Here is a 57,648-nt window from a genome sequence, read left to right as displayed (position 1 = left end):
AGTATTAGTATACGATTTCCCTATTCCTTTAAATTTATTATCGAATACTAGAGAATACAAAGAGCCAACTGTAGTTTCTGTAGGCCCGAATTCATCAATAATTGTATTTGTTGCACCTGAAATCGTGTTTATATGATGCATCTCAAGCTTCTCTCCCCCAACAATTATTTGCGCTATACTTTCTTTAAAATCAAGCAGCATAGTAGAGGCCATACTTGGTGCCATTTTTATAGTTTCAATTTTATTCTCAACTAAATGTCGTTGATACTCCGTAATATCTTCTATCTCTCCGGAGTAGACACACACAACCCCGCCTGATAATAATGGGCATAAACTTGTAGTAAGTGACAAATCAAAACAAATATTTGTGGAAAAATCAGTTATACCCAATCCATTTGGTAAATGATTACTTAGAGAGTGATGATAGTTAACCACACTTTGATGTCTAATCATCACACCTTTCGGTTTGCCAGTCGTCCCCGATGTATAAATTACATAAGCGAGGCTTTCTGGTGTCGAATACCCTCCAATTGTGCTCACTGAGTTTTCATATACCTCAGGAGCATCGCTCGAAACCAGCGCTAGGGTATCAAGTCCCATATCCAATAAAGCAGAAACATAGTGCGATTGTGTCACTATCATTTGTAAAGCAGTATCTTCCACCATGTAGTGAACACGCTCTTCTGGGTAGCTTGGTGAGATCGGTACGTAAGCGCCTCCTGCTTTCAAGATCCCAAGAATACTAATGATCATCTCAAAACTGCGATCCTGATATACACCAATTAATGACTCTTTAGGCAACTCTTTATTGTATAAATCTTGATACTTCGATCGCAGATAGTGCGCCAATTGATTCGCTTTGTTATCCAAAGCTCGATAGGTCAAGTTTCTACCATCGCAAACTAATGCGATTGAATCTGGGTTTGTTGCCACTTGTACTTCAAATAAACTCACCAGTGTTTCTTTTTCTGGGTATGGCGAGTCTGTTTGGTTCCAATCATGCAATAGCAACTCACGATCTTTATCGGTGATAGCTTCTATATCTTTTAAATTACATTCTTGTCCTTTCGCAAAGTATCCTAGTACCAACATATAGAGCTCGGCATACGAAGCAATAGTAGATTCATCGTACAAACTTCTAGCGTAGTTCCACTGAAGCTTTAACGCACTTTCACCATCGTCTACGAATAGACTTAGGTCATACTTAGCTGGTTGATAAAGCTCCTTTTCGAGACCAACTGAGCTGAACAATCCGTTAGAACAAACACTGTGGGTAGAAAAGCTTTGCACACTAAACATAACCTGAAAAATAGGATGCCTTGATAAGTCACGCTCTATAGTTAGTTCAGATAAAATATTCTCAAAGGGAATATCTTGATGTGACTTAGCAGATACAACACATTCATGTACTCGCTTGATTAAGTTATTTATGGTTAAATTTTGATCGACATCAATACGTAGAGCCAAAGAATTTACGAAAAAGCCAATTAACGCTTGTGTTTGCGTATGGTGGCGGTTGTCTGACGGAGTTCCGATAACAATGTCTTGTTGGTTAGTCAGCCGTTGAAGCATGAAAAAGAAAGCACTCAACATTACAGTATATAATGTCGTTTCATTTTCACGGGCGATACTCCTTAATCGTTCTGAGAGTTCTGAATTCAACTCTATATCATAGTTCATTCCTTGATAGCTTGTTTCGTTCGTTCTGGGAAACGTTGTTGGTAGTGTTAAATTTTCCACATTATTTAACTGTCCAATCCAATAATCTAATTGATTTTGTGAAGTATCACTCGTTACATAATCACGTTGCCATTCTGCGTAATCACCATAGGAAATAGATAAATCAGGCAATTCTGCAGGAACTCCCTGCGAAGTTTCGAAATAGAGACACGAAACCTCATTAAAAAACAAAGAAGTAGACCAACCATCAAACGCAATATGGTGTGGCATTATTAATAAGTATCTATTGTCTTTTAGATCATATCGACACAACCTTAAAGGAGCCTCCTCGTTGAGCTGAAAAGGCATATGAATGTTGTTAGATACCTCTGTTAACAACTTATCATATGTCTCTACTTTACTATACACATACGTAAGATGACTATTTCTCTTTATATTACGGGTTTCGCCTTCTGAATTCTCAACGTATATACTGTTAAGGACAGGGTGGCGTTCAGCAACTTTGTTTATCGAATCTAGTAATATTTGGTCATCAGTTTCTTTATTCAACTCAACCAAATATGGAATATGATATGCGTCAGCATTTGATTGAATCTCTTGCATAAACAACATTCTTTCTTGAGAGTAAGATACTTTATAAGATTCCTTATCCACATTATTTGGAATAACTGTATCTTGATAATCAGATACACCATCAAGTATTCCTAATATATTCGGATTATCAAAAAACTTAGCTAAAGGTATCGAAATTCCAAGAGTAGAATTGATTTTTCCAATCAGTTCCATTGCTTTTATTGAATTACCGCCAACTCTAAAAAAGTTATCCGTTATACCGACACGTTCTAACTCTAGAATGTCTTGCCAAACTTCACATAGTGCGATTTCAGTCTTTGTTGTTGGCGCAACATAATTATTAATATTCAACAGCTCTACATATGGTAATGCGTTACGATCTAGCTTGCCATTTACGGTCAGTGGGAAATTATCTAATTCTTTAAATATCGTAGGTACCATATATTCTGGTAAGGATTTTAATAGTTCGCTTCTCAAGGCATCACATTCAAGCACAAACTCTGAATTATCGTGTCTTATAACATAAGCGACCAAATATTGGTTATTATTATGTTGTTGACAGATTACCGTTGACTGCGAAATAAATTCCATCTCATTTAATACACTTTCTATTTCAGATAACTCTATACGATATCCTCTAATTTTGACTTGACTATCATTTCTTCCACAATATTCCAATAAGCCTTTATCTCTCCAACGAACTAAATCCCCTGTTTTGTAAAAATGCGTGTATCCTTTAGAAACATCGTCTTTCGTAGCAAATGGATTCAATAAAAAACGTTCTTCGGTTAAAGCCTGTTTGTTTAAATACCCTTTAGCAACACCTGCGCCACCAATATAGAGTTCACCAATTGCTCCCTTAGGAACCAAATTCCTATCAGCGTTTAATACGTATAATTTTCTAGTATTAATAGCCTTTCCTATTGGATAGTTATCGTGGCTACCTTCGCATTCAAAAATCGTTGTAAATGTAGTGCCTTCAGTTGGACCATAACCATTGAGAATATGCTTAGGTCGAGCTTCACTATTTACTAACTTATTTACTAGATGAGGAGTAAGCGCTTCCCCTCCCACCAAGAGATATTGTAAGTTTTTAAATAAATTGTTGTTTTGAGTATATAAACTATCGAAAAGAGCTCGAGTCAGCCAAAGAATAGAAACATCATTTTCTTTTAACAAGACATCGATGTGATTCACGTCTGTCAGTTTATCTGAACCAAATAGCACTAATTTAGCCCCATTAAGTAAACTCCCCCATATTTCAAAGGTCGCAGCATCAAAGTCTGGGCTAGATAGCTGTAAAAAAACATCATGTTCGGTAATATCAATAAAATCCGTGTCACACACTAAAGATACCACTCCACGGTGAGGAGTCATTACACCTTTTGGCTTGCCAGTCGTCCCCGATGTATAAATTACATAAGCGAGACTTTCTGGTGTCGAATACCCTCCAATTGTGCTCACTGAGTTTTCATATACCTCAGGAGCATCGCTCGAAACCAACGCTAGGGTATCAAGTCCCATATCCAATAAAGCAGAAACATAGTGCGATTGTGTCACTATCATTTGTAAAGCAGTATCTTCCACCATGTAGTGAACACGCTCTTCTGGGTAGCTTGGTGAGATCGGTACGTAAGCGCCTCCTGCTTTCAAGATCCCAAGAATACTAATGATCATCTCAAAACTGCGATCCTGATATACACCAATTAATGACTCTTTAGGCAACTCTTTATTGTGTAAATCTTGATACTTCGATCGCAGATAGTGCGCCAATTGATTCGCTTTGTTATCCAAAGCTCGATAGGTCAAGTTTCTACCATCGCAAACTAATGCGATTGAATCTGGGTTTGTTGCCACTTGTACTTCAAATAAACTCACCAGTGTTTCTTTTTCTGGGTATGGCGAGTCTGTTTGGTTCCAATCATGCAATAGCAACTCACGATCTTTATCGGTGATAGCTTCTATATCTTTTAAATTACATTCTTGTCCTTTCGCAAAGTATCCTAGTACCAACATATAGAGCTCGGCATACGAAGCAATAGTAGATTCATCGTACAAACTTCTAGCGTAGTTCCATTGAAGCTTTAACGCACTTTCACCATCGTCTACGAATAGACTTAGGTCATACTTAGCTGGTTGATAAAGCTCCTTTTCGAGACCAACTGAGCTGAACAATTCGTTAGAACAAACACTGTGGGTAGAAAAGCTTTGCACACTAAACATAACCTGAAAAATAGGATGCCTTGATAAGTCACGCTCTATAGTTAGTTCAGATAAAATATTCTCAAAGGGAATATCTTGATGTGACTTAGCAGATACAACACATTCATGTACTCGCTTGATTAAGTTATTTATGGTTAAATTTTGATCGACATCAATACGTAGAGCCAAAGAATTTACGAAAAAGCCAATTAACGCTTGTGTTTGCGTATGGTGGCGGTTGTCTGACGGAGTTCCGATAACAATGTCTTGTTGGTTAGTCAGCCGTTGAAGCATGAAAAAGAAAGCACTCAACATTACAGTATATAATGTCGTTTCATTTTCACGGGCGATACTCCTTAATCGTTCTGAGAGTTCTGAATTCAACTCTATATCATAGTTCATTCCTTGATAGCTTGTTTCGTTCGTTCTGGGAAACGTTGTTGGTAGTGTTAAATTTTCCACATTATTTAACTGTCCAATCCAATAATCTAATTGATTTTGTGAAGTATCACTCGTTACACAATCACGTTGCCATTCTGCGTAATCACCATAGGAAATAGATAAATCTGGCAATTCTGCAGGAACTCCCTGCGAAATTTCGAAATAGAGACATGAAACCTCATTAAAAAACAAAGAAGTAGACCAACCATCAAACGCAATATGGTGTGGCATTATTAATAAGTATCTATTGTCTTTTAGATCATATCGACACAACCTTAAAGGAGCCTCCTCGTTGAGCTGAAAAGGCATATGAATGTTGTTAGATACCTCTGTTAACAACTTATCATATGTCTCTACTTTACTATACACATACGTAAGATGACTATTTCTCTTTATATTACGGGTTTCGCCTTCTGAATTCTCAACGTATATACTGTTAAGGACAGGGTGGCGTTCAGCAACTTTGTTTATCGAATCTAGTAATATTTGGTCATCAGTTTCTTTATTCAACTCAACCAAATATGGAATATGATATGCGTCAGCATTTGATTGAATCTCTTGCATAAACAACATTCTTTCCTGGGCAAAAGAGATATTAAAATCATCATTAGAACCACGAGACAAAATATTTACATTATCAAAATCTTGGTGAGAATATATTTTATTTAATTCTAGAAAACCCATGATCGAAGATTTATTTCTTTTAAGGGAACTAATGATATCGTTAGATCTCTTTCCATCAGGAAACGATAGTCTTAAATCTTCACCATCCAACCACATTGCGTATTTTTCAATCTTCAATAAATTAAAAAGATCATAAAAATCAGAAAATTTCATTTCAACTCCTTATATGCTAATTACTACATTATCATGATTGTTTTCGTTTTTTATGTTATCAATAAATGAACTTAACTCTTCAATTGTTAAATTTTCATATAATGTAGGTATATCTATATTAACATTGAATATTTTATTGATTTCTCCAATGACATGTAATGAAAGTATTGAGTTACCACCGATTCTAAAAAAGTTATCCGTTATGCCAACACGTTCTAACTCTAGAATGTCTTGCCAAACTTCACATAGTGCGATTTCAGTCTTTGTTGTTGGCGCAACATAATTATTAATATTAGACAGCTCTACATATGGTAATGCGTTACGGTCTAGCTTGCCATTTACAGTCAGTGGGAAATTATCTAATTCTTTAAATATCGTAGGTACCATATATTCTGGTAAGGATTTTAATAGTTCGCTTCTCAAGGAATCACATTCAAGCACAAACTCTGAATTATCGTGTCTTATAACATAAGCGACCAAATATTGGTTATTATTATGTTGTTGACAGATTACCGTTGACTGCGAAATAAATTCCATCTCATTTAATACGTTTTCTATTTCAGATAACTCTATACGATATCCTCTAATTTTAACTTGACTATCATTTCTTCCATAATATTCTAGTAATCCCTCATCACTCCAACGAACTAAATCCCCTGTTTTGTAAAAATGCGTGTATCCTTTAGAAATATCGTCTTTCGAAGCAAATGGATTCAATAAAAAACGTTCTTCGGTTAAAGCCTGTTTGTTTAAATACCCTTTAGCAACACCTGCGCCACCAATATAGAGCTCACCAATTGCTCCCTTAGGAACCAAATTCCTATCAGCGTTTAATACGTATAATTTTCTAGTATTAATAGCCTTTCCTATTGGATAATTATCGTGGCTACCTTCGCATTCAAAAATCGTTGTAAATGTAGTGCCTTCAGTTGGACCATAACCATTGAGAATATGCTTAGGTCGAGCTTCACTATTTACTAACTTATTTATTATATGAGGAGTAAGCGCTTCCCCTCCAACCAAGAGATATTGTAAGTTTTTAAATAAATTGTTGTTTTGAGTATATAAACTATCGAAAAGAGCTCGAGTTAGCCAAAGAATAGAAACATCATTTTCTTTTAACAAAACATCGATGTGATTCACGTCTGTCGGTTTATCTGAACCAAATAGCACTAATTTAGCCCCATTAAGTAAACTCCCCCATATTTCAAAGGTCGCAGCATCAAAATCTGGGCTAGATAGCTGTAAAAAAACATCATGTTCGGTAATATCAATAAAATCCGTGTCACACACTAAAGATACCACTCCACGGTGAGGAGTCATTACACCTTTTGGCTTGCCAGTCGTCCCCGATGTATAAATTACATAAGCGAGGCTCTCTGGTGTCGAATACCCTCCAATTGTGCTGACTGAGTTTTCATATACCTCAGGAGCATCGCTCGAAACCAGCGCTAGGGTATCAAGTCCCATATCCAATAAAGCAGAAACATAGTGCGATTGTGTCACTATCATTTGTAAAGCAGTATCTTCCACCATGTAGTGAACACGCTCTTCTGGATAGCTTGGTGAGATCGGTACGTAAGCGCCTCCTGCTTTCAAGATCCCAAGAATACTAATGATCATCTCAAAACTGCGATCCTGATATACACCAATTAATGACCCTTTAGGCAACTCTTTATTGTATAAATCTTGATACTTCGATCGCAGATAGTGCGCCAATTGATTCGCTTTGTTATCCAAAGCTCGATAGGTCAAGTTTCTACCATCGCAAACTAATGCGATTGAATCTGGGCTTGCCGCTACTTGCGCTTCAAATAAACTCACTAGTGTTTCTTTTTCTGGGTATGGCAAGTCTGTTTGGTTCCAGTCATGTACTAATAATTGGTGCTCTTCCTCGCAAACAATATTTATTTCTTCATGTGGCTTCTCTAGCCCCTCATTCAGTTGCTTTAAAGTATTTTCAATAGCAATGAGTAACTTATCCACTTGAGTAACGTCAAAGTGCGAACTATCATATTGTATGTTTAATAAAAGCATCCCACTCTCTTCATTAATGATTAGAGAAACGGGGTAATCTGTTTTTTCCTGCGTATGATTTATAAAAATATCATCTGATATAGCATCAACTTTCGGGTAGTTTTCAAAAACAAATAAACTATTAAATAAACTTTCACCTTCACTCTGAAGATCGAATAGATTAACTGATGAGTAAGTATTCAATTCCTTAATACTTTGTTGAATATCAGTCAATATCTGTGCACAAGTGGCAGCTGCTTTCCAGTTAACGATAAGGGGTAACGTATTGATGTACAGGCCAACGCTATTCTCAATATCATTAACTGGCATGTCCCGACCTGATACTGTCGTTCCTACAATAGTCTGAATATCACCCGTATATACATTTAGTAATTTGTGCCACGCAAACTGTAATGCAACATTTAGAGTTACGCCAAGCTTTGCACACGTAGCTTTAAGCTCTTCTAACAAATCGTTATCGATTTTAAGGCTTCTTTTTTGTGATGCATCACAGTCATTCAATGCTGATGTCGTAACATCAGACTTCATTAACATCGTAATGTCGTTAGCTTGGTCCCAAGTTTGACGCTTTGATTGCCAATATGTCGACGCTTCATTTTGTTGAGAGATTCGCCACTTTTGCGCTTCACCGTAAGCTGTGTCCGGAATCATTGTGACTGATTCTTCTGAGATCAGTTGTTTATAATAACTATGCACTGTATCCCATAAAACTGGACCACTCCAGCCATCACTGATACTGTGATGTTCTGTTTTCAATACGGTGAATCTATCGTCCGCTAACTTAAAAATATTAAAGCGAATTAATCCCGGTTGACTCAAATCAAAGTTCTTCTCTCTCTCTTGTTGTTGGGTGCAAGAAATTTCTCTATTTTGCTCAACCTTGCCTAAGCTACTAAGATCGACCACCGTAAACGCTTTTTCCGATAGAGAAGCTCCTTGAGTGATAATTTGTAATGGCACACCATCCCAGTCGAAAGCCATTCGCAAAGCAGGGAAACGCAGTGAAGCCAATTTCCAAGACTCAATAAAAGTATCGATACAAAGAGGAAAATCATAATCTAATAACAACTGAACGCAATACGCATCGTCACCATTTTTTAATGCATGATAGATGAAACCTTGTTGCAAACCAGACGCTGGATATATCTCCTCAATATCATAATAAGATTGAAGTTTCTTCAATCGCTCCATAGGTAATGTACTGGCTATATAATCACTAGCTGTTTTTATTCCTCCCAACTTCGCCTGTAATACTGACTGTTCAATTACCTCATATAAGCTTTCTTCAAAGGCCTTTATAAAAGCTTGCGTCTCCTCCTCTTGTAGTGAAGATAAAACGGTAAAACCTAACTGACCATCAACAACTGCGCCATTCAACGTTAGCAAAGCATCATCATGATTTTCAGAAGGTACCGACATGCCAGTTTGCTCTGCCCGTAAAGACCATAGTTCCTCTGAAGCATCAACCCCATTTAATTGACCCAGATAATTGAAACATACCGTTGGTAGCTTGGACTCGGTTGGCATTAAAGCCCCAAAACCAATCCCTTTATCCGGTATTGCTCGCAATTGCTCTTTTACTTGTATGATCGTATCACTTACGCTTGCTCCTAGAGGCAAAATTACAGGGTAAATTGTAGTAAACCACCCGACAGTTCTTGCACTATCTATAGTCTCATCTATCCCTTCACGACCGTGCCCTTCCAAAGTTACTCCTGGATTGTCACAACCAAAAACCTGTTTCAATGCCAGCCCTAGTCCGCTAAGCAACAAGTCATTTACTTCAGTGTGATAACCTTGGGGCGAGACTGTTAACAACTGCTCAGTTCTCTCTTTATTGAACGTAAGCTGATGCATAGTTGGTGATGCATTAGTCGCTACTTGAGGGTATGTCCCGAGCTCCATTTGAGCAACAACAGACTCCCAATATGCACGCTGAGAGTCGTGTTTTGAAGCGTATTGATCCAATGTTTCTACCCATTGGCGATAGCTACTCGACTTATTCTCTAAAGGCTGTCCTTCAAAAAGTAACTTCATATCGTCTGAAATTACCCGCCATGATACCGCATCAATCAATAAATGATGGAAGATAAAACAAAGCTCCCCAATCTCTTTGTTTGGCCTTTGAAAATAAACCACTCGCCAAAGTTGATTGGACTCAACATCTAAACTCTCATGCAAGCCCGTTAGATATGCACCTCTTTCTTCATCCCCCCACCCCTCATCGTTGACAACGCTCAGTTCTATCAGTGTTGACTCTGATGTATAGGTTTGTTCATATTCTCCTAAGTCATTCACCTTGAAGTGCGTTCGTAACATATCATGTTGATCTGATAACGATTTAAGGCTAGTTATAATTGCTTCTGGCTCCCAATCGTTAGGCACTGTCAATGTAAATGCTTGGTTAAAGTGGTTTGGGTTAGGCAGTTGCTTATCAAAAAATAAACGCTGAATAGGCAACAGCCCAAAAGTTCCCTTTAACTCTCCTTGTTCAGCACTTATTTCTTTACTCGACGTCTCTTGTAATCTTTGAGCTAACTGTTTCACCGTTGGGCATTCAAATATGTCTTTAACTTGAAGGTACTCTCCTTCTTTGCGTAATGCATTCACCAATTGGATACTGAGTATTGAATCTCCCCCGATACGGAAAAAGTGATCGTATACACCCACCTTCGGAAGGTTAAGTACTTGTTGCCAAACGGTGCACAAACGAGTCTCTAACTCTGTTGCCGGTGCTACGTAAGCTGATAAGTCAATCAAATCAGGCTCAGGTAATGCTCTTCGGTCTAACTTTCCATTAATCGTTAGAGGGAGTGACTCAAGGAACGTGAATGTAGACGGCATCATGAACTCTGGTACTTTAGAGGCTAATTGCATTCGTAAGTCTTCCTCATCCATATTGTCTGAAGCACAAACACAGTAGGCTGCTAGGTACTTACGACCAGTGTCGTCCTTTCTATCAATCACAACGGCTTGCTCTACCCCTTCAATAATTGATAAGGCATTGTCAATTTCTCCTAGTTCAATACGGTGACCACGTATTTTTACTTGGAAGTCATTACGTCCTAAATATTCAATATTGCCATCGGGTAACCAACGCGCTAAATCACCGGTTTTATATAACCTTGTATACCCACGTTCTTTATCAGAATCAGTCGCAAAAGGATTATCTATAAACCGCTCTTTTGTTAACTCTGGTTTATTCAAATACCCTTTAGCAACACCAGCACCGCCAATATAAAGCTCACCAACAGCACCAATAGGCAATAAGTTACGCTCTGAGTCTAAGATATAAAGTCTGGTATTACCCAAATTATTACCAATATTATTAGCTAAAGAATTATTAGTATAAGTATGAGCACTCGAACATACTGTTGCTTCAGTTGGCCCATAGGCATTAAATAAATATCTATTTTTTGAAAACTCATCCATAAAAAACTTTATTGGTGATTCACCGGCCACAATAAGTTTTTTTATCGATGAAAGTGAATCCAAATCTAAAGTTGGCAATATTGATGGAGGTAATGTTGCTAGTTCAATCTTATTATTTTTAATAAAATCTCCTAATAAATGGATATTTTCCCTTTGAGAATTAGAAGTTAAATATAAAGTATGACCCAGATGTAAGCTCACAAACATTTCAAATACTGACGCATCAAACACATAATCAGCAAATAGTAATGATTTTTCGATGTCTATGAGATCGAACTTATTTATTTGAGAGAAAACCAAACTAACTACATTTTTATTAGTGATCATTACACCTTTTGGCTTGCCAGTCGTCCCCGATGTATAGATTACATAAGCAAGACTTCCTGGTGTCGAATACCCTCCAATTGTGCTCACTGAGTTTTCATATACCTCAGGAGCATCGCTCGAAACCAGCGCTAGGGTATCAAGTCCCATATCCAATAAAGCAGAAACATAGTGCGATTGTGTCACTATCATTTGTAAAGCAGTATCTTCCACCATGTAGTGAACACGCTCTTCTGGATAGCTTGGTGAGATCGGCACGTAAGCGCCTCCTGCTTTCAAGATCCCAAGAATACTAATGATCATCTCAAAACTGCGATCCTGATATACACCAATTAATGACCCTTTAGGCAACTCTTTATTGTATAAATCTTGATACTTCGATCGCAGATAGTGCGCCAATTGATTCGCTTTGTTATCCAAAGCTCGATAGGTCAAGTTTCTACCATCGCAAACTAATGCGATTGAATCTGGGCTTGCCGCTACTTGCGCTTCAAATAAACTCACTAGTGTTTCTTTTTCTGGGTATGGCAAGTCTGTTTGGTTCCAGTCATGTACTAATAATTGGTGCTCTTCCTCGCAAACAATATTTATTTCTTCATGTGGCTTCTCTAGCCCCTCATTCAGTTGCTTTAAAGTATTTTCAATAGCAATGAGTAACTTATCCACTTGAGCAACGTCAAAGTGCGAACTATCATATTGTATGTTTAATAAAAGCATCCCACTCTCTTCATTAATGATTAGAGAAACGGGGTAATCTGTTTTTTCCTGCGTATGATTTATAAAAATATCATCTGATATAGCATCAACTTTCGGGTAGTTTTCAAAAACAAATAAACTATTAAATAAACTTTCACCTTCACTCTGAAGATCGAATAGATTAACTGATGAGTAAGTATTCAATTCCTTAATACTTTGTTGAATATCAGTCAATATCTGTGCACAAGTGGCAGCTGCTTTCCAGTTAACGATAAGGGGTAACGTATTGATGTACAGGCCAACGCTATTCTCAATATCATTAACTGGCATGTCCCGACCTGATACTGTCGTTCCTACAATAGTCTGAATATCACCCGTATATACATTTAGTAATTTGTGCCACGCAAACTGTAATGCAACATTTAGAGTTACGCCAAGCTTTGCACACGTAGCTTTAAGCTCTTCTAACAAATCGTTATCGATTTTAAGGCTTCTTTTTTGTGATGCATCACAGTCATTCAATGCTGATGTCGTAACATCAGACTTCATTAACATCGTAATGTCGTTAGCTTGATCCCAAGTTTGACGCTTTGATTGCCAATATGTCGACGCTTCATTTTGTTGAGAGATTCGCCACTTTTGCGCTTCACCGTAAGCTGTGTCCGGAATCATTGTGACTGATTCTTCTGAGATCAGTTGTTTATAATAACTATGCACTGTATCCCATAAAACTGGACCACTCCAGCCATCACTGATACTGTGATGTTCTGTTTTCAATACGGTGAATCTATCGTCCGCTAACTTAAAAATATTAAAGCGAATTAATCCCGGTTGACTCAAATCAAAGTTCTTCTCTCTCTCTTGTTGTTGGGTGCAAGAAATTTCTCTATTTTGCTCAACCTTGCCTAAGCTACTAAGATCGACCACCGTAAACGCTTTTTCCGATAGAGAAGCTCCTTGAGTGATAATTTGTAATGGCACACCATCCCAGTCGAAAGCCATTCGCAAAGCAGGGAAACGCAGTGAAGCCAATTTCCAAGACTCAATAAAAGTATCGATACAAAGAGGAAAATCATAATCTAATAACAACTGAACGCAATACGCATCGTCACCATTTTTTAATGCATGATAGATGAAACCTTGTTGCAAACCAGACGCTGGATATATCTCCTCAATATCATAATAAGATTGAAGTTTCTTCAATCGCTCCATAGGTAATGTACTGGCTATATAATCACTAGCTGTTTTTATTCCTCCCAACTTCGCCTGTAATACTGACTGTTCAATTACCTCATATAAGCTTTCTTCAAAGGCCTTTATAAAAGCTTGCGTCTCCTCCTCTTGTAGTGAAGATAAAACGGTAAAACCTAACTGACCATCAACAACTGCGCCATTCAACGTTAGCAAAGCATCATCATGATTTTCAGAAGATACCGACATGCCAGTTTGCTCTGCCCGTAAAGACCATAGTTCCTCTGAAGCATCAACCCCATTTAATTGACCCAGATAATTGAAACATACCGTTGGTAGCTTGGACTCGGTTGGCATTAAAGCCCCAAAACCAATCCCTTTATCCGGTATTGCTCGTAATTGCTCTTTTACTTGTATGATCGTATCACTTACGCTTGCTCCTAGAGGCAAAATTACAGGGTAAATTGTAGTAAACCACCCGACAGTTCTTGCACTATCTATAGTCTCATCTATCCCTTCACGACCGTGCCCTTCCAAAGTTACTCCTGGATTGTCACAACCAAAAACCTGTTTCAATGCCAGCCCTAGTCCGCTAAGCAACAAGTCATTTACTTCAGTGTGATAACCTTGGGGCGAGACTGTTAACAACTGCTCAGTTCTCTCTTTATTGAACGTAAGCTGATGCATAGTTGGTGATGCATTAGTCGCTACTTGAGGGTATGTCCCGAGCTCCATTTGAGCAACAACAGACTCCCAATATGCACGCTGAGAGTCGTGTTTTGAAGCGTATTGATCCAATGTTTCTACCCATTGGCGATAGCTACTCGACTTATTCTCTAAAGGCTGTCCTTCAAAAAGTAACTTCATATCGTCTGAAATTACCCGCCATGATACCGCATCAATCAATAAATGATGGAAGATAAAACAAAGCTCCCCAATCTCTTTGTTTGGCCTTTGAAAATAAACCACTCGCCAAAGTTGATTGGACTCAACATCTAAACTCTCATGCAAGCCTGTTAGATATGCACCTCTTTCTTCATCCCCCCACCCCTCATCGTTGACAACGCTCAGTTCTATCAGTGTTGACTCTGATGTATAGGTTTGTTCATATTCTCCTAAGTCATTCACCTTGAAGTGCGTTCGTAACATATCATGTTGATCTGATAACGATTTAAGGCTAGTTACAATTGCTTCTGGCTCCCAATCGTTAGGCACTGTCAATGTAAATGCTTGGTTAAAATGGTTTGGGTTAGGCAGTTGCTTATCAAAAAATAAACGCTGAATAGGCAACAGCCCAAAAGTTCCCTTTAACTCTCCTTGTTCAGCACTTATTTCTTTACTCGACGTCTCTTGTAATCTTTGAGATAACTGTTTCACCGTTGGGCATTCAAATATGTCTTTAACTTGAAGGTACTCTCCTTCTTTGCGTAATGCATTCACCAATTGGATACTGAGTATTGAATCTCCCCCGATACGGAAAAAGTGATCGTATACACCCACCTTCGGAAGGTTAAGTACTTGTTGCCAAACGGTGCACAAACGAGTCTCTAACTCTGTTGCCGGTGCTACGTAAGCTGATAAGTCAATCAAATCAGGCTCAGGTAATGCTCTTCGGTCTAACTTTCCATTAGTCGTTAGAGGGAGTGACTCAAGGAACGTGAATGTAGACGGCATCATGAACTCTGGTACTTTAGAGGCTAATTGCATTCGTAAGTCTTCCTCATCCATATTGTCTGAAGCACAAACACAGTAGGCTGCTAGGTACTTACGACCAGTGTCGTCCTTTCTATCAATCACAACGGCTTGCTCTACCCCTTCAATAATTGATAAGGCATTGTCAATTTCTCCTAGTTCAATACGGTGACCACGTATTTTTACTTGGAAGTCATTACGTCCTAAATATTCAATATTGCCATCGGGTAACCAACGCGCTAAATCACCGGTTTTATATAGCCTTGTATACCCACGTTCTTTATCAGAATCAGTCGCAAAAGGATTATCTATAAACCGCTCTTTTGTTAACTCTGGTTTATTCAAATACCCTTTAGCAACACCAGCACCGCCAATATAAAGCTCACCAACAGCACCAATAGGCAATAAGTTACGCTCTGAGTCTAAGATATAAAGTTTGGTATTAGATATTGGCCTTCCAATTGGAGCATCCACACCACTATCTAATAGTTGACAATCGTTATAATAGCTAACGTCAATGGCTGCTTCAGTGGGACCGTACAAATTATGTAAACTTGTGTTATTAGACACTTTCTTAAATAAGGAAATCGTAGATCCTGTTAATGCTTCACCACTACTAAAGACATGCTTTACGCTAACAGGGAAATTAAGTTCATTTATCTTTAAGAACTGACAAAAAGCATGCAACATAGAAGGAACAAAGTGTAATATTGTCACATGATTATTTAAGATCTCTGAGTATATTTCACTTGGTTCTTTATGACTATCGGGAGCAGAAATTGAAATTTTAGAACCAAACCAGTTAGCCCAAATGATCTCCCAAACTGAAACATCAAATGAGAAAGGAGTTTTCTGCATAATATTATCATTATTTAATGGGTATTTTTCATTCATCCAAGAAATACGATTTATCAAGTTGGAATGAGTATTAGTCACACCTTTAGGTTGACCTGTTGTCCCAGATGTATATATAGTATATGCACTATCCTTGCCTTTAATATCAATGTTCGGATTATTTAAAAATAATTCATTATTACTATCCAAGTCTCCAGAATTTATTGTTAATATTTTTTTTGAAGTTATCCTATCGAGATAACTACAAAATTTTTCCTGAGTTAAAACAAAAATTGAGTTAGAATCTCTAATTAAATATTTTATACGCTCATCAGGTAAAGTAGGTTCAATAGGCACATAGCATCCCCCTGATTTTAAAATAGCTAAAACACCTATAATCATCTCGAGGCTTCGCTCCAAACATAGCGATATCATTGTCCCTATTGGCATTTCTCTATTTTCTTTCTCTATGTACAAGCATCTTATCTTATGTGCTAAACAGTTTGATTTTTCATTTAATTGATTATAAGTAAGGTGTTGACCATTAAAACTAATAGCAATATTATTTGGAGTGATTTTAACTTGCTCTTCAAATCTACCATGAATAGTATTGATGCCGTTTAAATAGCCATCATTAACTTCACCAACCCATTGCTCTAGCTGAGTTTTCTTACACAAGTCCGAAACTATCTTATATTCATTGTATTTCTTTAAACCATCTCCATCTAAAATCTGCTCAAATAGAGATATTAGACTTGATAACATTTCCTCTATTTCACTACCATTAAAACATGATAAACTATAATGTGCTCTTAATATCAAATTAGGACTATTTACAAAATCAACAACTCTAATGTCTAACTTTTCTAACATATCATTTGGCGCTAAATGTACTGAAGTGGTTTTTTCATCATAGAAGTCGTATTTATCATAAATCAAAGTAATATCAGATTGTATTCCATCAATGAAATTTAGCTCCCTACTTAATTGACTCTGAGGGTAACGACTATACTTCATACTACTTACTAACGTTTTGCAGCAGCGTTCAAATAAATCTATAAAGCTGTCACTTTTATTTACTGATAGAGGAACTAGTATTTTATTTGACAAACAACCAACCGTTTGCATTTGTTTCCTACCAACACGACCATAAACTGGAGTATTAATTACAACATTATCATTTCCAGTAAATTTAGAATAATAAAGGGAAAAAACACTAATAATAATTGGTAATAAGCTAACATTACGTTCACTACAAAAAAGCCTTAACTTATTCGTTATATCTTCATTCAAAGTAATGGTATGAACATTACTTCCTTTCGAACTATAATTATCATCGAGGTATGTAGGGTATATATTTTTCAACATATTACACCAATAATCTCTCGCTTTAACATATTGCTTTGAAGATAAAAAATCTTCAGACTTTAAAATGGAACTAGAATAGCTAGGAATTTTATCAATCCAACTTAAATCATTACCTTCAATAGAATCATTATAAGCTCTATTTAGATACTCCATAGATTTAATTAGTCCAAAACCATCATTTAAGAGGTGATGACACTTATTAAACAAGAAAAACTTTTCATCTTCAATTTTAATTAGACATATATTATAACGCTCACCTTTATTTATATCTATTGGTATGGCAAACTCTTTTACCATCCATTCTATGGCATACTTTTCAGGTTCAGACTCCTTTGAGAAGTCATAAAAATCCATTTCTTTTTCAACACAGTCAAAAAACTGTGTGACTTTACCATTATTATCACAAGAAAAAGAAAGCTTTAAAGAATCTAATTTTTCACAAATCAATCCCCAAGATTTTCTAAAAACTTCAAATTCGATCGCTTTTTCTATAACATTATATCCACCGATGTTGTACTTATCACTTTTAATATCTTTTAAATTATCATAAAATATATTTTCTTGAGCGCAATGCAAAGGGTAATTTTTATTCATTTTCGTTCTCTTTAATTGAATTAAATGTATTTTAAACCTAGGTAGTTGAAGGTGTCGTCGTTTTTCAAGATAGTAGTCATTAGTCGCTTGTTCATTAATCAACACCTTTGTCTGTATTACTGTTCATCTGTAAGCTCGCAACTTCAGGTTTTTGCTCTCGGCTTACCTCTATTTGTAGGGTCTCGCTGTCGTTACCAGTATGCCTTTTCGATGGTGTCATGTAGTTCAACTCTCAATGTTTATGTCCATTGTTGTACCATTCACTATCCTAAAGTCCGTCAATCGGTGGATGGGAGTCTTTTCAGGCCCCCCAAGACAGCCAGTGTCATTGAGGCTTCATTTTTCCGATGAACCACATATTAGTTAAAGACCTAATTATATTGGCCAGCGAAGTCTTTATTCATATATGTTCTATTACAGAAATAGGCTAAATTCTCGGACATAACTGTTAGTGACCGCATTATTCGTTAGCATGACCGCTCTAGTGTCAAAGGCGGATATTTGCAGCAAGAAATGTTCGATAAATATATGACACTAGTGATTGCGTGGGAGTGATTAAAGCACGGTATCGCTACTGAATATGACCAACAGATCTGTTACCAGATCCATAAGGGGTTAATGAAAGGGTTATGCCAAGGCGACAAAATTCCCTTAATGCACTTAAGTGCAAGAGTAGAAAGTATGGTTATACCAGACAAACGATTTACAGCGCAAAAGCCGATGAAGGTACACCAAGCGATAACTTGGATAGCTGACATGGACTGAAAAAGTCATGAGGCAGTAAGAAAGCAATGAAACAAATGGAATAACGCCTCACAAAATGAGAAAGATGATATAACTCAAAGGTTCATGGCCAGTAAAGGCGCAGACTTTACCTGAGCACCTTTCGACGAAAGAGACGAACGTATCTTTCCTAACCTAGTGTAGTAGCTCATACTCGAGCTCACACATTCGCAAGTTAGTCACAACTAGCAAATACAATCGGCCTTCTACTGGTATCTGAGCTAGCCAGTTTCAAGAAAGCTTTTGATAATGGTGTGCTAAATAACTTTTGGACAAAAACGTGCCAGAGCTTTCCCTAAATTAGCAACTCATGGATAACTACAGATATGACAAAGCTAGTTGTGACGAGCTAGTGCGATGAGTAAAATCGTAGGTTTATTATGTCTATCCCATTTGTGGATGCCCTGTTCTCTAAAATGGTGAAGATAAACTCTTAGGCTTACCTGGTAAACGAGTTGAAATAAAAAGGCTTGGTCACTCCAAGCCCTTTAATGGTTAATCCGTGATTTTAGAAGTAGTAGGTCGAACCAATGTTGAATGATACCGTGTTAGCGAAACTATCAAATTGGTATTTAACATTCGCTCCAACCATTAATTGTGAATACACTTCATATTCAATTCCTACAGAAGCCAAACCACCAATTTCATTGGATGTATTTGAGTAACTACTTTTAGGTGTAATGGCCTCAATATCAGTTAGTTCATTTTCATGTTCAAGGTAATGAGAGGCGCTTACATCATACTGAGTATAAGTTAAGCCTGCTTTAAATTTAGCTTGCCATTTTTCACTCAGTGTATACGTGTAAACAGGAGCTAGAGTGAATTGCTTTGCTTTTACTTTTGAATTCCATTCTTCTTCTGTTTTTATGTATGTTGTAGGGTCATATTTCACAAATAGTGAACGATCATCATCCAATTCAAACTGACTGTAACCAAATTCAATCGCCCAAGATGGCGTTAATGAATAACCTACAAATCCACTTAAAATGCCCTCTTCATTCGATGGTTCCAGTGTAACTGGAGATGATGTGAAGTTACTTTGTGTATCATGACTAGTTGAACCGAAACCGTATTCTAAACCAATATAAGGTGCTGAAACTACACTAAAAGATACGCCTGCTAGTAGTACTGAAAGTAATGTTTTATTCATATAACAATTCTCTATGGTTCTCTCGCGTGATTATCAATCATTTAATGTGAAGCGTTTGTGGACATATAAAATATTTACAGAACTTTTATCGCATCCACATCAACCTTTACACCTGATATGTTTTTATCGATTTCACCCATAATTTGTACGTTTGTTGTTGGTGTAACAGACTGGCCGAACCACTTTTCGTGGTCAATTTCTACAGTAACTTCACCTGTAGAATCAGCAAAGAGATACATTTCTCCGCCAAGAGATGATTTGATATGGCCTTTCAATGTTACAGGCATGTCGTCCCTGAAGATCCCAGCGTCAAGAACTTGTTTTACTGTAGAGATGCCTTGTGTTGGCCCTGAAAAGCCAGATTGTGTTTGAGTAGCATTACCGATAAAACCTTGTGCAAAGATACTGCTTGATGCAAAAAGAGCAAAAATGGTCATTAAAAGTTTTGTTTTCATTATTAAGTCTCTGTTTATATTTAAGTTATCAATATGAATGGAGGTTGATTATTGATTTTATTTCTCGGCTTCTACTTCACGTGCGATGTTTTGGTTATTGATGATCACACCTTCAACTTCAACTCGAGAACCATTTAGGTTATATCGACTTAAACCTTCAAAACGAGTTTGTGCGTCAATCACAACCGTGTTATTCGAGATGGCTTGGTCAGCGTTATTTTCACAGTGGCTTACTTGGAAAGTCTGAGAATTGACATCGTAGTTGGATATGAAACCTTCACATTCAAACGCTTTACCTTGCCAGTGACTATCGTAGTCGCCATCAAAATCAGGACCATCGATTTCAATATTTGTCGCTGTGCGAACGCCGTTTTTCATTACCGATGTCACTTCAACTTGTTGACCTTGTTTAAGATCCGCTTTAGTGCCATCTTCAAAACGTGTTGCGTTGTCGACCGCGAAGTTACCACGGAAGTTAAGTGAGAATTGGCTATAATCGTTCGCAACCCATGTCACGATGCCTTCTACATCATTGTCTCCAACGAGATTGCCGTAGTTTTCTACTTCTACTTCGGTAGCAACAAACACGTCGCCTTGCATTGAACCTTCTGCTTCAACCCACTGACCGACCTCGAGGCCATCAACGCGGTTGTAAATTCGCCACCAAAGGTGAGGCTGCCGCCTACGAGCGCTTTGTCATGCGGGAGGTTGAAGACAAGCCTTGGGAGGGCGCTAAGCCTGATCATAGAAGGTTAACAGAGCTTATAGACATTTGGTTTACGCGCTATGGCGCCACGCTCGCTAACGGAGCCGTTATTTATAGCAAGCTGCAAAAGATGTGTGATGCTATGGGTAACCCGCTCGCTACCCTTCTCAACGCTAGGTTGTATTCGGATTTTCGCAGTCAGCGCATGCATGGGCAAATTAGCTTTGTTGATGACCGATGGCAAAAAGGGGCACCGAGCATCGCTACGCTGAATTCTGAGCTCGCTAGATTTAAAGCTGTTTTCGGTAAGCTTAAGGAACTGGGAGAATGGAAACTCCCCAACCCAATTGAGGATGTGAAGCCCTTTAAAGATCACGAGCGCAGTATGGCTTTCTTACATAAAGAGCAAATTGCCCTGCTATTGGAATTAGTCGCCTTGCACACTAGAGAGGATATGCTCAAGATAGTTAAGCTTTGCCTTGCCACTGGTGCACGTTGGAACGAGGCAGCGCAACTTAACGGCTCCCAGCTCACCAAGTATAAAGTCACCTATACCAACACTAAAACTAAGAAGAATCGCTCTGTACCTATCTCTGAAGACCTTTATCATGAGATCTATAAGCCGACCTCAAGTAAGTTGTTTGAAGAGTGCTACACACCCTTTTGCTACATCCTTAAAAATAAACTCGGCACTACCCTACCCTCTGGCCAGGCTTCGCATGTTCTGCGCCATTCATTTGCCAGCCACTTTATGATGAACGGTGGGAATATTCTTGTGCTGCGAGATATCCTTGGTCATGCCGATATTAGTATGACAATGCGCTATGCCCACTTCGCCCCAGATCACCTATCGGAAGCTATCACTCACAACCCACTCGCTAACTTGTAGTTGTCGCCACAAGAATTTTTTCGATGGCTGTCGCCACTTTGCCGCCACTTGGCAATTTTCAGAAAAAAAAGAGCCGCAAAATGCAGCCCTCAATAATTCGTATTTTCCGAATAATCGTCTGATTACTCTTTACCGAATACGTTGTTCTCTTGCTCTTGTACGCGGATGAACGTCGTACGCTTAGTTAGCTCTTTAAGCTTTGCTGCGCCTACGTATGTACAAGTTGAACGTACACCACCAAGGATGTCAGAGATAGTGCCGTGAACGCTGCCACGGAATGGTAGAAGTACGGTTTTACCTTCAGCTGCACGGTACTTAGCAACACCACCTGAGTGCTTGTCCATTGCAGACTGTGAAGACATGCCGTAGAACTTCATGAACTTCTCGCCATCTTTCTCAATCACTTCGCCGCCTGACTCTTCGTGACCTGCTAACATACCACCTAGCATTACGAAGTCTGCGCCGCCGCCAAATGCTTTAGCAACGTCACCCGCACATGAACAGCCACCGTCACCGATAATCATACCACCTAGGCCGTGTGCAGCATCACCACATTCGATGATTGCAGAAAGTTGTGGGTAGCCAACACCAGTTTTTACACGTGTTGTACATACAGAACCTGGGCCGATACCTACTTTAACGATATCTGCGCCCGCTAGGATTAGCTCTTCACACATGTCGCCAGTCACAACGTTACCTGCAGAGATAACTTTGTTCGGGAATTCTGCACGAACTTTTTCTACATACTCAACTAGGTGCTCAGAGTAACCGTTCGCAATATCGATACAGATGAAGATTAGCTCTTCAGATAGAGCCATGATTTGCTTAGTTTTTTCGAACTCAGCGTCAGAAGTGCCTGTCGATACGAAAACGTTATTCAGCGTGTTTTTGTCAGCGTTCTTAACGAAGTCAGCCCACTGCTCTACTGTGTAGTGCTTGTGTACCGCTGTCATTACATTGTGCTCTGCTAGCGCTGCCGCCATTTCAAAGCTTGCTACCGAATCCATGTTCGCTGCAATTACAGGAGTGCCAGACCATTGACGGCCGCTATGCTTGAATGTAAAATCGCGGGTTAATTCAACTTGAGAACGACTTTTTAGAGTAGAACGCTTCGGGCGGAATAGTACATCTTTAAAGCCTAACTTAAGTTCTTGTTCGATACGCATGATAAATTTTCCTGTAAACAAATTTACGTGTCGGTGCGTTTTCGGTAAGCGTTGACAGACGCTTTACTGAGTTTCGGACACAAAAAAACCGGAGCGTTGGCAGACGCTCCGGTTTTCAGCATTATAGGTCGGGATTTATTTCTCGCAAGACTGATATTTTCATTTTTTTTGTGATACAGTTCGGTTAAGTTGCATACCTAGCCCACCGCAACTCTTTCTACTTTCAATGCTTTACCATTAAAAACAACGACTTAAACACCCTCTTGTAAAACGTTTGCGCAATCCTTTTCGTTTGTCGGTTGTAAATATATTGACCAAACACTCTAATAAATCCCTTAAAACTACAAAATATGCGAAAAAATTTTCGGTTTAGCTCTCCCAATCGAAATAAAAATATGTGTTTTCCGGTTCAATTTTGAGTATTCAGAACGTACTTTTCTGATCTTCACTCCCTTCCATACTTATCAAGATACAAAAAAGCAGAAGCCGTTTCCGACTCCTGCCATTTATTTTGGTTATGGTTTTACAGTTTGAAGAAAGACAATTGTGCTTTTTGCTTTTCAGCCAATGACGAAAGTTCGTTACTTGCGCTAGCGCTTTGACAGATACCTGAAACGTTTTGGTTTACGAGTTCAGACATGTTCACAACGTTGCGATTAATGTCCTGTGTCACTTGCGATTGCTGCTCAGCTGCTGTTGCTACTTGAGTATTAGCATCGTTAATATTGGTTACCGACTCAGTAATGCCTTGTAATGCACTATTAGCCTGTAGTGCAAGCTCATTGTTTTTTGCCAACATTTCTAAGCTTAACTGCATACTATCGTTGGCAAGGCCTGATTGCTTTTGCAGTTCTTCAATAATTGCTTGAATCTCACCAGTCGACTCCTGAGTTCGAGCAGCAAGCATACGTACTTCATCTGCAACAACAGCGAAACCGCGACCAGATTCGCCGGCACGAGCCGCTTCAATCGCTGCGTTCAACGCCAATAGATTAGTTTGTTCAGAAACACCACGGATCACTTCAATAACGTCGTTGATCTGCTCTGACTGTTCTTTCAAAGTCAATACTACGTTCGCCGCTTCGTTCAGCGCATCGCCCATTTGAGCGCTTGCTTGGTTGCTCTCTTCGAAGATATCTAAGCCCGACTTGGCTAATTGATCCGCTTCACGTGCTGTTGAATCTGCAAGTTGCGCATTACCGCTTACATTGTCCGCAGTGCTTGAGAGTTCATTAACAGCGGATGCCACTTGTTCAATCTCAGCCAATTCCTGCTGTGCATTCGCCTGAGCTTGAGTCATTACTGCAGCTAGTTCTGTTGATGCAGAAGCGACCTCTTCGCTGATGCGTGCTAACTCTTGTACAGTACCATGAAGTTTTTCAGCAGTTTGATTCACGTCTTCACTCAAATGAGTAATTTCGTTGTCACCATCTACATCTGCACGCACAGATAAGTCGCCTTGGGCAATTTTTCGCATCACTTCTTGTAAGCGCAGTATTGGTGTCACAATCATGCCCGATAGTACCCAAGCAACAAATAGTGATACCGCTAGAACGGAAAGAACAAGAACCATTGCTAAGTTTTGTACTTTCGCGTTTTGTTCAGCACTACTATCCATTGCAGCAGAAGCAAAATCATTCACCTTCGCTGAAAGTTCATTGATGCTTGCGATCATTTCACTACCCGACTCTCGGTATTGGTTAATGAAATTACGATACTCCTGTTCACTTACAGTACCTTGATCACGACGTGAGAACATCTCTACCGCTCGATTTGAAAACTGGATGTAGTTCTCGATAGCTCTGCGGACGCCGTTTACATCTTCACGAAACGTTTTGCGCTCCGCCATCATGTCGAGATCTTTTTGGATTTGGGCAAGCCCTGTCTTTAATTCATTTAGAAAGACATCACGACGTGATGCATCGTAGATAGCGTAAACCGCACTAATTCTCAATGGATAAACTTGGTCATCGATATGTGCAAGTTTGTCTTTATAAAACACTAATGAGTCTGTGTTGGAGTTGATGATTTCCTGTTCTGCTTCAAGGTTACTCTTAGTAATCCATAACGCGATGAACAAAGCGAAAGTGGTAAAAAGAACAGGCACTAGAACCTGCGTGCGAATAGACAAGTTTTTAAGCGATAATTGCATTATTTTTCTCAATCAAGTTTTTGGTTTCATCCTTGATCTGGGAATCTTCCCATAACATAAAGGGCGCGGAGTCTAACATAAAAAAATGATTAACAGGGTAAACAACCTCTTAATAAATCGAGATATTTTTCACTAACCGTTTGCGTAATCAAATATGCCTTAGACATCATATGCAACCAATTTATAAATTATACAGATGAGTCATACATTGATTCAAAACAAAAAAAGGCCAAGCAATGCTTGGCCAAGGGTATAGAACTAAACGGTCATAGGTATGCTTGACCGAATTCAGGCAGTTCTTTTTAGAAGTCGTAACGCGCACCTAAACGGAGTGTGTCTTCACCTTGTGTTACTAAGTTTCCTACTTTCACTTCATCAAGGCTATTCAGGTAGTAAGAAACATAAGTACGGAAGTTGCTGTTAAATTTGTAGTAACCCACAAGCTCAATACCGTCAGTTGCGTCAGCTTTAGTGCCAGACAATTCGTTCTCTTGGTACGTGTACAGTGCAGCTGCAGAGAATTGCTTAGTGAACTTATACTGAGCAACTAGCTCGTAAGCCGTAAACTCACTACCTTTGCCTTCATCAATCTCGTTATCACCTTGAGAGTAAGTACCCGCAAGGTATAGGCTATCTAGCGAGAAGCCCAGGCCGAAAAGAACTTGTGAGTCAGATAGATCACCACTATCTGCCCCAGAGAATGCAAGACCAACATCTAAGCCAAATGGTGCTGAGTACATACCCGCCAGACTGTAACCATCTGAATCTTTTGCTGATTTCGCTTGATAAGCCGCTTCAAGCTGGATTGAGTCAAAGCCGCCACGATAAGCAATAACGCTGTCTTCTTTGTCACTTGCAGAGTCAATGGTCTGTTGGATGCCTGAGAACTCTGTAACATCCGTCATGTCCGATACGATTACAGACGCCATATCTTGACGACCCACAGAGATTGCATGACCATCAAAGTCTAAGCCTGCGTACATGTAACGGTTTTCGAAACCAGTGTCGCCGCCTGTATCTTGTTCACCTTCGTAAACACCGAATGCAGACATGCCATCTGTAATTTCTGATTTACCCTTAAGGTTGAAACGAGCACGAGTGCTGTCATCCATCGTGCCTTCAATTTCAACACCTTTTGAAGTACCAATGAAGTCACCGCGGAACTCTACGCGACCGCCGACTTTCAACTCTGTGCCATCTGATTTGTAAACTGTCGCTGCTAGTGAAGAACCTGATACTAGTGCTGCAAATACTGCAGACGCTACCACTGCTTTTTTCATCTTATTTACCTTGCATTTATAATGAGCTTCTATGCTCGAACTATGTGTTGCGAGATAAATTAGAGGTCTGAGATGAAGATTTGATTGCTAATCCATTACGATTAAGTGGCGATTATATTTATATAATATGACAGTAAGTCATTGTATTTATTTAAATTACCATTAACACTACTGACACACCTTTAGTGTAAAGGGAATAGTTAAAAGCTAGCGTTCATCTTTGGGTGAATCCATCACCACCATTGTTGTGATTGATTGAACATGGACGCACTCACCCAAAACATCCGCGTGGAATTTTTTATAGCTAGGTAAATCAGTAGTTTCAACACGCAAGAGATACTCATTTGCACCAGTAATGTTGTGGCATTCAACGACTTCTTTTACAAATCGGACATGCTCTTCAAACTCCAACTGAGATTGCTTGCGGTGACTTGCTAACCCAATAGATACATAAGCAATGAATCCTACACCTAACTGAGTATTGTCAGTCAGCACACGATAGCCTTTGATCACTCCACTCTTTTCGAGTTCTTGTACACGCCTTAACGTTGCTGAAGCAGATAAACCAATCAGTTCAGATAGCTCTACATTGGATATTCTTCCGTCTATTTTAAGCTCTTGCAAGATTCTTTCGTCGAACCTATCCATATCACACCTTTATTGCATTATTCTCTAAACCAGTCCGAATAAAAGCACATAATTGCTCATATTTCCACCTACTATACATGTGACCGGTTAATACAAATGCTTTCACGCAATAATCTTGCGCCTCTCGTCTAATTAAGGAAACAACTATGGAATTTGAACAGCTTAGTGCTCTTGTGATCTTTGCTTTCGTCTCTACATTTACCCCCGGTCCAAATAATTTAATGTTAATGACTTCTGGAGCAAATGTCGGCTATATGAGGACGCTTCCTCACATGAGTGGTGTAGCGTTTGGATTCGCATTTATGGTTCTGGTTGTGGGCTTGGGCCTATCTTCGGTCTTCACTGCGTATCCGATCACCCATACTGTGCTTAAATACGTAAGCTTGGGTTATTTGGCCTATTTAGCAGCGAAAATTGCATTAAGTGGACGTGCTAAAGATGTCGAAGATTTTCAGCCAATGAGCTTTATCGGTGCTGCGAGCTTTCAATGGGTCAACCCAAAGGGGTGGTCAATGGCTCTTAGTTCAGTCACCTTATACAGTAATGGTGGTGGTTGGTTCGAGTTAATCATTATCTCACTCACCTTTTTGCTCGTGAACTACCCATCCGGCACGTTTTGGATTCTCGCAGGTAGAGAATTACAACGCTGGTTAACAAGTTCATTCCGCGTTCGTGCGTTCAATATCTCAATGGCAGCATTATTAGTTGGCTCGACATTACCAATGATCTAATAGGTCAGGAATGTAAATTTGTTTAAAGATGCTATTCATTTCAAGTTTCTATTGTTAATCTAAATGCGAACAAGAACAATTATCGAGTTGTATCATGAAAAAGCCATCACCAAAGCAAGTTATTGTTGAGTCAACACAAGCTGTTACACCAAACATGCTACGTATTACATTCCAGTCCGACTCCCTACGCGAATTCCCGGCAAACTGCGAAGGGGGTTACATAAAATTACTGTTTACTCCTTCAGGCTCGACAGACCTTTCTTCTATGAGCCCTGACGACAGACCGGTTATGCGCACGTACACAATCAGAAAGTTTGATGAGAAGGCTGGCTCAATTGAAGTCGATTTCGTTCGCCATATTACTCATGATTTGCAATGTGGCTTCGCCGCTCGATGGGCTATGAACGCTGGAAAAGGCGATACAATTTCTATCGCAGGTCCAGGTACAATTCAAGACATGAAGACTGAAGCAGATTGGTTCTTTATGACAGCTGATATGACTGCTCTTCCAGCCCTATCAGCCAAAATTAAGCGTTTACCTCGTGACGCAAAAGGTTATGCGATCATTAAAGTTATCGCACAAGAAGACATCCAACCAATTGATGCTCCCGAAGGCTTTTCGGTTCATTGGATTTTTGAGCAAGATGATCTTACCGAGTACGCTCGCCAGTTAACTTGGCTAGAAGGTTCAGCGTCGATATGGTGTGCATGTGAATTTGATTCGATGCGCGGACTTCGTCAGTACTTTAGAAATGAAAAACAAGTCGAACGTGACAACATTTATATCAGTAGTTATTGGAAACAGGGTGTTGCTGAAGATGGTCACAAGGTAATCAAACGACAAGACGCAGAAGAAAACGAAGCGTAATTGTTTAATTAAGGGGGAGCTTCCCCCTTATCGTTAGCCGAGCTTTTCAGCTAAAAAATCAATCAATAGCCTAACCTTTGGAGATAGGTTTCGGTTTTGAGGATACAAGGCCCAAATACCTTCTCTTTCATCGCGATACTCTGTTAAGACCTCCACCAGCTCTCCTGAATCTAATGCGTCTTGGACGTAGTGATCGGGTAATTGAGCTAAACCTAAGCCACGTTTAGCGGCATCCAACAAAGCATAACCAGAATTACAATGGATTCGCCCCGAGACTCTTAACGATTTCTCACCCTTATCATCTCTAAAGCGCCAATATTCGATAGACCCGACAAGGCATTGGTGATTGCTTAATTCAGATAATGTATGAGGCTCACCAAATCGGTCGAGATATTCTGGGCTAGCGCACACATAAAGCTGACGTGTAGAGAGGCGTTTGGCGATTAAGCTCGAATCCTGTAAACGACCTAGGCGAATTGCGACATCAACCCCTAGCTCTATAAGATCGAGCTTTTGGTTTGTGAGCATCAAATCGAGGTTCACCTGTGGATACAATTCCAAGAATTGATGGAGCAATGGTGCCAAATGCTGCTCACCATAGGTGACAGGAGCAGTGACTTTTAATAGACCTTTAGGAGTGGACTGCATTTGAGTGACAGCCAGCTCTGCGAGCTCGAGGCCTTCAACTAAGTGCTTACATTGTTGGTAATACAACTGCCCTGCTTCTGTGAGTGACACTTTGCGAGTTGTTCGATTGAACAGCTTCACCGCTAATCTTTCTTCCAAAGCAGATACTCGACGACTGATTTGTGCGACAGATGTATCTAGCTTTTTCGCCGCTGAGGTGAAGGATTGAGTCTCTGCGACACCAACAAATTCACTTACCCCTTCCCAATTTGCCATATTTCACTCGCGTAATACTTAAAGCTTGTTTAGCGCCAATTATTGCAAATATGCAATAGATTCTCCATTAAGTTAAAGCACGACGCGCTTTATAGTGAACTAAGGGCTTCGCGTATGAGTTTTTCAATGGTATTCATCACTGGGTGTTGGTAGTTGACTCTATGATAGTGAATCCCAACATCGTAGCTCATTCGCTCTCCATCGAGATAAAGCGGAATTTTAATCACATCCTGTGGTAATTCTTTGCCTACGTCGAAACAAACTAGTAGATACGTTCCATCAGCTACGCAATCTAATGCGCTACCAAAAGACGCCACTGTCAGAGTTTGATCAAGCGAAACACCTGCACTTTTACGTATTCGCTCGTAATAGGTGTTGCTGTCGAACGCTCCCATTGAGATTCGCACGGTTTTAAAACCGACTAAATCCTTTAGTTCTATTTTCGAATAATTAGCCAAGCTATGGTCTTTATGAATGTAGACATATAGGCCTACCGACCCTACTTTGCGCTCCAACAATTGCTCATTGAACTGATTTGGATAGCCAGTCACCCCTACGGCAAGTGTTTCTGGCTTCGGAAATTCAACACCATCGAGCGACCAATCAACAAAAGAAATTTTGGGAGTGGATAATTGAGTGTTTAAGCCGTTGGTAAGTGGCAATGTGATAAGTCTACTTAATGGGTTCACAACATAAAACATAAACTCTAACTGCGATTCGGCCCCTTCGAAGCGTTTCGCTGCATGTTGGACTTGCTCTAATTGCTCTAGTGGCTGTTCAATATACTCTATCAACTGATTAGTAAATAATGTGGGTGTATAAACCCCTTTCGCAACCACAAACAATTCATCTCCTAACCCTTCACGACAATCAGCAAGATGGCGATTGAATGTGGCACGGCTGATGTCTAGGTCATGACAAACTTTCATCTGAGAACGATAACGATGGAGTAGAGATAAAAAGTGATACAAGTTGAGATCAAAGCGATTTTTCAAAGTTCCCTCACCCTAATTGCTTTAGTTATTGGACTCACGTTCTACAAAAATAGATTGAAGAACTTTAAGCTGTGGTTAAAAGTAAACCTAACAGCACAGCAAAAGCCTCAACACACATCAAGAATACGCTCATTTCTCTACTTTATGCTAGAGTAACGCTCTGTTTCGTTTTTCTAGTTTTAACTATGTCTAAATTAACACTATCTATTGGTGCGATTATTTCAGCAATCTCTATGTTGTTAGCATGGGTGTTTATCCCAACACACGTAAGACTCAGCAGTGAAATATTGAGTAAACCGATTGGTAATGGCTTTCAACTTGTTGGCTACAAAGCCGTTTCAACCAAACCACAAGATGGAAAGCTGAATCATTTCTTCCTAATCGATAGCAATGGCGACGTAAAGGATGCCGAACCGTTTCTAATTACATCAGACCCGTTCATTCAATTTGAAACCACCGACGAAAACAAACTCTCGTTGACGGTAAAAGGTCGCATCAAGCACTTTGACAATGACCTTTGGGTAGAGCGAGAAGATGGCACTGTCCAACATTGGTTTATCAGTGTTGATGCCGAGTACACTCGCTAATTCAGTCTCTCTAATTGCACTGTAATCAAATCTGAGCTTTAATAATCTTCAACATTTCAAAGACATGGAACGTCATGAAACCTCTGATCACAGCTGCGCTAGCAAGCACTTTCTTTGCATCGACCACTCATGCGGTTAGCTTTTTTGACGCTATCGATGGCCAATTGGACATGGGTGAGTACTTAGCAGAGAATGCCTATGGCTTCTTACCTGTCCCTATTCTCATTACAGAGCCCGCTGTAGGTTATGGTGGCGGTTTTACTGGTATCTTCCTGCATGAGTCCGATAAACAACGAGAGAAGCGCAAACAACTAGCGGCTAAATCTCTAGATGGGGGCGCGCAACTTCTCACACCAGCGATTACTGCCGTAGGTGGATTCGCAACTGAGAATGGTACTTGGATGGGTTTTATCGCCCACCGACGTACGTGGAATAAAGACTCAATTCGCTATTTAGGCGGTTTAGGTTATGGAGATATCAACATTACCTTTTACCGCCAAAGCTCTCCTAAAGCATTAGAATCGCTCGCTCCCGGACAAGGTGTTGAACTTGGTATGACAGGTGGTGGCGGTATTCAAAAACTGCAATGGCGTCTACCTAATAGCAATTGGTTTTTAGGCGTTTCTCAACAATATTTTGCGCCAGATATCAGCATCAATAATTACCCAAGAGCAAACGAGATCATATCGAGAATTGCCAATACCTCTCCCACATCTTCGGGGTTAGGACTTGTTGCTGAGTTCGATAGTAAGAACAGTTTCCTCAATCCGACTGAAGGTTATAACTACACCGCGGAGTATATGTGGTTTGGTGACGCAATTGGTAGTGACTACACCTATCAAACCTTTAACCTTGAAGGTATAAATTACTGGTCGCTTGCCGATACTTGGAATATGGCGTTACGCGGTCACTATAAGACGCTATCGACCGACGAACGTTTTCTGTCACCACAGTATTATCCTGATATTGAGCTTAGAGGTATTGCAAGAAACCGTTATCAAGGGGAAGCCACACTTTCCATCGAATCACAAGTTAGCAAGCAGTGGACTCCGCGTTGGTCAACAAACGTATTTGGTGGATTTGGTTATGCTGGGGATTCGACTTCAGACATGTTCGATCAAGATTCACATTATTCTTATGGCGTTGGTTTTCGTTACCTGATTGCAAGGCGCTATGGTTTGACTTCTGGTATTGATATCGCCTTTAGTGAAGAAGACACTGCCCTTTATTTTCAAGTAGGTGCAGGTATTTAATCCCAATCCCGCATTCTCTCTAGCATTCACACTTCAAACAGGTAAAATCACAGCCAATTGATTTTACCTGTAGTGAATAGCTGTATGCACCACCCTAACGACCTGTTTACCCAATTCAACACTGACATTTCCACCTATTCATTACCAGAAAAGTTCACATTCCCTTTCTACTATCAAGCGCACCCTTTGTGTGTGTTGGCGGCAAATCAACTGCAAGAGCACCTTAAACAGCAGCAAGAATGGCAGCATGATTTTGGACTAAATGATTCAACTAAAGGCACAGGCAAAATGTTTGGTGTCTTGTTGGTTAAATCTGCCGAGGGTGAGATTGGTTATTTGTCGGCTTTCTCAGGTAAAATCGCTGACTCAAACTCGCTGCCGGGGTTCGTTCCCCCTGTGTTTGACATGTTGGCTGAACAAAGCTTTTTCCGTTCAGAACTCGCGGAGATCACGTTAGTCAGCGATAAAGTGAAATCACTCGAATGCGAACCAAAACTGTTGCACCTTAGAGAGGCATTAAAAGAAGCACAAGAGCAATACCAAACAGAAGAACAAGCGCATCGAGCGCAGATGATCAGCAGCCGTGCAGATCGTAAAGCTCGCCGAAAAACAGCAGAACAAACGCTCGACAAAACAGCGGTTGATTCTCTGTTAGTTAAACTAGGTAAAGAAAGCGTTGCTGAAAAGAACGTTCTTAAATACTTGAAGCTCGAATGGGACAATAAAATCGCCGAGATTGAATCAGTGCTGCATGTTCTTGAAGACGACCTGATGAGTCTGAAAGAACAACGTAAACAAATGTCCAATACGTTGCAAAACAAACTATTCGAACAATACCGATTCTTAAATGCTAACGGACAGCAAGAATCGTTGAGAGCGATTTTCAAACCAACCGCTACACCGACTCCACCAGCCGGAGCGGGTGAATGCGCTGCACCTAAGCTTTTACAATACGCGTTTAAACATGGCTTTAAGCCGTTGGCGCTTGCTGAATTTTGGTGGGGCGCTTCTCCAAAATCTGAAATCAGGCAGCATGGTAAGTTCTACCCTTCTTGTAATAGTAAATGTCAGCCAATACTAGGTCATATGATGCAAGGTATGCTCGTTGATGACAATCCGCTCGAAGAGAACTGGGCTGAAGACAAAGAACTTGAGATCCTCTTTGAAGATGAATCCATGGTTGTAGTCAATAAGCCTTCTGGTTTACTTTCTGTACCTGGTAAAACCATTACTGATTCGGCATACACTCGCCTGCAACAACGTTACCCTGACGTTGAAGGACCTTTTGTGATTCATAGATTGGATATGGCTACCTCTGGGCTGTTGGTCTTTGCTCTCACCAAACGAGCTAACAAGAGTCTTCAAAAACAGTTCATTTCACGTAGTGTCAAAAAGCGCTATGTCGCGCTGCTGGATGGTACTGTTGAAGGTAAGCATGGCGAGATCAACCTACCAATGCGTGGAGACCCGGTCGATCGTCCTCGACAGCTAGTATGTTATGAACATGGCAAACCGGCAGAAACGTTTTGGGAACTTATTTCAACGATCAACGGTAAATCAAAGTTATACCTCTACCCTAAAACAGGACGAACGCATCAACTTAGAGTTCATTGTGCCCATCACCTTGGCTTCAATATTCCTATGGTCGGTGACACACTCTATGGTGAAAAAGCCGACCGACTTCATCTTCATGCCGAACGATTAGAACTGGATCATCCATATAATGGTCAACGAATGACTTTTCAAATGGATGCTGAATTTTAACAAAATATCTTCGACAGACACGTAATTAACAGGATTGTGGGTAACAACAAATATCTTTTATTAAACGTTTCTTACAATCCCGTCATACATACTGTATAATTTCAATTCCGATGAAGGAGTTGAGATGTCTACTGTTCCACTACAAAAAATCCAAGCGCTTCTCGCGCAGATTCAAATTTATCATGGCATTGATGGGCTGAAACGCTTAGAACAATCCGTTGATGACATTTGTCTTGAGTACAGCTTCTCACTTCCTGTCGCCTATAAAAATTTCTTAACTGGAATGAGGCATGACCGCCTCGACGAGTTAGATAAGGCTATTGAACAATATAACCTTTGTTTAAGCCATTGCACGCATACCGACAAACTACTCGGTTTGCACGTGCACATTTTGATGGGCTCTATTTACGCTGACCGAGAAGATTACCATCAAGCATATCACCTCTACAGCTACGTACTAGACAACGCCCATTTACTTGACAATAACTACTGTGCTTTTGCCTATACCAATATTAGTGATTTTCACCTTTGTTTGGAACAATATGAATCCGCCTACCATTTGGCTTCATTAGGCGAGCAAAGTGCGCGCACTGTAGGCAACCATGTTAATCAGTCCATTTGTTTATTAAACATGGGCTATGCTTTAGGCCACCTAAATCAGGCAGATGAAGCCGTTGGCTATATAAAGCAGGCTAAGAAAATAGCCAAGGATACTAATAACATTCGTGTCGAAGCCATCTCAAAAGGTTACCTAGCTCAGGTTATGGCACTGAACGACTCCTACCCTGTACAAACAGTTATTGAGTACTTTGAGCAAGCAGAAGAACTTTACGAAAAAGTTTTTGATACTCACAACCGCCAAGAAAACTTGGTGTATTTTTCAGCTTATTTAGAACGTCATGGTTTTGATGAACGGGCTCAACAAATATGCTTCTATTTAAAGCCAAGGGTAGATGCAGACAAGAGCTTTAGTTTCTTTGAGATCCTCTACACAACTCTCATACGTTTAGCGAAGAAGCAAAGCAAACACGCTGAAATCGTCGAGCTACAAACTCGCTTGATAGAATCGACACAGTCCGCACTTGCTCGCTCTCAGGATAAAGAGCACTCAGCTATTCTTAACAACGTTAAGCAATCAACGGCGGCACAAGAACACCTATTACTCACTCAAATGCAGGAACACATTGGCCTTATTACAGAGATTGGCCAACACATTGCAACCACGGATAATATCCAGCAGCAGCTGCCCTTCATCTTTGAAAAGATTAGTGCCATATTTCCAACCGATGAATTTGGTATCGCACTCTACGATCATACAACGCAAATTCTCAGCTATGACCATTTCTATGACCACGATGGTTTTGTCCCGAGTACTTCGATCGACTGCAGCACTGAATACTCAGTTGGTAGCTACGTTGTTAAAAACAACACAACAGTCCATCTAAACCACATCGTTGAAGAATCCTTCGATTCCATGGTGCCAAAAGAGAAACGAGAAGAAACGGACAACGTTCACTACGATAACTCAAAGCCCGTTCAATCCATCATTTTGACTCCAATAACACTAGGTAATCGCGTTCTTGGCGTTTTGTCCATTCAGCATCGACTTGCCGATCAATATCAGCAATACCACCGTAGCCTATTTGAACAACTGGCAAGCTTTATTGCTGTCGCATTGGAAAACCATGTCCAAAAGCAAAGGCTACAGCAGGCAAACAAGCAGCTTGAAGTGCTGTCTCAGACGGACCCTCTAACTAAGCTATACAATCGCTATCAGCTTGATTCTATTGGCCCACAGATGACACAGGCTGCCGCTCAGAATCATCATAATTTCGCGGTCATCATGATCGATATCGATTATTACAAGGGCTTCAACGATTTCCATGGCCACCAAATGGGCGATCATGCTTTAACTAAAGTCGCTGAAAAGATGAAGAGTGAATTCTCTAGCCAAGATGACTACCTATTTCGTTACGGCGGTGATGAGTTTTTAGTGCTGTGTTACAACCAGACCAGTGAATCAATAAACAATAAGATGGCGGCTCTCCAGCAATCGATCCGATCGCTAGAGCTAACGAACCCCCTTTCACAGTGCAGTCAGTACATAACACTATCGATGGGCGCCGCAAACTCTACCCAGATGGAAAGCCATTACGTCAACTTCGATCTCCTTTGCAATCTGGCCGATAAAGAACTCTACAAAGCAAAAGAAAAAGGCCGCAATACTTATAGTCTCCTTGGGCGAACCATGGATAATGAATGTTCATCTAGATTAGTTTAACCATAGATGAGACTTTCCTCGATTTTTATCACGGCTTGTTAATTTACCGCTCGTTTTCAATCAGTTAAATACGTAGCATGGCAATACATATCTAAGGAGAGTTTTGTATGTCAACGTATTCTGCACTAGTCAAATGGCAACGTGGAAGCCACGAAGCTTTTAATGACAATCAATATAGCCGCGGTCATACTTGGGAATTCGATGGCGGAGTTACTGTCCCTGCTTCATCGTCACCTCATGTTGTCCCTCTCCCCCTTTCCGTGGAAGCTAATGTAGATCCTGAAGAAGCCTTTATCGCGTCGATTTCCAGCTGTCACATGTTGACGTTCCTTGGTATAGCAGCAAAGCAACGCTATGTTGTTGATAGCTATACCGATAACGCTATAGGAATCATGGAAGAAGATGACCAAGGTTATACATCGGTCACCAAAGTAACCTTAAGACCAAAGATAGTTTTTTTTGGTGACAAACAGCCAAGTCGTAAGCAGTTAGAAAAGCTACACCACTTATCTCATCAACACTGTTTTATTGCCAACTCAGTAAAAACTTCAATAGTCACAGAAATCTTAGATTAGGAGCTTACGTGAAAAACAAAGGTATATTGATCTTGTTCGTCGGCTTCGGTCTTTTTATTCTATTTGGTCAACAAAAAGGTCTGTTCGGCTCCAGTAATCCTGAGTCTTTTCCTAAGTTGCCTGAATCTCCTAGCTTCGAGGTTTCATCACGCCATGACGGAGAATGGATTGGAAGACGCATAGATGTTACCGGCAACAACATGTGTGAGCGCACTACCATCACAGGAAGCGTGAAAAATGGTCTCGCGAAACTGACGCTCACTTACAATGGCACCTCACTTAAAGGTTGGATAAATGCAGACACCAGTGAACTCACACTGTATGCGACCAACCGCCAATGGGATTACCGATTCAATGGCACTGCTAGTAAGAACAAGATCCAGGGTAATTGGTACCTTACGAATGGGCCATGTAAAGGCAATTGGTATCTCGAAAAACAAAGCTAATCACACTTGTCAGTTCATGCTACACTCTGCATCAACTAAGGGCTTAAAGGCCCGATACCATCTAGATCCAGAGTGTAAACATGCCATTCTCAAAACTCGGCTTAAGCCAACCTATCACTCAAGCTCTTTCGGAACTTGGTTACGATAAGCCTACCAACATCCAAAACAAAGCTATCCCTGTTATTTTGGACGGTGAAGACCTCATCGCTGCTGCGCAAACGGGTACAGGTAAAACAGCCAGCTTTGTCTTACCGATTCTAGAGAAACTTTCAAAAGGTGAAACTCAACGTAAAAAGCGTATCCGCGCATTGATTTTGGCGCCGACGCGTGAGCTAGCTGTTCAGGTTGAACAAAAAGTACAAGAGTACGGCAAGCACCTAAACCTCACTTCACTTGCAATGTATGGCGGTGTAGATGAGCAAGTGCAAAAACAAGCCTTGATCGAAGGCGTCGATGTTCTTGTTGCTACACCTGGTCGTCTGCTTGATATGTACGGCAAGCGAGCCGTGTACTTCGAAGAGGTTGAAGTGCTGGTACTTGACGAAGCAGACCGTATGCTTGATATGGGCTTTATCGAAGATATCAATAAAATCCTTGATAGATTACCGACTGATATTCAGAACTTGCTCTTCTCTGCAACGTTATCAAATAAAGTTCGAGACCTTGCGAAAACTGCAGTTCATAACCCGTATGAAATTTCAATTGCAGCAAATCAAGCCTCTAAAAAGAACATTGAGCAATGGTTAATCACTGTCGATAAAGATAAAAAATCTGCCCTATTAAGTCATTTAATTAAAGAAAATGATTGGGATCAGGCATTGATCTTTATCGAGACTAAACATGGTGCTGCGAAATTAGCGAGTCAGCTAGAGAAACGTGGTATTGAAGCGGAAGCATTCCATAGCGGTCGTAGCCAAGCTATTCGCTCTAAGCTATTGGAAGATTTTAAAGCTGGCAAAATTAAGTACATGATTGCGACAGGTGTTGGTGCTCGTGGTATCGATATTGAAGGCTTAACACGCGTAATCAACTATGACTTGCCATTCCCAGCCGATGAATATGTCCACCGCATTGGTCGTACAGGTCGAGCTGACGCGCAAGGTGAAGCGATTTCATTCGTATCAAAAGATAACTTTAAAAACCTATGCATGATTGAAAGCCGTTTAGGCCATTTAATCGAACGTCGTGAAGTTGAAGGATTTGAGCCTCGTAAGCCTGTGCCAATCTCTATCCTTAATTACGTACCAAAGCACAAACGTGTAAATCAGTAATCTTTGCTGTTCAATTCAAATCTGTTGTTGATGATATGTTCGTCGGCAACAGATTCCTCTCCTGTGAACTGAAATAACCAAGCTCAAAAACGGTTAATCCCTCCTCACCACTCTGTGTGACTCCACATTTAGTACCCGTATAGTTCTTCATTCTTATTCAATCGTCTACGCTTATTGTTAGTTGAATATATCAGGGTTGGAGGGGTTATATGGCCGAAACAGAGCTAGTGTCTCTTCTTTGGTTATTGGCCTGTACATGTATAGCTTTTTTTATGCAAGCTGGCTTTACCCTAGTTGAAACTGGCTGTGTACGCGCAAAGAACTCCGTCAACGTTGCGATGAAAAACATGGCAGACTTCTTAGTTGTGTCCATCGTTTATGTGTTTGTTGGATTTCATCTCGCCCAAGGCAGCTCTCTTCTATCTTTCGAAACCTTTCCGCTAAAGTCAGAACAACTACCAGTGTTAATGTTTAACCTCATGTTCGTCGCAACCGCCGCAACAATAGTGTCTGGCTGCGTAGCTGAACGAATGAGTTTCCGCGGCTATATTTACGCCTCGACACTCATCGGGGTACTCACCTACCCTGTTGTCTCGTATTGGACGTGGAATCCCAACTCATGGTTGTACCAACTTGGCTTTCACGACTTTGCCGGCGGCGCTGCAGTGCATATTGTCGGTGGCATGATCGGTTTAATTGGAACTATCATTATCGGCCCTCGAAAAGACCGTTTCGTTAATCATCAAGATACCAACGAAATTCCCTCCTACAACCATACTCTTGTTACCCTCGGAGTATTTCTAATGGTCTTTGCTTGGTTAGGATTCAATGGCGGTAGCCTCTACCAGTTTGACGAACGTGTTCCGACAGTTCTTTTCAATACACTCCTTTGCGCCGTCGTGTCGGGGTTTGCCACGTTGCTATTAGTCCACCGTGCCAAACACATTCCAGTATTTGTCATTCTTAATAGTGTTCTAGGCGGATTAGTGATCGTTACAACTGGGGCTGATGTCTTCGAAACGACTGATGTCGTCGTACTCGGGATTATTGCATCGTTGACCATATATTACGGAGACAGGTTACTCATCAGTCTCCGTATCGATGATCCTGTTGGAGCAATCCCCGTCCACTTATTCTGCGGTATTCTAGGGGCGCTCTACACCGGGATAGCGTTAAATACTCTCGAAGATACAACTCCTCTATGGTCTGTAGTCGTGCAACTGGCCGGTGTGGTAGCGATATTAATTTGGTCTGCCATCAATTCATTTGCATGCTTCTATCTACTTAAATCATTCAACATCCACCGCGTATCCCCACAAGCCGAACAACTTGGACTTAATATCACCGAGCACGGCGTTAAAATGAGTTGGCTCGAAACATTAAAAGTCATCGAAAACATAAGCAAAAACGGTGATTACTCTAAACGGGTTCCAGTTGAAATCGGTACAGAGGCTGGGGACGTCGCAGTCTCTTTTAATCACCTGATGGATAGACTCGAATCAAATATTCAAGTGCTTCATCGTGTCGCTAAAGGCAATTTAGACCATATAGATATCGAGCCAAGCAGTGACAAAGATATTATGGCCAGTTCACTCCATTCGATGATTGTTAGCCTGCGTTCCTTGATTCATGAAGTAGAAGATGAAATCGAGTGCAAAGACAAGCAATTGGAAACGAGTGAACACTCCATCCAAACTTTGATTGAAAAGTTCAAACGCACACAAGATCAATTGATGGAAGCGGAGAAGATGTCAGCGCTTACAGGGATGGTGGTTGGGGTCGCGCATGAGCTGAACACACCTTTAGGTATCTCAGTTACAGGGCTGTCGCTACTCAATGACCAACTCGATGAGCTTGCTCGAAAATTTTCCGACAAAACCATTACAACAGATGACTTGAACCGCTTTCTTCAGGTGGCGAACGAATGTGTCGAGATGCTAGTCAGTAATATCGACCGCTCAGTCACGCTAGTGAGCAAACTCAAACAAATCAATCAAAAAATGACAACAGAAGAAGCGAAAGTCATCAGCCTTAAACAGGTACTCAATGACGCCGTTTTACACCTTAAGAGTACTCTCGCCAATAAATCTATTGATGTCGATATTGACTGTGAAGAGTCATTAGAACTGTTTTTGCCCCCTATTTCGCTACAATGCGTTTTAGAAGAACTGATTAACAATAGCGCCCTGCATGGATTCAATAGTGGAGATAATCAGCAAGAACGCATCATTCTTCTTAACGCACGTGAAACCAACGGTAAGCTCAACATCGTAGTTGAAGACAACGGTGTTGGTATATCTCCTGAAAACCAAAAGAAAATCTTTCAACCATTTTTCACCACTCTACGAGCTAAAGGGGGAACAGGACTTGGTATGCATATGGTTTATAACATCTGTACACAAAAGCTTGCTGGTGTCATTAACGTCAAGAGTGAAGTGAATAAGGGGACCCGTATCGAACTATCGATTGATACTCTCGCAGCGGCAACTCAATAGCACTTTATAAAGCCCAATAGCTCATTTAGAATACTCCACACACTTAATAGAGCTTTCACTCATAAATCTAAGTAGGTAGCGCAATGAAAGCACCAACTAAAATTACGTTTTTTGAATTTTTAACCCCCCTCGTCGCCTCTGGTAAAAAGACCATCACGATCAGAGACGAATCAGAATCCCATTATGTACCTGGGACAACGGTTGAAGTTTATACGCTTGAAACAGATCAAAAGGTATGCGAAGTAAAAATCCTGTCAGTTAAGCCTCTGCATTTCGACGATATCAATCAGTTTCACGCTGAGCAAGAGTACATCGAGCTAACTAAGCTGAAGAAGCTTATCCGCGAAATCTACCCAAATACTGATAAACTATTTGAGATCAGCTACGAACTTGTTTAACGTTCTATTGCACCTGAGTTTCTTTCTTACATCTCATCGAAAAGTTGATATTAGTCCCAAAGTTTAGACTTATATTCAACTCTATCAATATGCAGCTACACTTGTATAAGGCTTACAAAGATTAGTTAAATCAATAACCTTACTATAAGTGTGGCTTACAATGACAGCGTCTCTCAACCGTTTTCAGTATCTTCCTATCATTGCCTTGGCTATCTCAATGCTTGTTGGGGGTTACTTCTTTAACAATACACTCAATTCTTGGACGACAAAGATCGTAAGTGGCTATATGTCGAGCTTGCTTGATGACGTTGCCGCACAGGTCCATGAGCAACAGCTCGACTTATACGATATGCCTCAGCCAGACATTGATAGTTTCATTGATAACCTGTCTCAATCTAGGTTTGGTCAACGGTTTACCATTGTTCACAGCAGTGGCCTCGTACTGGGTGACTCACAGCTTTCGAATCGGGAGATCAGTGAGCTCGATGATCATAGTCATCGACCTGAAATCGTAACCGCACTTAATGGAGACTTAGGTCTATCGATCCGACACAGTGACAGTATCAACCAAGATTTACTCTACGTTGCCAAAAAGCTTGAATTGCCTGCCGACGAACATGGCCATGACACCAATTATGTAATTCGACTAGCAATGCCTTTAACCGCAATCGCAGGAATGACGAGCGACCTTAAATTTATCTTCTATGCGTTGATGGCCTGCTCGTTTGCTGTGCTAATTTGCTCTTCTTGGTTTAGCCATAAGAAAATTTTTTCTGTCGTTAACCACGAAAGACGGCTGCAAGAACAGCGTATTGAGAAAAGTACCCGCGAAATTGAGTTGTTACACCAGCTTGCTAATATGCTCGCTGCGTGTAACAGCATCAAAGAAGCTCAGGTGGTGGTTGCCGACATCATCCCACGTATCCTTGGTGATATTAATGGTGCGGTGTCCATTATGCGAGAATCACGTAACCAATTAGAGGTCAAACTTGATTGGGGCGGCGAGTGGCCAGCAAGCAAGGTTTATGCGCCGCACGATTGCTGGGCACTCCGTAAAGGTAAATCGCACTTATCCCACGAAAAGTATCATCACCTAGAATGTAATCACATGTCAGGCGCAGAAGAGGATGCAACAACGTTATGCATTCCTCTCACTGCTCATGGTAATACCGTTGGTATGTTCCATCTTTATTTTGGCCATAAAACCGAACTCGTCACCGAAGAAACAAAACAAATCGCTTACACACTTGCTGAGCATCTGGGTTTAGCACTCGCTAATCTCAGCCTGCAAGAGAAATTACGCTCTCAAGCAATGCGTGACCCGCTCACAGGGCTATTCAATCGCCGCTATTTTGAAGAGGTATTCGATAACGAATGGTCTAAAGCCAATCAAGAACAAATACCGCTATCTTTACTCATGCTCGACTTAGATCACTTCAAGCGCTTCAATGATAACTTTGGTCACGACGCTGGAGATTACGTATTAAAAGAAGTCGCGAGCTTGCTTACTCGCAGCACATTAGACACTCACGTAGCTTGCCGTTTAGGTGGTGAAGAACTTGCCATTATCTGTCCAGACACCAATATTCATGAGTCGACAGCGCTAGCGAATAAGATTGTCGAAGAAGTTCGTGAGCTGCACCTAGATATGAAAGGCTTGTCCTTGGGCCAACTAGGCGTATCTATTGGGGTAACCACATTCCCTGATCACAACGCTTCACCTGTAGAATTGGTAAAAGCTGCAGACACTGCTTTATACCAAGCAAAAGATAACGGGCGAAGCCAAGCAATCCATACTCAACTGAAGAACGAACCGACGATATTGAGCACTAAAGGCAGCCCATCTGAAGTGCTGCCACTCAAGAAAAGTGAATGATCATAATGTTGAGATCTTTAAAAGATCAAAAGTTACTAGACGACTGGTCTAATCGTCATTATGCTTGTCGTCATGAATGCAAAAACACAAGACACTCGCCAGCATATTTTAGATGTTGGTTACGAACTCATCGTCAACAAAGGCTTTACCGCCGTAGGTTTAGCTCAGCTTTTGAAATCTGCCGATGTACCGAAAGGCTCGTTTTATCACTACTTCAAGTCGAAAGAACAATTTGGCGAAGCATTGATTGAAGAGTATGTACGCAGTTACATGGCTCGTATCCAATTCGTGCTCAATCAGCCAGAAATGAACGGTCGTGACTGTTTACTTGACTACTTCTCACGCTGGTTGGCGAAGGACAATGGAGTGTGTAATGCCAATAAGTGTCTGATTGTAAAATTAAGTGCTGAGGTCTCTGATCTCTCAGACACAATGCGCGTATCACTAGCCAAAGGTGCAGAGCTTATCATTGGAGCTCTTGCAGATACGCTCAAGCGCGGTATAGATGACGGCTCAATTGTGTTACGCGATAGTCAATTGGACGATTGCCAAGTGATTGCAACTCAGCTTTACCAACAATGGCTTGGTGCTAGTCTTCTAAACAAGCTAATGCAAGACCAGTCAAATCTTGAGCTATGTTTTGAGACAACGAAACAGCGATTAACCACTCAATAATTGAATCTCCCGTCCAACTTAGACGGGATTTTTTGAAATAATCACTAGACGACCGGTCTAATAAGGAACAATAACCATGTCTTATGCTACTACTCATCGCCAAATTGTATTGGCCTCACGCCCTGTTGGTGCTCCGACTAAAGAAAACTTCCGAATGGAGAAAACTGACGTCCCGACTCCAGCACAAGGTGAAATCCTGTTACGTAGTGTTTACCTTTCATTGGATCCATATATGCGCGGTCGAATGAGCGATGCGAAGTCCTATGCTGAACCTGTTGCCCTTGGTGAAACTATGGTTGGCGGAACAGTTTGTCAGGTTATGGAATCGAACCACCCAAACTTTGATCGAGGTGAATGGGTATTAGCGTTTACCGGTTGGCAAGATTACGGTATCTCTGATGGTGAGGGGCTAATAAAAATGGGTATGAACCCTGCTCACCCATCATACGCGCTAGGTGTTATGGGTATGCCAGGCTTTACAGCTTACATGGGCCTACTCGACATTGGCGAGCCAAAAGAAGGCGATACTTTAGTGGTTGCAGCTGCTACTGGTGCTGTCGGTTCCATGGTCGGTCAGATCGGTAAGCTAAAGGGATGCCGCGTGGTCGGCGTTGCTGGCGGAGAAGAAAAATGCCGCTACGCGAAAGAGCAATTGGGCTTTGATGAATGTATCGACCACAAGGCAGCCGACTTTGCTGAACAGCTTGCTGCTGCGTGTGATAAAGGCATCGATGTCTACTTCGAAAATGTGGGTGGAAAGGTATTTGACGCCGTTATGCCACTACTCAATACCGGTGCTCGTATCCCGCTTTGTGGTTTGATTTCTCAATACAATGCTACGTCGTTGCCAGAAGGTCCAGATCGCATGTCCATGCTAATGGCACAACTACTAATCAAACGCATCAAGATGCAAGGCTTTATTATTTTTGACGACTACGGCCATCGCTATGGAGAGTTTGCTGCACAGATGACTCAATGGCTTGCTGAAGGCAAAATCCACTACCGAGAGCATTTGGTAGAAGGACTAGAAAATGCACCCGAAGCATTTATCGGTCTACTAGAAGGCAAAAATTTCGGCAAACTTGTCATCAAAACTAATGAGCCAGTATAGGAACTTCCATGATTACTTTACATCACCTAAATCAATCTCGTTCTAAACGTATTATCTGGCTTCTAGAAGAGTTAGATGTCGAATACAATATCGTTCCCTATAAACGAGACAGTGTGACCTTCCTTGCTCCACCAGAACTGAAATCCGTTCACCCTCTAGGTAAATCGCCTGTCATTGAGGATGAGGGGCGTGTGATTACAGAATCGGGAGCGATCACCGATTACTTGATCACTAAGTTTGCTGCAGAACGCCTCGCTCCAAGTCGTGACAGCGAAGAGTACGTCGAATATATCCAATGGCTACATTTCGCAGAAAGTTCGGCGGCACTACCACTGCTATTAAAGATATTTGTCGCTAAAGATGGAGCGCCCACAAACTTCCTCGCCGACTATGCCGAAGTAGAACTAGACAAAGTAATGAGTTATGTCGACCAATCGCTTCAGGGTAAACGTTACTTCGTAGCAGATAAGCTAACCGGCGCCGATATCATGATGTCGTTCATTGTAGAGGCTTTAAATAATTTTGGTCTGATGGAACGCTACCCGAACATCGATCAATACGCCAAACAACTGGCAAGTCATTCCTCTTGGCAAAAAGCAGAACAGTTAGAAGTTCAATACGGTTAAACCTTTGGCGCTGCTGTAGTCGGCAGCGCTATAACCCCTATCACATTATCCTCCTTCCCCACTAGGTCCTGATCATCAAGATACGATAGAAAATACCTATCGAAAGCATAGCTATAACCAGATTTATAAAAACGCAATAAGCTCCTATTCTATGTACAGCAAAGACCACAATCGAAATGTGGTCCTTATCTCACACTACTTATTTGCTGTGACACTCTAGGAGCAATTCATGGAACATAAAAAAAATAACGGCGGTCAATGTCCGGTCATGCATGGTGGAGCAACCTCTGCCAACTCATCTAATGTCGCTTGGTGGCCAAATGCCCTCAACTTAGACATTCTTCATCAACATGATCATAAAACAAACCCGATGGGAGTTGATTTCAACTACCGCGAAGAATTGAAAAAGCTGGATGTTGAAGCACTCAAAGCCGATCTAAAAGCACTGATGACTGATAGCCAAGAATGGTGGCCAGCAGACTGGGGTCACTATGGCGGTCTAATGATTCGTATGGCATGGCACTCGGCAGGTACGTACCGTATTGGTGATGGTCGTGGTGGTGCAGACACAGGTAACCAACGTTTTGCTCCTCTAAATTCATGGCCAGATAACGGTAACCTAGATAAAGCTCGTCGCCTACTTTGGCCTATCAAACAGAAATACGGCAATAAGATTAGCTGGGCTGACCTTATGATCCTTGCGGGTAATATGGCTTACGAATCTATGGGATTAAATACCTTTGGATTTGCCTTTGGTCGAGAAGACATTTGGCATCCAGAAAAGGACATCTATTGGGGTGCTGAGCAAGAATGGCTTGCTGGTAGTAATGCTGAAAACAGCCGTTACTCAGGTGAACGTGACCTAGAGAACCCACTAGCAGCTGTAATGATGGGTCTAATCTATGTAAACCCAGAAGGTGTCGATGGTGAACCTGACCCACTAAAAACTGCGCAAGATATGCGTGAAACCTTTGCTCGTATGGGTATGAATGACGAAGAAACAGTAGCCCTAACTGCAGGTGGTCACACGGTAGGCAAAGCGCATGGTAACGGTGATGCCTCAAAACTTGGTGCAGAGCCAGAGCGTGCAGATATTGATGAACAAGGGTTAGGTTGGAACAATCATAGTTCTCGTGGCGTAGGTCGTGACACCGTAACTAGTGGTATTGAAGGTGCTTGGACAACGAACCCTACTCAATGGGATAACGGTTACTTCTATCTACTATTAAACTACGACTGGTGGCTACGTAAGAGCCCTGCGGGTGCATGGCAATGGGAACCAATGTCTATTAAAGAAGAAGACAAACCTGTAGATGTTGAAGACCCAAGTATTCGTCTTAATCCAATCATGACTGATGCTGACATGGCCCTACGCATTGATCCTGAGTACCGTAAGATTTCAGACCGTTTCTACAATGATCCAGAGTATTTCTCAGAAACCTTTGCTCGCGCGTGGTTTAAATTAACTCACCGCGACATGGGACCAAAAACGCGCTACTTCGGTCCGGATATTCCTGCTGAAGAGTTGACTTGGCAAGACCCAGTACCAGCCGGTCGAAGTGACTACGATGTTGACGCCGTCAAAGCCCGAATTGCCGCAAGTGGTCTAAGTATTGGTGAACTAGTATCAACAGCATGGGACAGCGCACGTACATTCCGTAACTCGGACAAACGTGGTGGTGCAAATGGTGCTCGTATTCGCCTTGCTCCACAAAACCAATGGCAAGGTAACGAACCAGAGAAATTGGAAAAAGTGTTATCGGTACTTGAAGGCATTGCTCAAGAGTCAAACATCAGCGTCGCTGACACTATTGTACTTGCTGGTAGCTGGGCAATTGAACAAGCGGCGAAACAAGCTGGCTTTGATATTGCCGTACCGTTCTCAGCGGGTCGTGGTGACGCTAGCCTAGAGCAAACAGACGTAGAGTCATTTAGTGTACTTGAGCCAATCGCAGATGGTTTCCGTAACTGGCAAAAGCAACATTATGCAGTAAGTCCTGAAGAGTTAATGCTGGATAAAGCACAACTACTCGGCCTAACCGCGCCAGAAATGACCGTACTAATTGGTGGTATGCGTGTACTGGGTACAAACTACGGAGATACTCAACATGGCGTATTCACTGACCGAGTAGGAACGCTAACTAACGATTTCTTCGTCAACTTGACGGATATGCGTTATAGCTGGAAACCAACAGGCCGTAATTCTTATTCTATTGTAGAGCGAGCTTCTGGTGACGAGAAATGGACAGCAACACGAGTTGATTTGGTGTTCGGTTCTAATTCGATTCTACGTGCCTATGCTGAGGTTTATGCTCAAGACGACAACAAAGAGAAGTTCGTTAAAGACTTTATCTCTGTTTGGACCAAGGTCATGAATGCTGACCGTTTTGACTTAAAACAGTAGTGCCGCTCTTCCCTAGTAATAACTGGAAAACTATCAGTTCATACACTAGGGTTTAATAAGTAGCATTTAAATGAGAAAAGAGGTGCATATAAGCACCTCTTTATTAAACCTCAATACAAGGAGAGTTAGATATGAATAACTTTAACTTCTTTAAGCTATTTGATACCAAAGAACTGTTTATTTTTTACTAGCTAGCTTACTGCTGACCTTTAGCTATAGCCTTAAAAAGTACTGAAGTATCCATTCGACCAAAACCATCTTGTTGAAGATCTGCGTATTGCTCGTCAACTTTTTTAGTGAGTGGTAAGTCGAGTCCAACTCGCTCTGCTTCTTTTAAGCAGAACCCTAAGTCTTTACGCATCCAGTCGATTGCAAAGCCAAAATCAAACTTGTCTTGAGCCATCGTCACTGCACGGTTTTCCATTTGCCAAGAGCCAGCAGCACCGTGTTTAAGTGTCTCAACAACTTGTTCAATATCCAGCCCTGATTTTTGTGCAAGTAATATCGCTTCGCTCAGTCCTTGTAAGATGCCACCAATACAAATCTGGTTGACCATCTTACAGCGTTGACCCTGACCGTTTTCACCCAATAAAGTCATCTGTTTCGCATATACATCCATGATTGGTGAAACTGCATCAAAGTCAGACTGTTCTCCACCGCACATAATCGTAAGCACGCCATTTTCAGCGCCAGCTTGACCGCCAGATACGGGTGCATCAATGAAGGTGTTGCTATTCTCTTTAGCGGATTTAGACAACTCTACTGCTAACTCTGCAGACGTTGTTGTATGGTCAACTAAGACAGCTCCTGGCTTTAAGCCCGCTAGAATACCCTCTTCTCCATAAACTACGCTGCGTACGTCATCATCGTTACCGACGCAAACAAACACTACATCAGCACCTAGTGCCGCTTGTTTAGGCGTGTCACATGCCTCACCAGCATATTCAACAGCCCACTTGTCTGCTTTAGCTTTTGTACGGTTGAATACCTTGGTGTCATAACCAGCTTTACTTAAAAAGCCCGCCATTGGATACCCCATTACACCTAACCCGACAAACGCCACCTTTTTATCCTGCACTTTCATTCCCCTTTTCTTTTTGATTTGTTCGGAGTGTACTAGACATTTCAACGCAAATTAATACACAAGCACCTTATAAACGAGCAAAGCCCCAAAAAAGGGGCTTTGCAGTACATCGTATAAAGTAGAAACGCGCTTATTTCACTTTCTGTAATGTACTTGAGTCTGTATGTGCAAATGGCTTACCGTAAATATCAAGGCTAGACGTTTGAGAGTAAGTCAGTTGTTGATCTGTAATGCTGATATTCATAACAAACCCCGTTGTTTTTGCATTGTTTGTCATGTACTCCGACTCAGCAATTCCGCGAGGAGCTGCTGTAAGCGTCATGGTATCACCGGCTGGACCTTCCGCCGTCACACAAGTTGTGCGCGGCACACAAAACGAGTTGTAAACCATTTGGTTCTTTTGATCATAAATCAGATAACCACGTTGATCGTGGAATTTCGTGTCATCAGCTTTGCGGAAAACTTCTTGTTTGTAATAGAGTGCAACAAGATATTGATCACTGGCATTCGTTGCATCTGCCGCCACTTCAAACGTCATCACTTCATAGAACGGCGTAACCGCTGGTCCACCTTTACCCACAACAGAGCCGGTTTGGCCCGGTGACATGTCAACACCACCAGTTTCAACGGATTTCCACGTACCAACTAAAGGAGCCAATGGACCAAAATCCATACCGTTGATGGTTGAGTGCTCTGCCAAAGCAGGAGCAGAGATTGCCGCTGTGATACTCAGTGCTAATAGTTTTTTCATTATAATAATCCTTTTGAGGAATTGACTTTCGCGTCAACTATATAGAGCTCAATGGTTTGCATATTAACCTAGATCATTATTTGGCTGGGAATCGCACCCACAATGTAACAATACATTTCTATAGAACGCAATCACCCCTGATAGAGTAAAGTTTCACTCAGTATCTCGATAAATCAATAAGATACATCAAACAGCTTTATGTCTTAATTTCGTTAGGATGCCTTTCAGTTCTTTCACCTATTATCCATCTATGCCAAAATTATCAGTATCAGAGAATCATGTAAGTTGTCCCAATGAAGTATCAAGCGGCTATATTCGATATGGATGGCCTTTTACTCGACACAGAACGAGTATGTATGCGTGTTTTTAAACAAGCCTGTCAAACACAAAATCTTCCCTTTTACGAAGACGTTTACCTTTCGATCATAGGCCGTAACTCCGCCGGAATAGAACAAATATTCCGAACAGCTTATGGGGACGACCTCGAACGACTTCATAACGAATGGAAAACAAACTACCAAGCGATCGTTAATCACCAAGCGATTCCCGTAAAGTCAGGCGTCATCGAACTATTAACTTGGTTGAGGGCGAATAATATTCCTACCGCTGTCGCGACATCTACACACAAAGAAGTCGCTATCAACAAACTAGAGCTAGCTGGACTAACAAAGTTTTTTGATAGTTTAACCTGTGGTTGCGAGGTTTCTAATGGCAAACCCGATCCCGAAATCTATTTATTAGCAGCTGAGCGCCTTGGTGTAGAACCAAAGCATTGCCTCGCTTTTGAAGACTCTAACAATGGCGTGTTAAGTTCGGTCGGTGCAAACATGATCACCTTCCAAATCCCAGACCTTGTTGAACCAAGTGAAGAAATAAAGGCGCTTGGGCATCAGATCCTTCCATCGCTCAAAGACGCTCTAGAGCAAATTAAAGATCAATAATGCTATAGGTTAGGCTTGGGTTTTGCTCAAGCCTGAACCATAGTCACATCTGTCCATTAGAACTTACTTATATCCTTATTACACTTCACATAACCACCTGTTCTATTAATTTCCCCTTGCAGCCCTTTTGATCACTGTTTATCGACCCAACTATATTTAAGGTCAGTTGAGCATTTGCTTGCTTCCATTGCTCAACAATGCCTGATACAAATCGGAAAAAAGGAATAACAATGACTAACCAATACGTACCACCAAAAGTTTGGAAAATGGACGACGAGAATGGCGGCCAATGGGCGAGCATAAATAGACCAGACTCAGGAGCCCGCCACGAACAAGCTCTTCCTGTGGGAACTAACCCTATCCAACTCTATTCGATGGGCACGCCAAACGGCCAAAAAGTAACCATCATGCTTGAAGAATTACTTGCTCTTGGTATTACTGAAGCTGAATATGATGCATTTATTATCAAGATTGGCGAAGGTGACCAGTTTGGTTCTGGCTTTGTTGAAGTAAACCCAAACTCTAAAATCCCTGCTCTTGTTGACCACTCAGTTGATGAACCAATCAATGTATTTGAGTCAGGTAACATCTTACTTTACCTCGCTGAAAAATTTGGTCACTTTTTACCAAAAGAACTTAACGCGAAAACCCAGGTTATGAACTGGTTGTTCTGGCTTCAAGGCTCCGCACCATACCTTGGTGGTGGATTTGGCCATTTCTACGCTTACGCGCCAGAGAAGTTTGAATATCCAATTAATCGCTTTGCAATGGAAGCAAAACGTCAGCTAGATGTGCTCGACAAACAACTCGCTAAAACGACTTACCTCGGCGGAGATGAATACTCTATCGCCGATATCGCTACATGGCCTTGGTACGGCAACTTAGTGCTAGGTAAAGCCTATGACGCTGCCGAGTTCTTAGACGTAGATAGCTATAAAAACGTCAAACGTTGGGCAGAGCAAATTGAAGCTCGTGAAGCAGTACAACGCGGCCGTATCGTAAATAAAGCGTGGGGCGAAGAATGGGAACAATTGCCAGAACGCCACAAAGCTGAAGATATAGATAAAGTATTACAACTTAAACCTTAATCTAGAATAGTTTCTAAATCGCCCTATCCCGCTGGTTTGACGAATCAGCGGGATTTTTACAACCTCCACTAAGCCTACCCTAATAAATATAAGGTTGATTCACACCCTTTCATTTGATAATAATTATCATTACAATTCAAGTAAGGTACGTATGGATAGCCAAAAGATCCTCTACAATTCGTTTTACAAAGCTCAAGACCGATTTTTAGAACGTTACGTTCAAACAGGTTTTGAACCTGATGTTATCCATGATTACATTCATTGGACAATGATGTTGAGTTCGTTGTACGAGCAAGGTTCAGAGCAAGAAAATGCGTTGCTCTATGAGCTGTTTTTACGACAGCTCTATTACCACCTTCTAGAAGCCATCCAAGACCCACAGCGAAGCCGTATTTTTCGTCGAGTTTGCCTCGACTCGATACACACACCTCTCATGTGCCTAAAACGCCATTATTATCAATGGGAAAATGGTGACATTAAGTTTTTACACCTACAACAATTACTACAGCGTATTCAAGCGCCATTAGACTAGATTTCAAAAAGGATCTGACAATGACTTTAAGCTCAAAAGAACAAGGCTTCCGTATCGAAAAAGACAGTATGGGAGAAGTAAATGTGCCCCTTAATGCACTTTACCAAGCTCAAACTCAAAGGGCTGTCGATAACTTCAATTTTAGTCACCTCTGTATGCCGAAGAGCTTCATTCAGGCTCTTGCCTACATCAAACAATCAGCCGCGTTGACCAATGCTCGTTTAGGCCACCTGGAAGGTGATATTGCGGAAGCGATCAACGAAGCTGCTCAAGCCATTATTGATGGAGAACACATTGATCAGTTCCCTGTTGATGTGTTTCAAACAGGCTCAGGTACAAGCTCAAACATGAACGCCAACGAAGTTATTGCCACATTGGCAACTAATATCTTGGGTGCAGATATCAACCCAAATGATCATGTTAACATGGGGCAAAGCAGTAACGATGTCATACCTACAGCGATTCAAGTCAGTGCAGCCCTAACGGCAGAAACGCAGCTAATTCCGTCATTGACACACTTGGTTTCTGTACTGGAATCAAAGCGAAAAGAGATTGGCGAGAAAGTAAAAACGGGCCGAACTCATTTGATGGATGCAATGCCAATTACTTTCGATCAAGAACTAAGCGGTTGGCAATTTCAGATTGAACAAGCACTTGCTGGTATTCAACACGCCCTTGTAGCGGTTAAAGCGCTTGCTCAAGGTGGTACAGCTGTTGGCACGGGGATTAATGCAGACCCTGCGTTTGCCGCAAAGTTTGCAGATAACTTGACCCAAACGACACGAGTCGAATTCACTAGCAGTGATAACTTTTTTTACAACCTAAGTAGCCAAGACGCCATTGTCGCTTTATCGGGCCAACTCAAAACAGCCGCAGTTGCGTTCATGAAAATATCAAATGATTTACGTTGGATGAACTCTGGTCCACTTGCCGGATTAGGTGAGATACAACTTCAAGCCCTACAACCAGGCTCATCAATCATGCCCGGTAAAGTAAATCCAGTTGTTCCAGAAGCAGTTGCAATGGCATCAGCTCAGATCATCGGTAACGACACCACGATTACTGTTGCTGGACAATCAGGAAACTTCCAACTCAACGTGATGCTTCCAGTCATCGCGCACAACATTTTAGAAAGTCTCGAACTTCTTTCAAATAGCGCAAGGTCCCTTGCCGATAATGCTATTGCAACCTTTACTGTTCAAGACGATAACTTGAGCGTGGCGTTATCAAAAAACCCAATTCTTGTGACAGCATTAAACCCGGTGATTGGATATTTAAAAGCTGCAGAAATCGCAAAGAAAGCCTATCAACAGGGCGAAGCTATCATCGATGTAGCCGAGCGTGAAACGGAGTTGGATCGAGCGACACTAGAAAGATTGTTAGACCCGACAAAACTCACCCAAGGTGGCATTGCTGATTAATCGATTGAGGTGAAGGTTTGAAAGCACACTTCCTTGTGCTGTGTGCTCTGGATTAAATCCAAACCAGAGACAGTAGCAAAAATGGTAATGCAATTGCAGAAGCCATTTTTGCTAGCGCCATTGTTTCTCTTAGTAACACTTCACGTTTTGTTGAAGTAATAACTGGAGAATACGACGCTGCAACATGCGCGCTGTTCATAATGCCTCAAACATTTTGAGCCTGTGAAAGGAGCGGCAATTCTAACCAGTCAGATCACCAACTTCAACAGAAAACATCTATTGGGTCCAAAGGATTTTCAACCTTCATTACACCTATTCAGTAACCTATTTTTGTAACTACAAGTTTATGATCAGATCCATTTGGCTTAGCAATACTCTGCCTTTCACAAATCCTTCTCCCGCTCGTAGCTGACTTTAGCCATAAGTGGTCGATTGAGATCATTGAAAAGTCAGGGGGGGAAATAGAGTCCGTCCAGTAAGGCCAACTCGCCACAGGTAAAGTCTGGTAGCTAGGAAAAATCTTTCCAAACCTTAGGCTCGTAGACGAAAGATTAAAGTCACCAATAACGACGATCTCATCACTTGGATACAGCTCATTAAGTGATTCTATCGTCCTAATTAGTGCATTACGCCGATACCACAACGCTTTTGTCCTAGGTGATGGTGGATGTGCAGCAACTAATGTCATAGACACATGTTTCGCAGGATGCCAAGTACCACGAATAATTGCTTGTTCATCGGGTGTCAAATACACCGACATATCCGTTAACGGCGAGCGACTTAAGATCATTTGGCTCGACGGATAGCCAATACCTTCTTGACCACCGTAATGGAAAGGATAAATATCGCTCAACGTATGTAGTTTATCGCCAATCTCCGGAGCTACTTCTTGTAGCACCACAAGGTCTTTAGGTTGTTCTATCAGATAGTTAATGAATGCGTTTATATCATTGTTTTCGTAATACAGATTATACTGAGCGACAGTGATAGGATTAACACAATTACTCACTTGAAGTTGGTATGACTTGGGGGCAAGCATGAGAAATACCGCTGACAACAGGCCACAAGTCGCCGCGGCGAACCATTGACGAAACAAGAGTAGCGCGAACCCCATCCCCCAGTAAACGATAAGAAACAACGCAGGAAACGCGACTACATTCTCTATCCACCAAGTCGTCTCATGAAATGACAATACGACCCAAGTAACCCCAGGAGCAAATACGAAAAGCCAAGTTAATCCTCTTCTCACACATACTTACCTTCTAAAAGATTGTTTTTTAAGTATGGATCAGGTTATTTAGATATACCGACTTATTATTTCTTCAAGTGAGCCGTTTTCTTTCATCTCTGCTAATCGCTGATTAATGAACGCTTTGATTTCCGGTTTCATTTCACCTGAAAATGCCAAATGGATAGGATAGTTCGCAATAACCTCACTAAAATTATCCACCCTATAGTCCTCTTGATTCAGCCCCAAACGGTTTAAGTGATATTTCACTCTCGATTCCATTTCAACAAATGCGGTATCATCAGGAAGCCTTTGAATCACGCGAAATGCTGCCTCATAGTTTTTGACGCGAATTTCACTAAGTTCCCCTTTCTCGATATACGGATTCAATTCAGCATAATCAAACCCCAACAACAGCACGATCCCTTTGTCTTTTATCGAACTCAAGTCCTCATAAATAAATGTTTTTTTCGCACTTGTAACCACAGAATGTTTAACTTGATATATGGGCAAATCTGATAAATGCTCTGATTGAGCCTTACCCCAGTTGGGGCTTCCATAAGTGACCCAGTTTTCTTCACCACCCGCTTCTAAAACAGAAATCATTCGGTTAAATGGGTAAGTATGGTAGGCCAAGCTGTAGTCACTTCCCGAAAAAATCTCTTCGACAATATCTGACACAATCCCTGAATGGTTCTCACCGTTTTCTTCTATCTGAAAAGGCTGTGCTTGATTGGCAATAACGTAGTAGTTGACCACCTCTGTAGCAAATGCCTGAGAGACGCTTATGCTAAGTAAGATGGTGATAGTTCTATTAATTTGTTTTCTCCAGCCCACATTCAACTCCTTTGAATATTTCTTGTCCATAAAGCCATATTAATACTAGGCTATTTATAAGAAACCTTACACATATATTCTGGATTATAAATTCATGAAGCACTTAAATTGGGGTATTGCAAAACAACTGGTTATCGCCACAGTGTCGATAAGCCTAATCTTGGCACTCGTGATTGCAGGGATAAATTTCTATCAAGGTTATCGCTCAGAACTAAAGTCCATCGATCAAAAAATTTCCCAAATTGAAGAAAGCTATTTAGCGAGTTTAAGTGCCAGCCTTTGGGTCGTTGACACCGAGCAACTTCAAACGCAGGTTGAAGGGATCTTTCAACTCCCATACGTTGACGCTGTGATACTTGAAGATGGAACTAAATCCGTGGTTTCTTTGGGTGAGGTTACGAGCGATAAGAAAGTAACCCATCTATGGCCAATCAAACATACTCTCGGCAAGAAAGAATTTTCAATTGGGCAACTGACGATAGAAACAGACCTCGCTTCCCTTCATAAAACCTTATGGCATAACTTTCTCTGGCTGTTATCAATCACTTTGTTACAAACCGCCGTTATCGTCGCTAGCTTACTCTATATTGTTTTGACGATGATCGTCAGACCAATTCAAGCAATTTCCCACGCAATGTCAGATTTTGAAGGGGGTCCAACTCCAAATAAAATTGAAGGCCATCAGCGAGTATTCAACGATGAAATTTCACAGCTAATTAGAAAATACAATGCTTGTATTGGTCAATTGGACTCCAACTATAAACAACTTAATAGTGCTAAGGAGAAAGCTGAAGTCGCAAATATTAGGAAAAGTGAATTTCTTGCTAACATGAGCCATGAAATTAGAACTCCAATGAATGGTATCGTTGGCGTCGCTGCTTTACTGCAAGAGACCAACCCTGACGACACTCAAAAAAACTACCTCGATATTCTCACCAGCTCCTCCAGCACCCTACTTGATATAATTGACGAGATACTCGACTTCTCGAAGATCGAAGCGGGACATTTCGTGCTTAGCGACGAGCCTTTCGATATTGGTCAATTGCTCCAGCGTCAATCCAATGAATATAGTGTTCGAGCCGCACAAAAAGCTCTTATGTTCCAATGCAACATCGAGCCGAACCTACCTAGTGAAATCAAAGGTGATGAAATACGGCTTAAGCAAGTGCTAAACAATCTAATTGGTAATGCGTTGAAGTTTACGCAACATGGACATATTGAATTAAAGGCAACATCCCTACAGATAGAGCAACAACCACATTTATACATCGAAGTAAAAGACACCGGTATTGGTATCGATAAAGAACACTTGTCAACAATCTTTGAGAAGTTCCAACAAGCCGATGGAAGTACAACGAGAAAATATGGTGGAACGGG

General features: G+C 41.1%; 38 protein-coding genes and 1 pseudogene (1 of these 39 cut by a window edge). 22 read left to right on the top strand and 17 right to left on the bottom strand.

What is annotated here, in order from left to right:
- The 6 genes from AAFX28_RS07210 to AAFX28_RS07185 all read right to left on the bottom strand — a co-directional run.
- Positions 1 to 5,733, bottom strand: a 5,733-nt coding sequence (locus tag AAFX28_RS07210; protein ID WP_408686780.1) for an amino acid adenylation domain-containing protein, incomplete at its 3' end; no start/stop codon positions are given.
- A gap of 9 nt (positions 5,734 to 5,742) precedes the next feature.
- Positions 5,743 to 17,901 carry an amino acid adenylation domain-containing protein gene (locus AAFX28_RS07205; protein WP_408686779.1) on the bottom strand — a complete coding sequence of 4,053 codons (12,159 nt, stop codon included), beginning with the start codon at positions 17,899 to 17,901 and terminating at the stop codon, positions 5,743 to 5,745.
- Positions 17,902 to 17,995: 94 nt separating this feature from the next.
- A complete protein-coding gene (locus AAFX28_RS07200; RefSeq protein ID WP_408686778.1) occupies positions 17,996 to 18,121 on the bottom strand; it encodes a hypothetical protein in 126 nt (41 codons plus the stop codon).
- A gap of 1,071 nt (positions 18,122 to 19,192) precedes the next feature.
- Positions 19,193 to 19,834, bottom strand: a complete 642-nt coding sequence (locus AAFX28_RS07195) for an AcfA family outer membrane beta-barrel protein (protein WP_408686777.1) — start codon at positions 19,832 to 19,834, stop codon at positions 19,193 to 19,195.
- A gap of 74 nt (positions 19,835 to 19,908) precedes the next feature.
- On the bottom strand, positions 19,909 to 20,289 hold the full coding sequence (locus tag AAFX28_RS07190; protein ID WP_408686776.1) for a NirD/YgiW/YdeI family stress tolerance protein: 381 nt from the start codon (positions 20,287 to 20,289) through the stop codon (positions 19,909 to 19,911).
- A 57-nt stretch (positions 20,290 to 20,346) separates the two neighbouring features.
- The gene (locus tag AAFX28_RS07185; protein ID WP_408686835.1) at positions 20,347 to 20,946 is read right to left on the bottom strand and encodes a DUF5666 domain-containing protein; all 600 of its coding nucleotides are present in this window, start codon (positions 20,944 to 20,946) and stop codon (positions 20,347 to 20,349) included.
- Here AAFX28_RS07185 and AAFX28_RS07180 point away from each other — a divergent pair.
- Positions 20,943 to 21,884, top strand: a pseudogene (locus tag AAFX28_RS07180) (tyrosine-type recombinase/integrase); the annotation flags it as partial. The gene AAFX28_RS07185 and the pseudogene AAFX28_RS07180 overlap by 4 nt on opposite strands.
- Before the next feature lie 122 nt (positions 21,885 to 22,006).
- On the opposite strand, the gene AAFX28_RS07175 reads toward AAFX28_RS07180, so the two are convergent.
- From AAFX28_RS07175 to AAFX28_RS07160, 4 genes are all read right to left on the bottom strand, one after another.
- Positions 22,007 to 23,050, bottom strand: a complete 1,044-nt coding sequence (locus tag AAFX28_RS07175; RefSeq protein WP_408686775.1) for a GMP reductase — start codon at positions 23,048 to 23,050, stop codon at positions 22,007 to 22,009.
- Between the two features lie 523 nt (positions 23,051 to 23,573).
- Positions 23,574 to 25,202 (bottom strand): methyl-accepting chemotaxis protein, encoded by a 1,629-nt coding sequence (locus tag AAFX28_RS07170; protein WP_408686774.1) that lies wholly within the window; start codon positions 25,200 to 25,202, stop codon positions 23,574 to 23,576.
- Between the two features lie 302 nt (positions 25,203 to 25,504).
- Positions 25,505 to 26,482 carry a porin gene (locus AAFX28_RS07165; RefSeq protein WP_408686773.1) on the bottom strand — a complete coding sequence of 326 codons (978 nt, stop codon included), beginning with the start codon at positions 26,480 to 26,482 and terminating at the stop codon, positions 25,505 to 25,507.
- A gap of 207 nt (positions 26,483 to 26,689) precedes the next feature.
- A complete protein-coding gene (locus tag AAFX28_RS07160) occupies positions 26,690 to 27,130 on the bottom strand; it encodes an Lrp/AsnC family transcriptional regulator (protein WP_408686772.1) in 441 nt (146 codons plus the stop codon).
- 146 nt (positions 27,131 to 27,276) lie between these two features.
- On the opposite strand from AAFX28_RS07160, the gene AAFX28_RS07155 reads away from it, so the two are divergent.
- Both AAFX28_RS07155 and AAFX28_RS07150 read left to right on the top strand, forming a co-directional pair.
- Positions 27,277 to 27,861, top strand: coding sequence for a LysE family translocator (locus AAFX28_RS07155; RefSeq protein ID WP_408686771.1), 585 nt, complete (start codon positions 27,277 to 27,279; stop codon positions 27,859 to 27,861).
- Positions 27,862 to 27,952: 91 nt separating this feature from the next.
- Positions 27,953 to 28,729 (top strand): siderophore-interacting protein, encoded by a 777-nt coding sequence (locus AAFX28_RS07150; RefSeq protein WP_408686834.1) that lies wholly within the window; start codon positions 27,953 to 27,955, stop codon positions 28,727 to 28,729.
- 33 nt (positions 28,730 to 28,762) lie between these two features.
- Here AAFX28_RS07150 and AAFX28_RS07145 read toward each other — a convergent pair whose 3' ends face one another.
- The gene (locus AAFX28_RS07145; protein WP_408686770.1) at positions 28,763 to 29,632 is read right to left on the bottom strand and encodes a LysR family transcriptional regulator; all 870 of its coding nucleotides are present in this window, start codon (positions 29,630 to 29,632) and stop codon (positions 28,763 to 28,765) included.
- A gap of 89 nt (positions 29,633 to 29,721) precedes the next feature.
- Positions 29,722 to 30,627 (bottom strand): LysR substrate-binding domain-containing protein, encoded by a 906-nt coding sequence (locus tag AAFX28_RS07140; RefSeq protein ID WP_408686769.1) that lies wholly within the window; start codon positions 30,625 to 30,627, stop codon positions 29,722 to 29,724.
- Positions 30,628 to 30,812: 185 nt separating this feature from the next.
- Between AAFX28_RS07140 and AAFX28_RS07135 the strand changes: the two genes are divergently transcribed.
- The 14 genes from AAFX28_RS07135 (at position 30,813) to katG (ending at position 48,389) form a co-directional block, all read left to right on the top strand.
- On the top strand, positions 30,813 to 31,214 hold the full coding sequence (locus AAFX28_RS07135) for a hypothetical protein (protein ID WP_408686768.1): 402 nt from the start codon (positions 30,813 to 30,815) through the stop codon (positions 31,212 to 31,214).
- Between the two features lie 74 nt (positions 31,215 to 31,288).
- Positions 31,289 to 32,467: a glyceraldehyde-3-phosphate dehydrogenase gene (locus AAFX28_RS07130; protein WP_408686767.1), complete on the top strand. Its 1,179-nt coding sequence runs from the start codon at positions 31,289 to 31,291 to the stop codon at positions 32,465 to 32,467.
- An 84-nt stretch (positions 32,468 to 32,551) separates the two neighbouring features.
- Entirely contained in the window at positions 32,552 to 34,231 is a 1,680-nt protein-coding gene (locus AAFX28_RS07125) for an RluA family pseudouridine synthase (protein ID WP_408686766.1), read from the top strand.
- A 124-nt stretch (positions 34,232 to 34,355) separates the two neighbouring features.
- Positions 34,356 to 36,512: a diguanylate cyclase gene (locus AAFX28_RS07120; protein ID WP_408686765.1), complete on the top strand. Its 2,157-nt coding sequence runs from the start codon at positions 34,356 to 34,358 to the stop codon at positions 36,510 to 36,512.
- Between the two features lie 107 nt (positions 36,513 to 36,619).
- The gene (locus tag AAFX28_RS07115; RefSeq protein WP_408686764.1) at positions 36,620 to 37,087 is read left to right on the top strand and encodes an OsmC family protein; all 468 of its coding nucleotides are present in this window, start codon (positions 36,620 to 36,622) and stop codon (positions 37,085 to 37,087) included.
- An 8-nt stretch (positions 37,088 to 37,095) separates the two neighbouring features.
- Positions 37,096 to 37,533: a hypothetical protein gene (locus AAFX28_RS07110; protein ID WP_408686763.1), complete on the top strand. Its 438-nt coding sequence runs from the start codon at positions 37,096 to 37,098 to the stop codon at positions 37,531 to 37,533.
- 80 nt (positions 37,534 to 37,613) lie between these two features.
- Positions 37,614 to 38,804 (top strand): DEAD/DEAH box helicase, encoded by a 1,191-nt coding sequence (locus tag AAFX28_RS07105; protein WP_408686762.1) that lies wholly within the window; start codon positions 37,614 to 37,616, stop codon positions 38,802 to 38,804.
- A gap of 209 nt (positions 38,805 to 39,013) precedes the next feature.
- Positions 39,014 to 41,299 carry an ATP-binding protein gene (locus tag AAFX28_RS07100; RefSeq protein WP_408686761.1) on the top strand — a complete coding sequence of 762 codons (2,286 nt, stop codon included), beginning with the start codon at positions 39,014 to 39,016 and terminating at the stop codon, positions 41,297 to 41,299.
- 83 nt (positions 41,300 to 41,382) lie between these two features.
- A complete protein-coding gene (gene yqfB / locus AAFX28_RS07095; protein WP_408686760.1) occupies positions 41,383 to 41,697 on the top strand; it encodes a N(4)-acetylcytidine aminohydrolase in 315 nt (104 codons plus the stop codon).
- 160 nt (positions 41,698 to 41,857) lie between these two features.
- Positions 41,858 to 43,573 carry a diguanylate cyclase gene (locus tag AAFX28_RS07090; protein WP_408686759.1) on the top strand — a complete coding sequence of 572 codons (1,716 nt, stop codon included), beginning with the start codon at positions 41,858 to 41,860 and terminating at the stop codon, positions 43,571 to 43,573.
- A 72-nt stretch (positions 43,574 to 43,645) separates the two neighbouring features.
- Positions 43,646 to 44,248, top strand: a complete 603-nt coding sequence (locus AAFX28_RS07085) for a TetR/AcrR family transcriptional regulator (protein ID WP_408686758.1) — start codon at positions 43,646 to 43,648, stop codon at positions 44,246 to 44,248.
- A gap of 76 nt (positions 44,249 to 44,324) precedes the next feature.
- Positions 44,325 to 45,359, top strand: a complete 1,035-nt coding sequence (locus AAFX28_RS07080; RefSeq protein WP_408686757.1) for an NADP-dependent oxidoreductase — start codon at positions 44,325 to 44,327, stop codon at positions 45,357 to 45,359.
- 8 nt (positions 45,360 to 45,367) lie between these two features.
- Positions 45,368 to 45,985 carry a glutathione S-transferase family protein gene (locus AAFX28_RS07075; protein WP_408686756.1) on the top strand — a complete coding sequence of 206 codons (618 nt, stop codon included), beginning with the start codon at positions 45,368 to 45,370 and terminating at the stop codon, positions 45,983 to 45,985.
- A 229-nt stretch (positions 45,986 to 46,214) separates the two neighbouring features.
- Positions 46,215 to 48,389, top strand: coding sequence for a catalase/peroxidase HPI (gene katG, locus AAFX28_RS07070; RefSeq protein WP_408686755.1), 2,175 nt, complete (start codon positions 46,215 to 46,217; stop codon positions 48,387 to 48,389).
- A gap of 196 nt (positions 48,390 to 48,585) precedes the next feature.
- Here katG and AAFX28_RS07065 read toward each other — a convergent pair whose 3' ends face one another.
- Positions 48,586 to 49,491 carry an NAD(P)-dependent oxidoreductase gene (locus AAFX28_RS07065; RefSeq protein ID WP_408686833.1) on the bottom strand — a complete coding sequence of 302 codons (906 nt, stop codon included), beginning with the start codon at positions 49,489 to 49,491 and terminating at the stop codon, positions 48,586 to 48,588.
- 112 nt (positions 49,492 to 49,603) lie between these two features.
- A complete protein-coding gene (locus AAFX28_RS07060; RefSeq protein WP_408686754.1) occupies positions 49,604 to 50,224 on the bottom strand; it encodes a heme-binding beta-barrel domain-containing protein in 621 nt (206 codons plus the stop codon).
- A 293-nt stretch (positions 50,225 to 50,517) separates the two neighbouring features.
- On the opposite strand from AAFX28_RS07060, the gene AAFX28_RS07055 reads away from it, so the two are divergent.
- The 4 genes from AAFX28_RS07055 (at position 50,518) to AAFX28_RS07040 (ending at position 54,206) form a co-directional block, all read left to right on the top strand.
- On the top strand, positions 50,518 to 51,165 hold the full coding sequence (locus tag AAFX28_RS07055; RefSeq protein WP_408686753.1) for an HAD family hydrolase: 648 nt from the start codon (positions 50,518 to 50,520) through the stop codon (positions 51,163 to 51,165).
- 230 nt (positions 51,166 to 51,395) lie between these two features.
- Positions 51,396 to 52,253, top strand: coding sequence for a glutathione-dependent disulfide-bond oxidoreductase (yghU, locus tag AAFX28_RS07050; RefSeq protein ID WP_408686752.1), 858 nt, complete (start codon positions 51,396 to 51,398; stop codon positions 52,251 to 52,253).
- 151 nt (positions 52,254 to 52,404) lie between these two features.
- Positions 52,405 to 52,785 carry a hypothetical protein gene (locus tag AAFX28_RS07045; RefSeq protein ID WP_408686751.1) on the top strand — a complete coding sequence of 127 codons (381 nt, stop codon included), beginning with the start codon at positions 52,405 to 52,407 and terminating at the stop codon, positions 52,783 to 52,785.
- 20 nt (positions 52,786 to 52,805) lie between these two features.
- Positions 52,806 to 54,206 (top strand): class II fumarate hydratase, encoded by a 1,401-nt coding sequence (locus AAFX28_RS07040; RefSeq protein WP_408686750.1) that lies wholly within the window; start codon positions 52,806 to 52,808, stop codon positions 54,204 to 54,206.
- Positions 54,207 to 54,258: 52 nt separating this feature from the next.
- Here AAFX28_RS07040 and AAFX28_RS07035 read toward each other — a convergent pair whose 3' ends face one another.
- The 3 genes from AAFX28_RS07035 to AAFX28_RS07025 form a co-directional block, all read right to left on the bottom strand.
- The gene (locus tag AAFX28_RS07035; RefSeq protein ID WP_408686749.1) at positions 54,259 to 54,405 is read right to left on the bottom strand and encodes a hypothetical protein; all 147 of its coding nucleotides are present in this window, start codon (positions 54,403 to 54,405) and stop codon (positions 54,259 to 54,261) included.
- Between the two features lie 117 nt (positions 54,406 to 54,522).
- The gene (locus AAFX28_RS07030; protein ID WP_408686748.1) at positions 54,523 to 55,455 is read right to left on the bottom strand and encodes an endonuclease/exonuclease/phosphatase family protein; all 933 of its coding nucleotides are present in this window, start codon (positions 55,453 to 55,455) and stop codon (positions 54,523 to 54,525) included.
- Between the two features lie 48 nt (positions 55,456 to 55,503).
- The gene (locus tag AAFX28_RS07025) at positions 55,504 to 56,271 is read right to left on the bottom strand and encodes a substrate-binding periplasmic protein (protein ID WP_408686747.1); all 768 of its coding nucleotides are present in this window, start codon (positions 56,269 to 56,271) and stop codon (positions 55,504 to 55,506) included.
- A gap of 94 nt (positions 56,272 to 56,365) precedes the next feature.
- On the opposite strand from AAFX28_RS07025, the gene AAFX28_RS07020 reads away from it, so the two are divergent.
- Positions 56,366 to 57,648, top strand: partial view of an ATP-binding protein gene (locus AAFX28_RS07020; RefSeq protein ID WP_408686746.1) — the 5' portion only. Its footprint extends 616 nt past the window's final position; the window shows 1,283 of its 1,899 coding nt (coding positions 1-1,283); the start codon lies at positions 56,366 to 56,368; its stop codon lies off the right edge, out of view.

Source organism: Vibrio sp. TBV020, from assembly GCF_046056895.1.
Taxonomy (GTDB): domain Bacteria; phylum Pseudomonadota; class Gammaproteobacteria; order Enterobacterales; family Vibrionaceae; genus Vibrio.
This window is presented reverse-complemented; position numbering and strand designations above follow the sequence as displayed.

Excerpts from the sequence above, each read along its gene's own strand:
- yghU (WP_408686752.1), top strand. The coding sequence starts at position 51,396 with ATGACTAACCAATACGTACCACCAAAAGTTTGGAAAATGGACGACGAG.
- AAFX28_RS07205 (WP_408686779.1), bottom strand. The coding sequence starts at position 17,901 with ATGAATAAAAATTACCCTTTGCATTGCGCTCAAGAAAATATATTTTAT.
- AAFX28_RS07125 (WP_408686766.1), top strand. The coding sequence starts at position 32,552 with ATGCACCACCCTAACGACCTGTTTACCCAATTCAACACTGACATTTCC.
- AAFX28_RS07085 (WP_408686758.1), top strand. The coding sequence starts at position 43,646 with ATGAATGCAAAAACACAAGACACTCGCCAGCATATTTTAGATGTTGGT.
- AAFX28_RS07035 (WP_408686749.1), bottom strand. The coding sequence starts at position 54,405 with ATGAACAGCGCGCATGTTGCAGCGTCGTATTCTCCAGTTATTACTTCA.
- AAFX28_RS07100 (WP_408686761.1), top strand. The coding sequence starts at position 39,014 with ATGGCCGAAACAGAGCTAGTGTCTCTTCTTTGGTTATTGGCCTGTACA.
- AAFX28_RS07145 (WP_408686770.1), bottom strand. The coding sequence starts at position 29,632 with ATGGCAAATTGGGAAGGGGTAAGTGAATTTGTTGGTGTCGCAGAGACT.
- AAFX28_RS07105 (WP_408686762.1), top strand. The coding sequence starts at position 37,614 with ATGCCATTCTCAAAACTCGGCTTAAGCCAACCTATCACTCAAGCTCTT.
- AAFX28_RS07040 (WP_408686750.1), top strand. The coding sequence starts at position 52,806 with ATGACTTTAAGCTCAAAAGAACAAGGCTTCCGTATCGAAAAAGACAGT.
- AAFX28_RS07195 (WP_408686777.1), bottom strand. The coding sequence starts at position 19,834 with ATGAATAAAACATTACTTTCAGTACTACTAGCAGGCGTATCTTTTAGT.
- AAFX28_RS07075 (WP_408686756.1), top strand. The coding sequence starts at position 45,368 with ATGATTACTTTACATCACCTAAATCAATCTCGTTCTAAACGTATTATC.
- AAFX28_RS07135 (WP_408686768.1), top strand. The coding sequence starts at position 30,813 with ATGTCTAAATTAACACTATCTATTGGTGCGATTATTTCAGCAATCTCT.
- AAFX28_RS07200 (WP_408686778.1), bottom strand. The coding sequence starts at position 18,121 with ATGACACCATCGAAAAGGCATACTGGTAACGACAGCGAGACCCTACAA.
- AAFX28_RS07120 (WP_408686765.1), top strand. The coding sequence starts at position 34,356 with ATGTCTACTGTTCCACTACAAAAAATCCAAGCGCTTCTCGCGCAGATT.
- katG (WP_408686755.1), top strand. The coding sequence starts at position 46,215 with ATGGAACATAAAAAAAATAACGGCGGTCAATGTCCGGTCATGCATGGT.
- AAFX28_RS07160 (WP_408686772.1), bottom strand. The coding sequence starts at position 27,130 with ATGGATAGGTTCGACGAAAGAATCTTGCAAGAGCTTAAAATAGACGGA.
- AAFX28_RS07175 (WP_408686775.1), bottom strand. The coding sequence starts at position 23,050 with ATGCGTATCGAACAAGAACTTAAGTTAGGCTTTAAAGATGTACTATTC.
- AAFX28_RS07055 (WP_408686753.1), top strand. The coding sequence starts at position 50,518 with ATGAAGTATCAAGCGGCTATATTCGATATGGATGGCCTTTTACTCGAC.
- yqfB (WP_408686760.1), top strand. The coding sequence starts at position 41,383 with ATGAAAGCACCAACTAAAATTACGTTTTTTGAATTTTTAACCCCCCTC.
- AAFX28_RS07130 (WP_408686767.1), top strand. The coding sequence starts at position 31,289 with ATGAAACCTCTGATCACAGCTGCGCTAGCAAGCACTTTCTTTGCATCG.
- AAFX28_RS07045 (WP_408686751.1), top strand. The coding sequence starts at position 52,405 with ATGGATAGCCAAAAGATCCTCTACAATTCGTTTTACAAAGCTCAAGAC.
- AAFX28_RS07115 (WP_408686764.1), top strand. The coding sequence starts at position 36,620 with ATGTCAACGTATTCTGCACTAGTCAAATGGCAACGTGGAAGCCACGAA.
- AAFX28_RS07080 (WP_408686757.1), top strand. The coding sequence starts at position 44,325 with ATGTCTTATGCTACTACTCATCGCCAAATTGTATTGGCCTCACGCCCT.
- AAFX28_RS07165 (WP_408686773.1), bottom strand. The coding sequence starts at position 26,482 with ATGAAAAAAGCAGTGGTAGCGTCTGCAGTATTTGCAGCACTAGTATCA.
- AAFX28_RS07190 (WP_408686776.1), bottom strand. The coding sequence starts at position 20,289 with ATGAAAACAAAACTTTTAATGACCATTTTTGCTCTTTTTGCATCAAGC.
- AAFX28_RS07155 (WP_408686771.1), top strand. The coding sequence starts at position 27,277 with ATGGAATTTGAACAGCTTAGTGCTCTTGTGATCTTTGCTTTCGTCTCT.
- AAFX28_RS07060 (WP_408686754.1), bottom strand. The coding sequence starts at position 50,224 with ATGAAAAAACTATTAGCACTGAGTATCACAGCGGCAATCTCTGCTCCT.
- AAFX28_RS07170 (WP_408686774.1), bottom strand. The coding sequence starts at position 25,202 with ATGCAATTATCGCTTAAAAACTTGTCTATTCGCACGCAGGTTCTAGTG.
- AAFX28_RS07090 (WP_408686759.1), top strand. The coding sequence starts at position 41,858 with ATGACAGCGTCTCTCAACCGTTTTCAGTATCTTCCTATCATTGCCTTG.